The following is a 54,495-nucleotide window of genomic DNA, read 5'->3' on the forward strand; positions in this document are numbered from 1 at the left end:
TCGTCGCCGATGAGCTCGCCGATTTCATCGAGGGCCAGTTCCAGCCGCACGCCGAGGTAAGGCTCCTTCTCGCTCGTCACGCACACCTGGCCGCACACCGGCAGGTCGACCGAGGTGACGAGGTAGTGCATCGGGTCGTACACGTAGATGTCGTCGCCCACGATGATCCGCTTGGAACCCTGCGCGATCAGGCCCAGCGCCGGGGACGCGAAGGCGTGCTTGGGGCCTTCGGGCTTGCTGATGCAGAACACCTGCAGGCCGGGCACGGCGGTGATGACGGTGCCGTCCTGCCCGCGCGTGATGTGCTCGATCAGCGCCACCAGTTCCTTGCGGGCTTCGTCGAGTTCGGGCTCCAGCGGCATCGGCTGGGCGATGACGGCGGCGATTTCGGGTGTTTCGTCGGACATGTTCGAGGCCTTGTCATGGTTGGGGGCCAAAGGGGCGGCCACCATGGAGGAATGAGCGGTTCGAAGCTTAGCGCTCCTCCATCGGATTCGCACGCGCCACGCGGGAGGTCTGGAGAATCAGGCAAATACTTTGCAGGAACGCGCTCGCCATGGGCCAGGCGCCGGCGGGATACTTTTCCGCAGTCGCCCGGGCTTGTCGGCCCCTTTCGGCGCCTGCCTCCAACGCAAAGGAACCTCTCCATGCAATACCGCAAATTCGGCCGCACCGGCCTCCTGGTTTCCGAACTGTGCCTCGGCACCATGACCTTCGGCGGCTCCTCCGGCATCTGGGGCCAGATCGGCAACCTGCAGCAGTCGGAGGCCGAAGGGCTGGTCGGCCGCGCGCTCGACGCCGGCATCAACTTCATCGACACGGCGGACGTGTACTCCGAAGGGCAGTCGGAAGTCATCACCGGCCAGGCGCTGAAGAACCTCAAGGTGCCGCGCGACAGTTTCGTGCTGGCCACCAAGGTGCTCGGCGAAACCGGCAGCAAGGGCGTCAACTCCGCGGGCGCCTCGCGCTTCCACATCATGGACGGCGTCAAGGCCAGCCTGCAGCGCCTGCAGCTCGACCACATCGACCTGTACCAGATCCACGGCTTCGACCCCATCACGCCCATCGAGGAAACCGTGCACGCGCTCGACAACCTCGTGCGCCAGGGCCACGTGCGCTACGTGGGCGTGTCGAACTGGGCGGCCTGGCAGATCGCGAAGGCGCTGGGCATCGCCGAGCGCGACCGGCTCGCGCGCTTCGAGTCGCTGCAGGCCTACTACACCATCGCCGGGCGCGACCTGGAACGCGAGCTGGCGCCCATGCTGCGCAGCGAAAACGTCGGGTTGATGGTCTGGAGCCCGCTCGCGGGCGGCCTGCTGAGCGGCAAGTACGGCCGCGACACGCAGGCGGAAAAAGGCAGCCGCCGCACCACCTTCGACTTTCCGCCGGTGAACGTCGAGCGCGCCTACGACTGCATCGACGTGATGCGCCAGCTGGCCGAAGCGCGCAAGGTTTCGGTCGCGCAGATCGCGCTGGCGTGGCTGCTGCACCAGCAGGTGGTGACCAGCGTGATCGTCGGTGCCAAGCGCGCCGAGCAGTTGGACGACAACATCGCAGCCACGGCCATCAAGCTCACGGGCGACGAGCTGGCCGCGCTGGACAAGGTGAGCGCGCTGCCGGCCGAGTACCCGGGCTGGATGCTGGAGCGCCAGGGCGGCGTGCGAGCCAAGCGGCTCGTCGAATCAGGCCAGCGCGGCTGATTCCTCCGCCGCGGCACGGCGCGCGGCATGGGCCGCCGTCGCGCGCAGTGCACGCAAGTCGATGTGGCGCGCGGCCTGCGCGGCGCCGGGTTGCTGCAGATGCGGCACCACGCCGAGCAGCGGCGCGCCGAGCCGGGCACGCAGCGTCTGCAGGTTGGCTTGCGGCGCCAGCATCGAGGGATCGACAACGCTCGCCACCCAGCCCGCCAGCACGAGGCCCCGCGCGCGAACCGCCTCGGCGCTCAGCAGCGCATGGTTGAGGCAACCCAGCCGCAGGCCGACCACGAGGATCACGGGCAGGCCCAGCGCCACGGCGAGGTCGGCGCTGTCGAGGTCGTCGCCGAACGGCACGCAGAAGCCACCCACGCCTTCGACCACCACGGCATCGGCGCGCGCCGAGAGTTCCGCGAAGGCCAAGAGCATCGGCCGCAGCGTGATGTGCACGCCCTCTTCCCTGGCCGCCAGGTGCGGCGACATCGGCGCGCGCAGCAGGTACGGGCTGCGCAGCGCCAGTGGCGCGTCGACGTTGCCGGCCGCGCGCAGCTGCTCCACGTCTTCGTTGCGCCATTCGCCGTCGCGTTCTTCGAGCCCTGCGGCCACCGGCTTCATGCCGACCGCGCGCAGGCCGGAACCGGCCAGCAGGCTCAGCATGGCGCTGCTGACCAGCGTCTTGCCGATGCCCGTGTCGGTGCCGGTAACGAACCAGTTCATGCGGCCTCCTTCCAGGGCTGCGCCAGCGCATCGCCCAATGCATCGACGAGCCGGGCGACGTCGGCTTCGCCGTGGCTGGCCGACAGCGCGATGCGCAGCCGCGCGGTGCCGGCGGGCACGGTCGGCGGGCGGATCGCGCCGACGCGCAGGCCGCGCGCATCGAGCTGCGCCATGGTGCGCATCGCGCGCGCGTTGTCGCCGACGATCAGCGGCTGGATCGCGGTGGGCGACTCGGGCAGCCATGCGCTGCCGTCCGCTGGCAGCACGGCGGTCAGGCCCCGGCGCAATTGCGCGATGCGTTCCCGCAGCCGTGAACGGCGTTCGGCGCCCTCCTCGCCCTCGATCAGCGCCAGGCTCGCGAGCAGCGCGTGCGCGACGGCCGGCGGTGCGGCCGTGGTGAAGATGTACGGCCGCGCGCGCTGCACCAGGTAGTCGACGACGGTGCGATGCGCCGCCACGAAGGCGCCCGACACGCCCGCGGCCTTGCCCAGCGTGCCGATCAGCACCAGCCGCTCCGAGCGCAAGCCCATGGCTTCGAGCACGCCGCGCCCCGTGGCGCCGAGCACGCCGAAGCCGTGCGCGTCGTCGATCACCAGCCAGGCATCGTGCCGCTCGGCCAGCGCGAGCAGTTCGGCCACGGGTGCGATGTGGCCGTCCATGCTGAACACTGCATCGCTGACGATGAGCTTCACGGGCGCGTCGCAGGCGGCGAGCTGCGCGTCGAGCGCGGCCACGCCGCAGTGCGGATAGCGCTCGACGCGCGCCTTCGCCAGCCTCGCGCCGTCGATCAGCGAAGCATGGTTGAGTGCTTCCGAGAAGATGACCGCCTCGGCGCCGCCGAGCGCCGACAGCACGGCGAGGTTGGCCATGTAGCCCGTGCAGAAGAACAGGCTCTGCGCTTCGGGGATGAAAGGAGCCATCCACTCGGCGAGCCGCTCCTCGAGCTGCGCGTGGGCGCGCGAATGGCCGAGGATCAGGTGCGAACCACCGCTGCCCGTGCCGTACAGCGCGGCGCCTTCGGCCCATGCCTTCGCCAACGCGGGGTGCGCGGCAAGACCGAGGTAGTCGTTGCTGCTGAAGCCGAGCATGGTGCGCGGCGCGGTGGCGCCGGCCAGCGTGAGGATCTGCTCGGGCGCGCAGGCGGTTTCGGCGATCTGCCGGCGGCGGCGCAGCGACTGCGCGTCGAGCGCGTGGATCTCGCCCTGCAGGCGGTCAAGCAAGCGCGACATCGCGGGCTCCTTCTTCCTGGTTCGTGGCCATGACGGCTTTCAGCGTGGCCAGCGTGCCGTCGACCAGCTGATCGATCTCGCCGTCGCCGATCGTGTACGGCGGCATGAGGTACACGGTGTTGCCGATCGGCCGCATCAGCAGCCCGTGCGCGCGCGCCGCCAGGTGAAAGCGTTCGGCGAAACGCGCGCCCGGCTCGCGCACGTCGAAGGCCGTGATCATTCCGCGCTGCCGCAGATGATCGACCGCCTGCCCTGCAAGCCCGCCGCGCAGGTGCTGCAGCAGGCGCGCGGCACGGCCGCGGTTGCATTGCAGCGCATCCTCGCTCTCGAAAAGATCCAGCGTGGCAATTGCCGCGCGGCAGGCCAGTGCATTGCCGGTGTAGGAATGCGAATGCAGGAAGCTGCGCGCCGCGTCGTCGTCGACGAAGCCTTCGTAGATGGCGTCGCGCGTCATCACCAGCGCCAGCGGCAGGTAGCCGCCGCTGATGCCTTTCGACAGGCACAGGAAGTCGGGCCAGATGCCGGCCTGCTCGCACGCGAAGAAGCTGCCGGTGCGCCCGCAGCCCACCGCGATCTCGTCGGCGATGAGGTGCACCCCATGGCGATCGCACAGGGCGCGCAGCCGACGCAGGTACTCGGGGTCGTGCATCGCCATGCCGGTGGCGCATTGCACCAGCGGCTCGACGATCACTGCGGCGATGGTGTCGTGCTGCTCGGCCAGCAGCGCTTCGAGCTCGGCGGCGGCGCGGCGCGCGACGGCGGCCGCGTCCTCGCCGGGCCGGGCGTTGCGCGCATCCGGCGAGGCGACGAGGTGCGCATCAGCGAGCAAGGGCGCATAGGCATCGCGGAACACCGGCACGTCGGTCACGTGCAAGGCGCCCAGGGTCTCGCCGTGGTAGCCCCGCTTCAGCGCCACGAAGCGCCGCTTTCCGCCGCGCCCGGCGTTGCGCCAGGCATGAAAGCTCATCTTCAGCGCGATCTCCACGGCCGAGGCGCCGTCGGACGCGTAGAAGCAATGGCCGAGCGCGTGGCCCGTCAGCGCGGACAGGCGCTCGGCCAGTTCCACCGCCGGCGCGTGCGTGCAGCCCGCGAGCATCACGTGCGACAGCTTGTCGAGCTGGTCCTTGAGCGCGGCGTTGATCGCCGGATGCGCATGGCCGAAGAGGTTGACCCACCACGAGCTGGTGGCATCCATGTAGCGGCGGCCTTCGGCGTCGAAGAGCCACACGCCGTCGCCGCGCGCAATGGGCAGCGGCGGCACCGCTTCGAGGCGGATGCTCTGCGTGCAGGGATGCCAGACATGGCGCCGGCTGCGTTGCTGCCAGCGTGCATTGGCATCGGAGCCAGGGGAAGAAGCTGTGGTGATGGGCACTCGCGCGGTCCTTTCGTGAAGGGCAAGGCGCGGGATCGTATCGACGCGTCGAAGGTGCGGCAAACGACGAAAACGGCGGCGGAATGACCGCCGGTTGCCCGATGTTGGACGGCATAGAAGCCGCGTTCGGCGCAGCGTCGCCGAACAAGCCGGCAACCCGCGTCCACCGCCGGGTGGCGGGAAATCGCAAGTCGTCCGGCTGGCGCCAGAAACAGGTCAGGAATGTCCGGTTTTCGCGGCTTCCCGAGGAGAAATCCGATTTTCGGACATGCCCAATGGCTGGTTTCAGGAGGCCGCGGAACTCGCACGTTCAGGCGGGGTTCCTCTTCACCCCGCTCAGCCGCGCTTTTCGGCGTTGCGCTTGCGCGTGGCGGCGGCCTTCTTCGCCGAGGCCGAGCGTTCGGCCGCGGTGCGGTGGGCGGCGGCAGCGCCGCCCAGGCGCCCGCCCTTGCGCGAGGGGCCGTGGTTCTCTGCCTTGCCGCGGCCGGAACCCGACTTCTTGCCGCCGCCTGTCTCGGCGTTCACCGTGGCCCAGGCGCGGCGCTCGGCCTCGCCCCTGCCCACACCGCGGTGCTCGTAGCCCTCTTCGATGTGTTCGGCCTTTCGCTTCTGCTTGTCCGTGTAGGACGACTTGTCGCCTCTTGGCATGGCATTGCTCCTGCTGCTCCTGCGGGTTGAGAAGCCCCCCATGCTGGGCGCACGGCGCGCGCAAGGGGTAAGAAGACGCACGCGCTGCGCGTCAGCGAAGTCTGTCTTGCGCCCCATGGCGTGCGTCGGCCGGCTGCCGCGCGGCTTGGACGACGCACGGGGTCGGTCCGTTCCCACAGGCATCCTCCATCGGCCGCAGGACAAATGGATGTCTTGTCCACCCCTACCCAGGAAGCCCCATGACGAGCCACAGGCAGCACCCGAAACACAACCCCGACGCCATCACCACCGACGAGCACGACACCGTGCCCACGCAGCACAACAAGGCGGGCAATCAGCCCGCCACGCCAAGGAACGAGCCGCGCCGCACGCCGGAAAGCCGGCACGACCGCGAGAGTCACGTCGGCGCAGGCAACCAGCTGCAGGCGCGCCGCGGCGGCGGCACGCGATGACGGCCGCGATCACGGCCCAGGCGATCTTCTTCGCGTGCGCAGCGTGATCGAATAGCGCAATGCCTCGGTCGGCGCGATGGCGTGTTGCCACGCCCACCGTGCCGGACCGCGCAGCATGTAGATCGAGCGCGGCTCGACAAGAAACTCCAGCGAACTCGGTCGCGAGGCCGCCGCGCCGGGCGCATACGGCCTGAACTGCATGACCGCATCGCCGAGCAGCGAGATGCCGACGATGTCCTCGAAGTCCGGTACGTCGCGGTGCCAGCCGAGCGGCGTGCCAGGCCGGTATTCGGCGATGAGCATGTGGGCGAGGTCTTCGGGCGCGAGGGCGGCCCATGCGGCCGCCCTCGCCCGCAATGGGTGAAGCACCACGGGCAGCGGCGGGCCGGGCTTGAGGCGGTTGGTGTCGAAGTCGTAGCTGCCGCCGAAGCTGGTGCCGCGCCGCCGCGCCGTGTATTCCTTGTAGCGCATCTCCCTGAGCGGCAGGCCCTGGACGATGCGCAGCAACGCCGCCTCTTCTTCGGGCGACAGGAACCCGCTTTCATAGCGCAGTCCCTCGATGGCGGCCACGGGCGCCTCGCCGAACAGGTCAGGCTGGCCGGCGTGTTCGAGGCGTCTAGCTGCGCGCATCTTCTTCATCGCCTCCGCCCAGTTGCACATGCCACCAGCGCGGCAGCAGCTCCCGGATTTCTGCACGCGCGAAGCGGTCGTCGAGCAGGTGCAGCACGCCACGGTCCTGCTCGGTGCGGATCACGCGGCCGGCCGCCTGCACCACCTTCTGCAGGCCCGGGTACAGGTAGGTGTACTCGTAGCCCTTGCCGAAGCGCGTCTGCATGCGCTCGCGCGTGATCTCGTTGAGTTCGTTGTACTGCGGCAGGCCCAGGCTGGCCACGAAGGCGCCGATCAGGCGGCTTCCCGGCAGGTCGATGCCCTCGCCGAACGCGCCGCCGAGCACCGCAAAGCCGATGCCTTGCCCGCCCTCCTCGAAGCGCGCGATGAAGCCGTGGCGGTCGGCCTCGCGCATGCCGCGCGTCTGCGCCCATACCGGCACGCCAGGATGCCGCAGCGAGAAGGCGGCGCAGGCTTTCTCGAGGTAGTCGAAGCTGCTGAAGAAGGCCAGGTAGTTGCCGGGCAGCCGCTCGAACTGCGCGCCGATGATGTCCGCCACGTTGCGCAGCGACCCCGCACGGTCGCGGAAGCGCGTCGACACATGCATCGCCACCTCGACGCGCAGCTGCTGGCTGTTGAAGGGCGAGGCCACGTCGAGCAGCGCGGTGCCTTCGGGCAGGCCGAGCGCATCGCGGTAGAACTCGAAGGGCGACAGCGTGCCCGAGAAGCAGGTGACCGACACCGCATCGCCGAAGCGCGCCTCCAGGAATGGCGCCGGCACGAGGTTGCGAATGGCGAGGCCGCGATCCTGCTGCGCCGCACCCAGCGTGCGCTCGAACACCGAGTGGTCGCCGAAGGCCTCGGCCAGCCGGGCGAAGTGCAGCGCGTCGAAGAAGAAGCGCTGCAGCGGCCCCTGCGAAGCATCGGGCGTGGCGGCGAAGTACTCGGCCATGGCGGTGTTGGCAGCCTGCAGGGTGCGCAGGAAGCGCTCGGGAATCTCGTCGCCGGTTTCGTAGTCGGCCACCTGGGCCTGCTGCACCGTGTCCCATTCGCGGAACAGCCGGGCCAGCGGATCGCGCAGCGCGGCCGGCGCGACTCGGTGCGCCTCTTCGAGCGCCGCGCCTTCGAGCTGCGCGGTGTACATGCCGCGCGAGCGCTCCAGCAGGTTGTGGGCCTCGTCCACCAGCACGGCCACGCGCCAGTCGGCGTCGCGCATGGTGGCGTAGAGGAAGGCGCTGCTGTCGAAGTAGTAGTTGTAGTCACCGACGATGGCGTCGGCCCAGTGCGCCATTTCCTGCGCGAGGAAATAGGGGCACACCTCGTGCACGAGCGCGATGTGGCGCAAGGCTTCGCGGTCGAGCCACGCCACCTGCGCGGCCTGCTCGCGTGCGGCCGGCAGGCGGTCGTAGAAGCCCCTGGCGAGCGGGCAGGCATCGCCGTGGCAGGCGCGGTCGGGGTATTCGCAGACCTTCTCGCGGGCGGCGAGTTCGAGCACGCGCAGCCGGCCCTGGCCCTGCCCCCTGTCGAGCACGCGCAGCGCGTCGAGCGCCACCGGGCGGCCGGAGGTCTTGGCGGTGAGGAAGAACACCTTGTCGATCCTGCGCGCGGCGCGGGCCTTGAGCAGCGGGAAGATGGTGGCCAGCGTCTTGCCGATGCCCGTGGGTGCCTGCGTCATGAGGCAGCGCCCGCCCATGGCCGCGCGGTAGACGGCCTCGGCCAGTTCGCGCTGGCCCGTGCGGAAGTTGCGATGCGGAAATTCGAGCCGGGCCAATGTTTCGTCGAGCGCGGCGCGGTGGCCGGCTTCACTCGCGGCCCAGGCGCTGTAGCGGCCGCACAGCAGTTCGAAGTGCTCCCGCAGCGCTTCGCGGGTGTGATGCTCTTCGAGCACCGTCTCGTCGCCGGTGGCGAGGTCGAGGTACACCAGCGCCACCGTCATTTCGTCGTGGCCGTCCAGCTCGCACAGCATCCAGCCGTAAGTGCGGGCCTGCGCCCAGTGCAGCGCGCGGTGGTTGCCGCGAATGGCGTCGAAATCGCCGCGGAAGGTTTTTATCTCTTCGACGCGGGCCTTGCGCGCTTCGTAGCCGTCGGCCCGGCCGCGCACCCGGACCGCACCGCAAGTGGCTTCGAGCCCGACTTCGCAGGCGTAGTGCTCGGGATCGCGCCGGTGCTGCACCAGCGCGTGGCCTGCCATGCCTTCGAGCGCGCTGGGCGCGGGCACGAACCGCAGGTCGAGGTCGCCCGCCTTCGCACCGAAGGCGCACAGGGCCTTGACGGAAACGACATGTGCGGCAACGGTGGCCGCATCATTCTGCGGATTGGAGGGTGTGGCGCCCATCTGGCAATGCTGTATGAATTCACAGTATAGCCACAGGGGTGCCGACGATAAGGCTTCCTCGCGCACGTCAAAATTGCGACGGGTCCTTCTCCGACAGGGCCCCCCCGATTTATCGGCAAGACTCGATAGGTTTTGCTTACAAATGCGCCTGATGAAAACTCCCACCGCGATCGACCCCGACGACTTCGAGCGTCTGCTGAGCCGCAACCTCAAGCTCCCGCTGATCGGCGGCGTGTTCGGTGCGGTGGTGTTCGTCGGGCTGATCCTCTTCCTGCTGTCGACCATCGGCTGGGTCGAGCACACCGACCGCGTCACCCGTGTCGCCAGCGAGCTGCGGCACCAGAGCGTCGACATGGAGACCGGCATGCGCGGCTTCCTTCTCACAGGCGACGACGCCTTCCTGGAGCCCTACCAGAGCGCCCTGCCCCGCATCAACGGCGACACGGCCACGCTGCGCAAGCTGGTGTCGGACAACCGCCAGCAGGTGGAACGCGTCGACCGCATCGCCGCCATCCAGAACAACTGGAACGAGCTGGCCGCGCAGCTGATCGCCGCGCGCCGTGCCGGCCCGGACCCCCAGCTCGAGGTGCGCCTGGGCCAGGGCAAGCGGCTGGCCGACGCCATGCGCGCCGAGTTCACGGCGTTCATGGAAACCGAGCAGGCCCTGCGCTTCCAGCGCAACAACGACGCCAACCGCACCGCATGGTGGGTGGTCGGCCTGTTCCTCTTGTTCACGCTGGTCATCACCGGGCTGGCGGCCTACTTCGGGCGGCGCCAGCTGGTGCTGCTGTCCGACAGCTACGACGTGGTGCTGAAGGAGCAGGCCGAGCACGCGGACAGGCTCGCCCAGGAGGCCTGGCTGCGCAGCGCGCAGACCGAGCTCGTGGGAGAGCTGGTAGGCGAACTCAGCGCACCGGACATGGGCCGCAAGATCCTCGCGTTCTTCTCGCGCTACCTGGGCACGTCGGTCGGCGCGATGTATGTGCGCGAGCGCCACGGTCCGCTGCGTCGGGCGGCGAGCTATGGCTTTTCGAGCTCGGCCGAGGCGATGCCGCAGGTCTTTTCCCCCACCGAGAGCCTGGTGGGCCAGGCCGCGGCCGAGCGGCGCCGCATGCTGCTCGACCCGGTCGATGCCGACTACCTGAAGGTCAATTCGGGCCTGGGCGACATGTCGCCCAAGGCCGTGCTGCTGGTGCCCGTTGCCAGCGCCGGCATGGTCAACGGCGTGGTCGAGCTCGGCCTGCCCGGCACGCTGGACGAGCGCGGCAGCCAGCTGATCGACACGGTGGCCGACGACATCGGTAGCTCGCTGGCGGCGGCGCGCTACCGCGAGCAGCTGCAGGACGTTCTTGCCCAGACCCAGCAGCTCAACGAGGAACTTCAGGTGCAGCAGGAAGAACTGCGCACCGCCAACGAAGAGCTCGAAGAACAGTCGCGCGCCCTGCATGCCTCGCAGGCCATGCTGGAGAACCAGCAGGCCGAACTGGAGCAGACCAACAGCCAGCTCTCCGAACGCACCGAGGCGCTGGACCAGCGCAACACCGCGCTGCGCCGCGTGCAGCGCGACCTGGAAGACCGCGCCGACGAGCTGCAGCGCGCCAGCCGCTACAAGTCGGAGTTCCTCGCCAACATGTCGCACGAGCTGCGCACGCCGCTCAACAGCGCGCTCATCCTCGCCAAGCTGCTGGGCGACAACCCGCAGGGCAACCTCACGCTGGAGCAGGTGAAGTTCGCGGAGTCGATCTACTCGTCGGGCAACGACCTGCTGGTGCTGATCAACGACATCCTCGACATCGCGAAGGTCGAGGCCGGCAAGCTCGAAGTGGTGCCCGAAGACGTCGCGCTCGCCAAGCTGGCCCGCAGCCTGGAGAGCACCTTCGGCCCGCTGGCGATGCAGAAGAACCTGGGCTTCCGGCTCGAGGTGCGGCCCGACGCGCCGGCCTCGCTGGTCACCGACCGGCACCGGGTCGAGCAGATCCTCAAGAACCTGCTGTCGAACGCGCTCAAGTTCACCGACAGCGGCGAAGTGGCGCTGGTCGTTTCGCCGACATCGGACGGTGGCGCCGCCTTCGCGGTCTCCGACTCGGGCATCGGCATCGATGCGCAGCAGCACGAGCTGATCTTCGAGGCCTTCCGCCAGGCCGACGGCACCACCAGCCGGCGCTACGGCGGCACCGGGCTGGGCCTGTCGATCTCGCGCGACCTCACGCAGCTGCTGGGCGGCACGCTCACGGTGCAGAGCGAGCCGGGCCGGGGCAGCACCTTCACGCTGCAACTGCCGGCGAAGGCGCCGCAGGCTTCGCCGGGGCTGCCGCAACAGTCGTCGTCGGTCTACACGCCCCGGCCTGCACCTGCACCTGCACCTGCACCGTCCGTGCCTTCCGCTGCGCCGCCGGCGCCAAAGCCCCCTCCCCCGGTGCCCGCACCGCAGTTCGCCGATGACCGCAGCCTCCCGCGCGACCAGGTGCGCCGCGTGCTCGTGATCGAGGACGAGCCGCAGTTCGCGCACATCCTCTACGACCTGGCGCACGAGCTGGGCTACCGCTGCCTGGTGGCGCATGGCGCGGCCGACGGCTTCGAGCTGGCCACGCAGTTCCTGCCCGACGCGATCCTGCTCGACATGCGCCTGCCCGACAGCACCGGGCTCGGCCTGCTGCAGCGGCTGAAAGACTCGCCGCACACGCGCCACATTCCGATCCACGTGGTGTCCGCCGCCGAGAACGCGCAGAGCGCGGCGCTGCAGATGGGCGCCATCGGCTATGCGCTGAAGCCGGCCACGCGCGACGAGCTGAGGAAGGTGTTCGGCCGGCTGGAGGAAAAGCTCACGCAGAAGGTCAAGGTCGTGCTGCTGGTGGAAGACGACGAGCTGCAGCGCGAGAGCGTCATCCGGCTCATCGGCGACGAGGACATCGAGATCGTTGCCGTCGGCTCCGGCGAGGAAGCGCTTGAGCTGCTGCGCACCCGCGTGTTCGACTGCATGATCACCGACCTGAAGCTGCCCGACATGCAGGGCAGCGAGCTGCTCAAGGCCATGGCAGCTGAAGAGATCGTGTCGTTCCCGCCGGTCATCGTCTACACCGGGCGCAACCTCACGCGCGACGAAGAAGCCGAGCTGCAGCGCTATTCGCGCTCGATCATCATCAAGGGCGCCCGCTCGCCGGAGCGCCTGCTCGACGAGGTGACGCTGTTCCTGCACAAGGTGGAGGCCGAGCTGTCCAGCGAGCGCCGGGGCATGCTGAAGACGGCGCGCGGGCGCGACCGCATCTTCGAGGGCCGCACCATCCTGCTGGTGGACGACGACGTGCGCAACATCTTCGCGCTGACCAGCGCGCTGGAGCAACGCGGCGCCATCGTGGAGATCGGCCGCAACGGCCGCGAGGCGCTGGAGCGGCTCGACCAGGTCAGCGAGATCGACCTCGTGCTGATGGACGTGATGATGCCGGAGATGGACGGCCTCGAAGCCACGCGCCGCCTGCGCGGCGACCCGCGCTTCGAGAAGATGCCGGTGATCGCCATCACCGCCAAGGCCACCAAGGACGACCGCGAGCAATGCCTGGCTGCCGGCGCCAACGACTACCTCGCCAAGCCGGTGGACCTGGAACGCCTGTTCTCGCTGCTGCGCGTGTGGATGCCGAAGATGGAGCGCCTGTGACCACACGCCCCGGCACATCGCAGGCTGCGCAGACGCCGCCGCTGCACCCGCTGAGCGACACGGAGATCGAGCTGCGCCTGCTGATGGAAGCCATTTACCTGAAGTACAGCTACGACTTCCGCAACTACACCGTGGCCTCGCAGAAGCGCCGCGTGCTGCATGCGCTCGAGCAACTCGGGCTGCCGAGCATCTCGGCGCTGCAGGAACGGGTGCTGCGCGAGCCATTGCTGTTCGGCCGGCTGCTGCAGTTCCTGACGATCCCGGTGAGCGAGATGTTCCGCGACCCGGCCTACTTCCTGGCCTTGCGCGAGCATGTGGTGCCGATCCTGCACACCTACCCTTCCGTCAAGGTCTGGGTGGCGGGTTGCAGCACGGGCGAGGAAGTGTTCTCGCTGGCCATCCTGCTGCGCGAGGAAGGCCTGCTCGCGCGCACGCAGATCTACGCCACCGACATCAACCCCGCTTCGCTGGAGAAGGCGCGGCTGGGCATCTTTCCGCTGGAGGCGATCCGCGGCTACACCGCAAACTATCAGCGCGCGGGCGGACGCAGCGCGTTCTCCGACTACTACACCGCCGCCTACGACGCCGCGCGCTTCGACCCTTCGCTGTGCGCCGACGTGATCTTTGCCGACCACAGCCTGGCCACCGACAGCGTGTTCGCCGAAACCCAGCTGGTGTCGTGCCGCAACGTGCTGATCTACTTCAACCGGGAGCTGCAGGACAGGGCGTTGGGCCTGTTCCACGAGTCGCTGTCGCATCGCGGCTTTCTCGGGCTGGGCTCGAAGGAAAGCATCGACTTCTCGGGCTACTCCAACCGTTTCGACACGCATGCGCGTGCCGAGCGCATCTACCGCAAGGCCACATGAACCGCCACCTTCGCTCACCCGTTCGCAAGCGCGTGGACGCCGTGGTGCTCGGCGCCTCGGCCGGCGGCATTGATGCGCTCTCCGCGCTGCTGCACGGCCTGCCCGCTGGTTGGCATATTCCGATGGCGGTGGTCCTTCACCTGCCCGAGGGGCACGAGAGCCACCTCGCCGAGATCTTCGCGCAGCGCCTGCCTATTCCGGTGCACGAGGCCGCCGACAAGATGCCGCTGGCGGCCGGCAGCCTTTACTTCGCGCCGCCCGGCTATCACCTGTCGATCGAGCGCGAGCGCACCTTCTCGCTGAGCTGCGAGCCGCCGGTGCTGTTCTCGCGGCCGTCCATCGACGTGCTGATGGCCTCCGCCGCCGACGCCTACGGCCCTGCCCTCGCCGGCTTTCTGCTGACCGGCGCGAACGAAGACGGCGCCGAAGGCCTGCGTCGCATCCATCTGGCCGGCGGACTTACCGCCGTCCAGGAACCGAAAGAAGCACAGATTCCCACCATGCCCCAAGCCGCCATAGCGCGCCACGCTCCCGACTACGTGCTTCCCCTGCGCGAACTGCGCACCTTGCTGCTTCAACTGGAGGCCGCCCATGAACATTGACGTCCAGAGCAAGCTGCTCATCGTCGATGACCTGCCGGAAAACCTGCTGGCGCTGGAGGCGCTGATCCGCGCGCCGGGGCGCATCGTGTACCGCGCCGCCTCGGCCGACGCCGCTCTCGCGCTGCTGCTGGAGCATGAATTCGCGCTCGCCATCGTCGACGTGCAGATGCCGGGCATGAACGGCTTCGAGCTGGCCGAGCTGATGCGCGGCACCGAGCGCACGCGGCACATTCCCATCATCTTCGTGAGCGCTGCCGGGCGCGAGCTGAACTACGCCTTCCAGGGCTACGAGAGCGGCGCGGTCGACTTCCTGCACAAGCCGCTGGACCCGCATGCGGTGGTCAGCAAGGTGCACGTGTTCGTCGACCTGTACCGGCACCGCAAGGCGCTGCGGCACGAGATGGAATCGCTCGCTGCCGCGCACCGCAAGCAGGAAGAGCTGGTGCAGCAGCTGCAGCAGACGCAGCACGAACTGGAGCGCGCGGTGCGCATGCGCGACGACTTCATGTCGATGGTGTCGCACGAGCTGCGCACGCCGCTCAACACGCTGTACCTCGAGGCGCAGCTGCGGCAGCTGCACCTGTCCAAGGGCAATCTCGCCAACTTCGCGCCCGAGCGGCTGCCCGCGATGATCGAGCGCGACCAGCGGCAGATCCGCAACATGGTGCGGCTGATCGACGACATGCTCGACGTCACGCGCATGCGGCGCGACGCGCTGTCGATCAAGACCGAGCCGGTCGACCTGGCCGCGCTGGCGCGTGCAGTGGTGGAGAACCTGCGCCAGCAGGCCGAAGCCGCGGGCTCGGCCATCACGCTGATTGCGCCCGCCGAACTGCACGGCGTGTGGGACGAGTTCCGCATCGAACAGGTGCTGACCAACCTGCTGACCAATGCCCTGCGCTACGGCGGCGGCAAGCCGGTCGAGATGGTGGTGCAGCAGATGGGAGGCACCGCCCGGGTGGCCGTGCGCGACCAGGGCATCGGCATTGCGCCCGAAGACCAGGAGCGCATCTTCAAGCAGTTCGAGCGCACCAAGGACAGCCGCAAGCACGCGGCCGGGCTGGGCCTGGGCCTGTACATCACGCACAAGATCGTGAGCCTGCATGGCGGACAGATCGGAGTGGAAAGCGCGCCGGGCGAAGGCTCGCGCTTCGTGGTCGACCTGCCGCTCGAGCCGCCGGCCATACTTCCCTCTTCAACCTGAAGGAAAGAAACCCCTCGTGAACGTGCTGATCGTCGACGACAACAAGGCAGCGGCCGACCTGCTGCAGGAACTGCTGGGCCTGTTCGGCCACACCGCGCGCTGCACCTACACGGCGCAGCAGGCGCTGGACGCCGCCGCCGCCGAGAGCTTCGATGCCGCGCTCATCGACCTCACGCTGCCCGATTTCCCGGGCACCGAGGTGGCGCGGCGGCTGCGCGCCAGCACCACCCAAGGCACGCCGAAGCTGTTGATCGCGATCTCGGGTTTTTCGGCGGAGGACACGGGCGGCGAGGCGGCCGAAGGGCTGTTCGACCACCACCTGCAGAAGCCGATCGACATCGACAGGCTCGGCGGCCTCCTGGCGCAGGGCTGAGCGCGGCCGGCAGCCGGCAGCCGGCTAGTGGTAAACCACTATCGGCAAATTGGTGAACCACTTTTAGACTGGCTCACCACATGGCGACCATTCACGAACTCCCCCGCCTGCCTGCGACCGAGCCGGATTCCGACCGCTCCTACCAGAAGCTCGCAGCCAGCATCGCCGCCCTCATCACCGAAGGCGAATTCAAGGTGGGCGACCGCCTGCCGTCCGAGCGCGCACTGGCCGACCGCTTCGGCGTGAGCCGCACGCTGGTGCGCGAGGCCATCATCGTGCTGGAGATCCAGGGCAACGTCGAAGTGCGCGGCGGCTCGGGCATCTATGTCTGTGCGCCGGCACCCGGCGCGGTGGCGCCGGCCTCGGCCTACACCCTGTCGCCCGGCCCGGGCCCCTTCGAGCTGCTGCGCGCGCGCTGCCTGATCGAGGCCGAGATCGCGGCGGTGGCCGCCGAGAGCCGCAAGGACAGCGACCTCGACCGCATCTACAGCGCGCTGGCCGAGATGCGCGAGAACATGCACGACAAGGAGGCCAACGAAGCGGCCGACCGCCTGTTCCACCTGCGCATTGCCGAGTCGACCGGCAACAGCGTGCTGCTGCAGATGGTGACCGCGGTGTGGGACCACACCAAGGCCCCGATCTGGTCGCAGCTGGAGGCCCACTTCCACACCCCGGCGCTGCGCCGCGCCTCGCAGGACGACCACCAGCGCGTGTTCACCGCCCTGCTGGAGCGCGACGCAGACGCGGCCCGCAAAGCCATGCGCGCGCACATCGAGCGCGTGATCAGCGAATTCGCGCAAGCCTGGCGCTGAGCAGGCACCCGGCGTCCGGCCTGCCGGCCGGCGCCACCCGAACCACGGAGACAAGACCATGAGATCCACCGTCCTTCGGCGATGCCGCATCGCCGCGCATTGCTTCGCCCTGACATTGCTGGCCGCTACCGCGGGTGGCGCGTCCGCCCAGCCGGCGCCCGGCGCCAGCCCACGCATCGACGCCATCCGCAAGGCCGGCGAACTGCGCGTGGGCGTGCTGCAGAACGCCCCCTGGCTGATGGAAAACACCACCGGCCAGGGCGAACCGTGGAGCGGCCCGGCCTGGCTGCTGGCCACCGAATACGCGAAGCTGCTGGGCGTGAAGCTGCGCACCGTGCCGGTCTCACACGAGACCAAGGTGCCGGTGCTCGCGGCCAACCAGGTCGACATGACCATCAGCCCCCTGGGCGAAACGCCCGAGCGGCTCAAGGTGGTCGACTTCGTCATCTACTCCGCCACCAGCGTGTGCATGTTCGGTCGCGCCGACAACGCGAAGCTGGCCAAGGCCGCCTCTGTGGACGACCTTAACCAGCCCGACGTGACGATCGCCTATTTCACCGGCGGCGCCGAGGAAGGCTGGGTCAAGGAGCGCTTCCCGAAGGCGAAGCTGCGCGCCGTCGCCAGTTCGGGCGCCACCGCCCCCATCGAGGAAATCATGGCGCGCCGCGCCGACGCCGCGCCGATCAACCGCGTGCCATGGGTCGGCCTGCAGCAGAAGGTCAAGGGACTGGCCGTGCTGCCGAAGGACAACAACTGCCAGTCGAGCACCGAGAAGGCCTCGCCCGTCGGGCTCGCGGTGGACAAGAACCAGCCCGCGTACCTGAACTGGCTGCGCGAGGTCGCCAAGGCGCAGAAGGCGCGCCTGGACGCGGACGAGGCCCGCATCGTCGGCACGCTCAAGTGAGCATGAATCCCAGCAACATCAGGAGACAGACAGCATGACGAAGATCAAGACCTTCCTGGCGCGCGCATCGCGCGGTGCCGTGTTCGCTGCGGCACTCGCGGCCCTGGGCTCGACGGCCCTGGCGCAGACCCCGCCCGCGCCGGGTGCCAGCCCCCGCATCGACGCCATCCGCAAGGCCGGCGTGCTGCGCGTCGGCGTGGTCAACAACCCGCCCTGGCTGGTGCAGAACACCAGCGGCGACGGCGAAGACTGGGCCGGCCCGTCGTGGATGCTGGGCAAGGAATTCGCCAAGCTGCTCGGCGTGAGGATGATGCCGGTGGCGGTGAGCCACGAAACCAAGGTGCCGGCGCTGGTGGCCAACCAGATGGACATCATGATCGGCCCGCTGAACCAGACGGCCGAGCGCGCGAAGATCATCGACTTCGTCACCTTCTCCAGCACCGGCGTGTGCATGTTCGGACGCGCCGACAACCCGAAGTTCACCGGCGCGAAGACGCTCGAGGATTTCAACAGGCCCGAAGTCACCATCGCCTATTTCTCGGGTGCCGGCGAAGAGCCGCTGGTGCGCCAGCAGTTCCCGAAGGCCAAGCTGCGCGGGGTGGCCAATTCAGGCTCGGTCGCGCCCATCGAGGAAGTGATGGCCGGGCGCTCCGACGTGGCGCCGCTCAACCGCATGCTGTGGCCCAACATCAGCAAGAAGGTGAAGGGGCTGGCCGCGTTCCCGAAGGAAAACGACTGCCAGGACAGCAAGATCTTCGAGATCCAGTCCGGCATGGGCGTGGCCAAGGAACAGCAGGTGTACCTCGACTGGCTGCGATCGGTGGCGCAGCGCATGCAGCCCGCGCTGACCGCGGAAGAGCGGCGCATGACGCAGAACCTCAAGTAAGTCGAGCGCCTTCGGGCGCTTCCTCCACCTCCCATCGAAGTCTTTCGGGCCGCCGCCATCGGAGCGGCCCGCGGGGACTCCCTTGCCCATCATTTCGAGATCTTCACCATGTTGAATTGCCAGATCCACGGTGCCCGCGACCTGCGCGTGGAAGACGTGCCCACTGAAACGCTCTCGCCCACGCAGGTGCGCGTCGGCGTCAAGGCCGTGGGCATCTGCGGCTCCGACCTGCACTACTACCAGCACGGCCGCGTCGGCGACTTCCTGATCCGCGCCCCGCTCACGCCGGGCCACGAAGCCTCGGGCCAGGTGCTGGAAGTGGGCGCGCAAGTGACCTCGGTGCGCGCCGGCGACCGCGTGGCGCTCAACCCCTCGCGCACCTGCGGCCACTGCCGCTTCTGCCGCGTGGGTGCTTCCAACCACTGCGAGAACGTGCACTTCTTCGGCAGCGCGAGCAAGTGGCCCCACATGCAGGGCGCGATGCGCGAGCAGGTGGTGGTGGAAGCGAGCCAGTGCGTGCCCGTACCCGACGGCCTGTCGTTCGAACTGGCCGCCTTCGGCGAGCCGCTGGCGGTGGCGCTGCATGCGGTGCAGGAGGCCGGCTCGCTGCTGGGCAAGACGGTAATGGTGATCGGCACCGGCCCCATCGGGGCCCTGATCCTCATGGCCGCGAAGCTGGCGGGCGCGAGCCGGCTGATCGCGGTGGACATCCAGGACCAGACGCTGGCCGCCTGCACCCGCGTGGGCGCCACGCAGACCATCAACGCCGCGAAGGACCCGGCGGCACTGGACGCGCTGGCCGAGGGCAAAGGCCAGGTCGACGTGAGCTTCGAGGTGTCGGGCAACTACGCAGGGCTGGCCAACTGCATCCGCCTCACGCGCCCGCGCGGCACCGTCGTGCAGGTGGGCACACTCAACGGCAGCAGCGAGGGCTGCCCGTTCAACCAGGTCATGGTGAAGAGCCTCACCTACGTTGGCACCTTCCGCTTCATCGGCGAGTACGCATGGGCGGTCGACTACCTGAGCCGCGGCGTGCTCGACGTGTCGCCGCTGCTGACCGACGCACTGCCGGTGTCGCGCGTGCACGAGGCCTTTGCGCTGGCCGCCGACCGGCAGCGCGCCATGAAGGTGATGGTCACGTTCTGAAGAACGCACCCGCCCTTCCCTTCATCACCTCACGGGGATTATTCCCATGAACTTCGATTTCTCGCCGATCGCGGACAACTGGCGCTTCTTCGCCAGCGGCCTGGGCATGACCGTGCTGCTGAGCATCGTCAGCGCGGCCACGAGCCTGCTGGCCGGGCTCGTGATTGCGCTGTTGCGCCTGTACGGCCCGCGCTGGCTGCGGCCGCTGCTGGTCTTCTACATCGACTCGATGCGCGCCATTCCGGTGCTGGTGGTGCTGATCTGGATCTACTTCGCGTTCCCGATCATCGCGAACGTGACCTTCCCGCCCTTCTGGGCGGCGCTGGTCGCGCTCACGCTGCACATCGCGGCCTACGCGGCGGAGGTGATCCGCGCAGGCATCGAGTCGATCCGGCCGGGCCAGACGCGCGCCGCACTGGCGCTGGGCATGTCGCGCGCGCAGATTTTGCGCAAGGTGCTGCTGCCGCAGGCCATCGTGCGGATGCTGCCGGCCTTCGGTTCGATCCTCACCATCGCGATCAAGGACACGGCCATCGCCACCGTGATCGCGGTGCCCGAGCTGATGCACCGCGCCGAAACCGTGGCCGGCCAGAGCTACCGGCCGGTGGAGGTGTTCACCGCGGTGATGGTGGCGTACTTCTGCATCCTGTTTCCCGTCACGCGGGGCGTGGACCGGCTCTATCGCCGCTTCGCGCACCTTGGCCGCTCGTAGGAAAGACACAGCCATGACATTCGATTGGTCCGTGATCTGGACGCACCGCGCCGCGCTGCTCGAAGGCGCCGCCCTCACCGTGGGCCTGACCGTGCTCACGATGCTGCTGGCAGTGCCCGGCGGCATCGTGCTCGCGCTGATGCGCCTGTCGCCCAACAAGCTGCTGCAGTCGGTTTCGCTCGGCTTCGTGGAGTTCTTCCGCAACCTGCCGCTGATCCTCGTCATCTACTGGGCCTTCTACGTGATGCCCATGGCCTTCGACGTGCAGTTCTCGGCCATCACCACCGCGCTCGTGGCGCTGGTGCTGAACGTCGCGGCCTACAACGCCGAGACCTTCCGCGCAGGCATCAACTCGATCCGCAAGGGGCAGATGGAGGCCGCGCTCGCCATGGGCATGTCGCGCCGCCAGGCGATGTTCAAGGTGGTGATCCCGCAGGCCGCGCGCCGCATCCTGCCGGTGATCGCGAGCACCTGGGTCTCGCTGTTCAAGGACACCTCGCTGGTCTCGGTCATCGCCGTCAGCGAGCTGGCCTACACCTCGATGCAGATTCGTGCGCAGACCTTCCGCGTACTGGAGATGCTCACCGCCATGGCCGTCATCTACTGGCTCATGGGCTACCCGCAAGCCAAGCTGGTGGACTGGATCCACCGCAAATACGGAGTCAAGGAATGAACGCAACCACCCCAACCGCTCTTTCCCCGGCGCGCAAGAACGCCGACCAGCCGCCCGTGCTGGTGTACGAGAACGTCCGCAAGCTGTACGGCGACTTCGTGGCGCTGCGCGGCGTGTCGCTGCAGGTGCACAAGGGCGAGGTGATGTGCCTGATCGGTCCCTCGGGCTCGGGCAAGTCCACGCTGCTTCGCTGCACCAACGCGCTGGAGGCCATCGACGGCGGGCGCGTGCTGGTCGACGGCGTGGCGCTGCCCTCGCAGGAGTCGCAGGTGCGCAAGGTGCGCCAGCGCATGGGCATGGTGTTCCAGAGCTTCGAGCTGTTCCCGCACAAGTCGGCGCTCGACAACGTGGCGATGGGCCCGGTCACAGTGCTGGGCATGCCCGAGGACAAGGCCCGCGCCCGCGCGATGGTGCTGCTGGAAAAGGTGGGCCTGGCGAACAAGGCCGGCAACTTCCCGGCCAACCTCTCGGGCGGCCAGCAGCAGCGCGTGGCCATTGCCCGCGCGCTGGCGATGGAGCCCGAGGTGATGCTGTTCGACGAGCCCACCTCGGCGCTCGACCCCGAGACCGTCGGCGAAGTGCTGAGCGTGATGCAGAAGCTCGCGCAGGAAGGCATGACCATGATCGTGGTGACGCATGAGATGGGCTTCGCGCGGCGCGTGGCCGACTGGGTGGTGGTGTTCGAAGCCGGCGCCATCATCGAACAGGGCCCGCCCACGCAGATCTTCGACAACCCGACGGTGGAGCGCACCCGCGACTTCCTCGGTCACCTCGGCTGGAACGGCTGAACCATTCACCCCCTGAAGCCACGCATCATGAAAATCACCAACGCACGCGTCATCGTCTGCAGCCCCGGGCGCAACTTCGTCACCCTCAAGATCGAAACCGACGAGGGCCTCACCGGCATCGGCGATGCCACGCTCAACGGACGCGAGCTGGCCGTGGCGGCCTACCTCACCGAGCACGTCATTCCCTGCCTGATCGGGCGCGACGCGCAGCAGATCGAGGACATCTGGCAATACCTCTACAAGGGCGCCTACTGGCGCCGCGGCCCGGTCACCATGACCGCCATCGCCGCGGTCGACACCGCGCTGTGGGACATCAAGGCCAAGGCCGCGAACATGCCGCTGTACCAGCTGCTCGGCGGCAAGAGCCGCACCGGCGTGATGGTGTACGGCCACGCCAACGGCCGCGACATCGAACAGACGGTGGACGAGGTGCTTCGCTACAGGGACGAAGGCTACCTGGCCATCCGCGCGCAGAGCGGCGTGCCGGGCCTGGAAAAGGTGTACGGCGTGGGCCGCGGCACCATGTTCTACGAGCCGGCCGACGCTGACCTGCCCAGCGAGCACGACTGGTCGACCGCCAAGTACCTGGAGCACACGCCGAAGCTCTTCGACGCAGTGCGTAGCGCCGTGGGCCCCGACATCCACCTGCTGCACGACGCGCACCATCGCCTGACGCCCATCGAGGCCGGGCGGCTGGGCAAGTCGCTCGAACCCTTCAACCTGTTCTGGATGGAAGACGCCACGCCGGCCGAGAACCAGGAAGCCTTCAGGCTCATCCGCCAGCACACGACCACGCCGCTGGCCGTGGGTGAGATCTTCAACAGCATCTGGGACTGCAAGGACCTGATCGAAAACCAGCTGATCGACTTCATCCGCACCACGGTGGTCCACGCGGGCGGCATCACCCAGCTGCGCCGCATCGCCGACCTGGCTTCGCTCTACCAGGTGCGCACCGGCTGCCATGGCGCGACCGACCTGTCGCCGGCCTGCATGGGCGCGGCGCTGCACTTCGACATGTGGGTGCCCAACTTCGGCATCCAGGAATACATGCGCCACACCGATGAAACCGATGCAGTGTTCCCTCATGCCTACAGCTTCGCCAACGGCATGCTGCATCCAGGCGAGGCACCGGGCCATGGCGTGGACATCGACGAGAAGCTCGCCGCCAAGTACCCGTACCAGCGCGCCTACCTGCCGGTGAACCGGCTTCAGCACGACGGCACGCTGTGGAACTGGTGAACGGGGAAAGCGCCATGGCACGTCTGCATCCCGGCACCCTGCCCTCGCTGCCCGCCGACGTGGCAAAACCGCGCTATGTGCGCGATGCGCTGCAGGCCGGCATCGTCCACCTCGGCGTGGGCGCCTTCCATCGCGCGCACCTTGCGGTCGTCAACGAGGCCGCGCTGCATGCCAGCGGCGACCTGCGCTGGGGCACGGTGGGCGTGTCGCTGCGCGCGGCCGATACGCGCGATGCGCTGCAGCCGCAAGGCGGCCTCTACACGCTGGCACTGCGCGATGCGGCCGACGACGGCAGCCCGCGCGAGGCGCTGCAGGTGGTGGGCAACCTGCTCGACGTGCTCGTGGCGCCGGAAGACCCGCTGGCCGTGCTCGAACGCCTCGCCCATCCGGACACGCGCATCGTCACCCTGACGATCACCGAGAAGGGCTACCACCACGACCCGGCCACCGGCGCGCTGCGGCTGGACGACGCCGGCATCGTGCACGACCTCGCGCACCCGCAAGCGCCGCGCACTATGCCCGGCTTCGTCGTGCACGCGCTGAACCTGCGCCGCCAGCGCGGGCTGCCGCCCGTGACGCTGCTGTCCTGCGACAACCTGCCCGCGAACGGCGACACGCTGCGCGGCATCGTGCTGGCCTTTGCGCAGCAGGTCGACGGCGCATTGCACGGCTGGATCGGCGCGCACTGCACCTTCCCCAATTCGATGGTCGATCGCATCGTGCCGCGCACCACCGACGCCGATCGCGAACGCATCTCCGCGCGCCTCGGCGCCGAAGATGCATGGCCGGTGATCGGCGAGCCCTTTCTCGAATGGGTGGTGGAAGACCGCTTCGCCAACGGGCGCCCCGGCTGGGCCGCGGGAGGCGCGCGCTTCGTCGAGCATGCGGAACCCTTCGAGCGGCTGAAGCTGCGCATGGTCAACGGCAGCCATTCGGCGCTCGCCTACCTGGGTACGATGGCGGGCTTTCGCACGGTGGACCGCGCGATGGCGGAGCCGGCCTTGCGCAACTTCATCGATGCGTTGATGCGCGAAGAGATCGCCCCCACGCTGCCGGCCATGCAGGGCCTCGACCTGGACAGCTATCGCGCGCGGCTGCTGCAGCGCTTCTCGAATCCCGCGCTGCAGCACCAGACGAAGCAGATCGCAATGGACGGCTCGCAGAAGCTGCCGCAGCGCCTGCTCGGCACCGTGCGCGACCGGCTCGCTGCCGGACAGCCCATCGACCGGCTCGCGCTCGCCATCGCCGCATGGATTCACTACCTGCGCGGCGTGGACGAGACCGGTGCCACGCACGACATACAAGACCCTCTCGCCGAAGCACTGGCCCACCGGCTCGTGCAAGCCGATGCGGCACCGTCGGTGCAGGAGCGCGTTGCCTTCTTCGCGGGGTTCGCGCCAGTCTTCGGCGAGCTCGGCGGTGAACCGCGCTTCGTCGCGGCAGTGGCGCGCCAACTGGCCGTGCTCGAGACGCGCGGCGTGCTTGGCGCCCTGGCCGTCTTCGACACGACGGCCAGCGGCTGACGTCCGGCTCTGCGGCGGCGCCTCAACGCTTCTTGCGGCGCCCCTTGTAGACGGGCATGGCCTCGTAGCGATAAACGCGGAATCCGTCCTTCTGCATGAAGCTGACCGGCTCCCAGCCGCGTGCCAGCGCGCAGTCGGTGATCTGCGCCATCTGCACGCCCAGGTAGTCCTGCAGGCTGTCGGCCACAGCGAGTTCGAATTTCTTCAGTTCGCGGTCCAGCGACTCCACCGCCGCAATGGCGGCCTCGACGCGGGTGAAGGGACGCACATGCGTCATCCCCTTGCTGCTCGCCGCAGTGCGCTCCTTCGCGGGATGTTCCGCGCTGAAATTCACACTGGCTCCGCCTTCCATGCCGTTGAGGCCACCGATGGCACCCATGCTGCTCATTGCGTTCATGCCACGACCCGGCTCGCGCAGCCGGCCTCGAACTGTTCCACCATGTTCCTCGCTCCTACGGCGTTTCAGCGCCGGTCGAGCGATACAAGGCAAGCAGCATGCCCTGCGAAAAACAGCTGGCGGGCATCCAAAAACCAGCGCCTTCGCCGCACAAATGTGTACTTGCGTGACTTTTTGGTCACTTCCCAAAACAAAATTGGCATGCCAGTGTGCATGCCATGCTTCATCAAGCCCTGAGGCAGCGGCCGCGCAGCGTCAACGCGCAATCTCCCGGCGCGACAGCATCACATCGCCGCTGTTGGTGTTGAAGGCGATGGTCGGCGCGCTGACATCGCTGAGCGGCGCGCCCAGCCCGATCTCTCCGCGCCCGTGCAGCACGCATTCCTCGCGCCGCAGGGCGATCTCGGTGCTCGGTCCGCCATTGCCATGGAAGCGCACCCAGGTGCCATAGGTGCTGACGTCGATCAGCACACAGCTGCCCTGTCGCAACTCGATGCGCGCATGCAGCCGCGAAACGCGGGGATCGTTGACCACGAACTGGGCGTCATTGACGCGCCCGAGATGGATCGGGAGTTCTTCGGTACGGAACATCGAACGAACGTCGAGCCAGGCCAGTTCGATCTGGCCGAACGTGGAGTCCGGCATCCGCAGCGGAGCGAGCGCCGCAGGCACGGTGAGGAAGCTCGTCACCTCCTCCTGCCAATCGATACGGTGCACCACGGACATCTCGCTGCGGCCGCGGATGTTGATGAGGCCCAGGTCGCGGTGCTGCACCGTGCCTTCGCGCAATTGCGAGATGACCGCGTCAGTCACCCAGATCTGGCCGGGACCGGCCAGGTCGCTCAGGCGCGAGGCCAGGTTGACGGCGTCGCCGTAGCAGTCACCCTCGACCTCGACCACCTCGCCGCTGGCCACGCCGATCTGCAGCGCCATGCGCAACGGCACAGGCCACGCGAGCAGCCGCTTCTGGTGATAGCGCTGCAGCTCGACAACGGCGTGCGTGGCGGCTGCACCACTGGAGAAGATGGCGAACACGCCGTCTCCGAGCGACTTCACCACCCGGCCGCCATGCGCCTGGCACACGCCGCCGATCCATTGCGTCAGCCGCGTCACCGTTTCCGTGGCCCGCGCATTCCCCATGGCCTCGAAGACTCTCGTACTCCCCGTCAAGTCCGCGAATACGACTGTGGAATTGACACCCATATTGTTGTGATTCTCGATTTTTCTATCGCAGGTTGTGAACGTTCAGGCTCTCTACCTTCCTCCGCAAACAGCTCTCCTGGCTATATCCATCGCGCACAAAAAGAAACGGCGTGCGCTCTCTTCGTGTTGACCGCTGGGTATACCCCGTTGGGCACGGAGCAGACATACCAAGGGTCTTTTGGCCGCTTGTAGTACTTTTGAAAACAAAACACAACGACGGCGAAAAACACTAAGCCAAGGGTGTTGTTTACAAACAAGAAACATCGTTTCAGATCTTGTGGAACTCCTGACTGAGGCTTAAGGTAGCGGCCGTCCTGGCTTCCCACACGCATCCCGTCCATGCTTCTCCGCCTCCTTCGCCTGCTGAACGTACCCGGCTCCGGATCCCGCCAGGCGACGGAGAGCCAGCTGGGGCGCATTCGCACTGCGATGCTGTCGGTGCTCCAGGGCCATGGCGGCCACTCGGTGCAGCGCGTCAGCCAACGCGTGCGCTTCGCGGCCGACGTCGAGGCACTCTGGTACCTGCGACAGGACGTGATGATGGCGCTGAGCGCCATCGATGGCGAAACCGCCGCCCGCCGCCAGATGAAAGCCATCAACAGCATGTTCAAGGGCGGATTGCCGGGCTCGATGGGGCCTCGTGCGCACCAGCGCTTTACCAGCAACAACAGCTGAAGCTGCGGCGGCCCTTCGGGGCCGTTTTTCTTTTTTCGATTTCTTCTCCCTGCCCGTGGTCAATGGGCGTGTTGATGATCATGTTCGTGGTGGTGCCCGTGCGCCGACGCGTGCAAGTGGCCCCAGACGAGGAAGACGTCGCGCCCTTGCGCCGCCATCGACACCTTCGCGCCCACCGGCAGCAGCACCTTCGTGGGCACGTGGCCGAACGGCAGGCCCGCCAGCACCGGCACCTTGAGCGAAGCGCGCAGCCGGTCGATCACCGTGTCCAGGCCAAAGCCGCGGTCGTAGCCCGGCACCTTGCGGATACCCGTGAACTGCCCGAACACGATGGCACGCTGGCGCGCCAGCACGCCGGCCATCTTCAACTGGTCGAGCATGCGTTCGATGCGGTACGGATGCTCGTTGGTGTCCTCGATGAAGAGCACTCCCTTGTCGACCGCGGGAAAGTATGGCGTGCCAAGCAGGCTGGCCAGCACGCAGAGGTTGCCACCCCACAGCACCGCGTCCTGCACCGGCTTGAACTTCAGGTCGGCATCGCGCGCCGGCATGCGCCAGCCGGTGCCTTCGCCCTGCCCGCTCACGAGGTCGTCGAAGCAGGCTTCCATGATGTCGTCAGGACCGGCCTCGGCGCCGAAGTCTTCGCCGAGCGCAGGGCCCGACCAGCTCACGGCGCCGGTCTTGACCAGCAGCGCGCTCTGCAGCGCGGTGAAGTCGCTGCAGCCGACGAACTCGGTGCCCTTGCCGATCGCCTTGGCCACGGCCTTGTAGGGAATGGCATCCAGGATGCGTGTGAGGCCGTAGCCGCCGCGCGCGATGAGCGCGACGTCGGCACCGCTTGCTGCGGCGCGCGAAATCGCGGCGAGCCGCGTGGCGTCGTCGCCCGCGAAGCGTTGGTACGCCGAGAGTGCCGCCTCGTCGATTTCGACTTCATGGCCCAGCGCCTGGAGCCGCTTGACGCCGCGCCGGAACGCAGCCTTGTCGCGGACCGCGCTGGCGGGGGAATAGATGTAGATGTGTTTGCTCACGTGTTCGAGTATCCCATTGCGTTTCGCGCCTGCAGCACGAACGTTCGAGCTTGCGCCGGCGCAGGTCCCGAGGACGTGGCGATGGGGCCGAGCGCGCGCAGCGCGGCTTCGTAGCCCCGATCGGGGAAAGGTGCGCGCCATGCGCCCCCGATTTGCTCGCCGCCGTCGGGCACGAGCAGCATCGCCGCGAAACGGCCGGGCGCCGCGGCCTGCAGCAGCGCGGCCAGGTCGGTCGCGGCCGCGCTGTGCGCAAGCACCATCGTGTCGGACTGCATGCGATCCAGCCATTCGAGCAGCACGTCGCGGTGCCATTCAAGGCGATGCGGCGCTTCGCGCTTGGGCTTGTCGCTCTTGCCGAAACCGATCAGGTCGGGCACGAGCGTGCGCAGCCCGGGCAGGCCCACGAGGTGCCGGAAGAAGTAGCCCCATTCGCCCGGGCCGTGCAGGCACAGGCAGCAGGCTGCTTCGCCTTCACCGCCTTCATCGACGTAGTGCATGCGCCAGCCCCGCTGGCTCGGCAGGTCCTGCACGTAGTGCGGCGCGAAGGCGTAGCCGGCCAGCGCGTCGAAGCGCTCCTGCGGCGTGCGCAGCGCGTCGTCGCGCAAGGGTTCGGCCTGCGCGCGCGCGGCGCTCCGGCGCTGCTGGAAGAAGGCCTGCAGCACCGCGGCGCACTCCTGCGCCAGCACCCCGCCCTGCACCAGCGTGCGATGGTTCAGCCGAGGTTCGGCGAAGAGATCGAGCACCGAACCGGCTGCACCGGTCTTGGGATCGGTCGCGCCGTACACGACGCGCGCCAGCCGCGAATGCAGCATCGCCCCCGAGCACATCGCGCACGGTTCCAGCGTGACGAACAGCTCGCAGCCATCGAGCCGGTAGTTGCCGAGCGCTGCGGCACCGGCGCGCAGCGCGTTGATCTCGGCATGCGCGCTCGGATCGTGCTGTGCGACCGGCGTGTTGCGGCCTGTCGCGATCAGCTGGCCGTCCTTGACCAGCACAGCGCCGACGGGCACTTCGCCAGCCTCGGCGGCAAGCTGCGCCTCGGCGAGCGCGAGCGCCATCCAGTGCGCATCGCCCGGCATCGGCGCGGGAATGGCCTCAGTTGTCATCCGGCATCTGGCGCGCCTTGGTCGCCGCGTCGAGCGCTTCCTTGACCTGCCGCTGCACCTGTTGCGCATTCACAGGCGCTTCGCCTGCTGGTGCAGCAACGCCGGGCACGGCCGGCCGCGGAGAAGAAGCCATGCTCGTCATCTGCTTCTTCGCAACCAGCCCGGCGATCACGAGTGCCAGCACGAGGCCGATGAGTCCGAGTCCGCGCATCTCAGCGTTCCTGCGCCACGGGCGCATCGGCCGTCATGCCGAGCCGGCCCATCCACACGGCAAGCGCCTGCTCGTCCGGCGTGCCCGCGCTGTAGACCGCGTGCATCGCGGCATGCGACTCGCGGCGGTGCTGGTTGAGCTTGACCTTGCATTGCAGCGCCGTCACGCGCAACTCGAAGCCCGTGATGCCGGCCAGCATCTTGAGCTGGAATTCCTCGCCCAGGTCGCGCCACTGCTGCGCATAGGCGGGCTCGTGGTCGCCGATGAGTTTCTTGAGCAGCGCGTCCTTGTCCGCGGACTCCTCGATCAGCCGGGCCTCGACGGTGCAGTGCACGGCCAGGTAGTTCCAGGTCGGCACGCGGGCCAGGTCAGGGTACACCGAAGGTGACAGGTACGAATGCGGACCGAGGAAGGTGACGACCGCCTTGGGGTGCGCCTGCAGGTAGCGCCAGTGCGGATTGGGCTTGGCGCAATGCCCCAGCAGCACCAGTTCGTCGCCTCCGCGCGGCTCGGCCACGAGCGGCAGGTGCGTGACGTACGGCAACCCGTCGTCGTCGTTCGAGATCAGGCTCGCGAACGGGTGCGAGCGCATCAGCTCCAGCGCGATGGCCGGGTCCTTGGCATTGAACTGCGGGGGCATGTACATGGGCGTTTTTCCTCGTGGCGAGGCCCGATTGTCCCCGAGCCGCCCCTATCTTGTACGCGGCGCCTCCAGCAGTTTCACCATCGCGGTGTAGCCGCGCGCCTTGGCCAGCTGCAGCGGCGTGTTGCCCTGGCGGTCGGTCAGCTTGAGGCTGGCGCCGGCATCGATCAGCGCGGCCAGCGTGCGCTGATGGCGCGGGCCGCCGTCGCCGAGCACGATGGATTCGATCACGGCCGTCCAGTGCAGGTTGTTGACGTGGTCGAGCGGCGCACCCGCGGCGATCAGCCGCCGCACCACCTCGTCGTGCCCGAGGTGCGCGGCCGCGATCAGCGCGGTGCCGTCGTAGCGGCTCGTGGTCTGCCCGGCCTTGGCGCCGAGCGACAGCAGCAGGGAAAGCGTCGGCGTGTCATCGGCCACCGACGCGATGGTGACGGCGTCGTAGCGGTCGTCGTCTAGCAGGTCGAGGTTGGCGCCGGCCTTGGCCAGCAGCTTGATCGCCTCGCGCTGCCGCGCATGCGTGGCAACATGCAGCGGCGTGCGGCCGCGCGTGTCGCGCGCATCGAGGTTGGCGCCCGCGGCGGCCAGCGCCTTCAGCTTCTGCAGGTCGCCATGCCATGCAGCCTGGTGCAGTCCCTCGTAGGCCAGCACCTCCGCTGCCAGCGGCGGCACCTGGGCGAGCGCGCTGATCGGCACGCCCAACCCGAGCGCGATCGCCAGCACACCCGGCCAGATGCCGCGCGCCTTCATCAGAGCAGGCCCTTGACCTTTTCCAGCGCCGCGTTGGCGCACTGGTCGTCGAGGTGGCCGCCGGGTGCGCCGCCCACACCGACCGCGCCGATCACTTCATTGCCCGACTTGACCGGCACGCCGCCGCCCAGCAGCAGGAAGCCCGGCAGGTAGACCAGATTGGCCGCACCTGCGTTCTTCTGCGCGCCTTCCATCATGGCCTGCGTCGGGCTCTTGGCCGAGGCCGAGGTCCAGGCCTTGCGCTCGCTCGAAGCCAGCGTGTGCGGGCCGGCGTTGTCGGCGCGCTGCACGGCACGCACGGTGCCGGCGCGGTCGACCACGGTGGCCGCCACGTTGTAGCCGTTGGCCGCGCAGGCGGCCACGGCTTCGGCCGCGATCTGGTTGGCCAGCGCGAGCGAGATGTTCTTTTCGGTGCGCACGGCCGAAGCCGCGGGTGCGGGCGTCTGGGCCTGGACCGCGGAAGCGGCAAGCAGGACGGCGAGGCCGCCGAGGCGAAGGATGGAATGCATTGTTCGTTTTCTCCAGTGGATGCGGGTGGTTGCGCCGGCTGTTGCCGACGGCTGCGCCACTGTAGAAAACCCGGCGCGCAACGGCCATTCGTACGGCTACGCGCGGTGCTCCGTAGTTCTACGGAGCGCTGTCCACCAGCACGGCGTAGCGCCGGATCAATTGCGCGAGCGAATCGCAGCCGAGCTTGGCGAACAGGTTGGCGCGGTGCGTCTCGACCGTGCGCGGCGACAGCGCGAGCGTGCGCGCGATCTCCTTGTTGGTCAGCCCCTGCACGATGAAGGCGAGCACCTCGCGCTCGCGCTCCGACAGCTGAGCCACCCGCTCGCGCGCGGCGTTGTCCGCCTGCGAGCGTTCGCGCGAGCGCACGTGCTGCCGCACGGCCTGCTGCAGCGCTTCGAGCAATTGCTCGTCGTCCACCGGCTTTTCGAGAAACTCGGCCGCGCCGGCCTTGAAGGCGCGGCGGCACATCTCGACCGTGCCGTGGCCGGTCAGCATGATCACGGGCTGGTCGACGCCCTGCGCCACCAGACGGTCGAGCACCGTCAGGCCACTGATACCGGGCATGCGCACGTCGAGCACGATGGCGCCGACACTCGCGCGGTCGAACCCGTCGATAAAGGCCTGCGGGTCGGCCCAGGCCTGAACGCGCAGGCCGACCGTACCGATCAGCAGCGACAGGCTGTCGCGCACCGCCTGGTCGTCGTCGATCAGGTGGACCAGCGGAGATTGCGGTGGATGGATGCTCGGCGTGTTCATGGAGACGGTGCGACCAGCGGCAGCAAAAGAGTGAAGCGCGCGCCGCGCGGCGAGGCGTTGGCCGCGCTCAGGCTGCCGCCCATGCCGCTGGCCAGGGTTTCGCTGAGGCTCAGGCCGAGGCCCAGTCCGCCTTCGCGCGTGCTGAAAAAGGGCTCGAAGAGGCGCGGCAGGGCCTCGGGGGCGATGCCGCGTCCGTTGTCGGTCACGGTCAGCACGCCCTCCTGCCCATTGCGGCCGACCGAGACGACGAGGCGCCGCTCGGCCGCCGGCACGAGCTCGAGCGCCTGAAGCGCGTTCATCAGCAGGTTGTGCACGATCTGCTCGAGAGCCACGGTCTCGGCCTGCACGCGCACCGGCGCCTGCGCGGCGGCGTCGAACTGCGCGTTGATCGTGTGCTTCGCGAACTCCGGCGCCAGCAGGTGCATGGCGCTGCGCACCACCTCCTGCAGCACCAGCGGCTTCGCGTCGCCCGCGGCCTCTGGACGCTCGATGACGCGGCGCAGGCGTCCCACCACGCTGGCCGCGCGGCGCGCCTGCTCGACGGCCTGCCCCATCGCGTCGCGCGCCGTGGCCAGGTCCGGTGGCTCGTCGCCGAGCAAACGGCGCGCGGCCTGCACGTTGGCCAGCACCGCCGTGAGGGGCTGGTTGAGTTCGTGCGCCAGCCCGGCAGACAGTTCGCCCAGCGCATTGAGCCGCGCGACCTGCCCGAGCCGCAGCAGCTCTTCGGCCCGCCGCCGCGCCACGCGCTGGCGCTGCGCGGTCCACAGGCCTACCAGCAGCGCAGCCGCGGCCACGGCCCAGCCAGCGATGCCGCGCCACGGCAGCTCGCCCCATCCCACCTGCCGCTCGGCCACGAGCTCGAAGGGCTGGCTCGGCGAGGCCAGCGCCTTGGTCAGCCCGAAACGCCATCCGTTCGTGGCCGGTGCACCGGGTTGCAGCACGAGTTGCTGCCCGTCGCGCTGCAGGCTCACCCTCACGGGGCTGCGCTGCGGGTTCATCGGCCAGTCGCGCCACGGCACGGAGCCGGCCAGGTCGATGTCGAGTGCGTAGCTGAACGGCGTGGCGCCGATGACGAGCATATAGCGGCCATGAGCCAGGTCGAGCGCGGCCAGTTCGGGGCGCTGCAGGCTACGCGAACGCGCCTCGGCCGCGGCCAGTGCGCCGGCCTGCGCGCCGTCTGCCCAGGGCTCGTCGCGGTCGCGCCGCTGCACGCGCAGGATGGACGAATACACCGAAGGCAGGCGCTGCTCCGGATGGTCCGCGCCGGTGCTGGGCTCCAGCAGCGCGAGCGTGGCCAGCACGGCGTCGTACTGCACCATCTGCTGGCTCATGAGCCGGTGCGCGATGCGCACATCGGTCTCGAAGTCCTGGTGCACCTGCGCCAGTTCGGCGCGCGCGAGCCACACCGCGCCAGCGGCGGTGAGCACCAGCCATGCCAGCCACCAACCACCCTGCGTGCGCAACCACTGTTTCATGGCGCGGATTGTGCCCGGCGCGGCGAGCCTGTCCGGGGTTGGCCGAGAATGCGGGCCCAGACATGGCTGACGTACAGGACTCTCTTTTTCCCGATCTTCCGCGCCCTGAAGAGGCGTCAGCGGCCGCGCCGGCGCCCGCCAAGGCGGAAGCCGAACCGCCCGCGAAGAAGAAATCGCACACCGGCACGGTCGAGCCCGCCCCCACCGATCCGGCACTGGTCGAGCTGGCCGCTGCGCTGCCGCCCAAGCTGCGGCTCGGCACCTCGTCGTGGAGCTATCCGGGCTGGGCCAACCTGGTTTGGGATGGCGAATATGCCGAGACCGTGCTGTCGAAGAACGGCCTCTCCGCGCTGGCGAAGCACCCGCTGTTTCGCACCGTGAGCCTGGACCGCAATTTCTACCGCGCCCTCACCGCCAGCCAGTACGCACGCTACGCGGCAATGGTGCCGGACGACTTCCGCTTCGTGGTGAAGGCGCCGAGCCTCGTGACCGACGCCACCGTGCGCGACGAAAGCGGCCGCGGCATGCAGGCCAACCCCGTGTTCCTCAGCGCCGAGATCGCGCGGCAGGAGTTCGTGCTGCCCGCGCTCGAAGGGCTGGGCCATCGCATCGGCGCGCTGGTGTTCCAGCTGAGCCCGATTCCCGGCCACCTGCTGGCCGACCAGCCCGCGCTGCTGGCGCGCATCGCCGAGATGCTCGACTCGCTGCCCGACCTCGCATCGGTCGCGCCCGATGCGGTGATCGCCGTCGAAGTGCGCGACCCGCAGCTGCTGAACCCCGCCTTCGCCGAGATGCTGCGCAGCGTGCGTGCCACCTTCTGCATGGGCCTGCACGCCAAGATGCCCCCCATCGAGGAGCAGTTGCCGATGCTGCGTGCGCTGTGGCCCGGTCCGCTGGTGTGCCGCTGGAACCTGCACCGCCGCCATGGCCGCTTCGGCTACGAGGACGCAGAAAAGCTCTACGGCCCCTTCGACAAGATCGTCGATCCCGATCCCGAGACGCGCGCGGCGCTGGCCAAGGTGATCGCGGGAACCACGCGCGCGGGCCAGAACGCTTTCGTCACCGTGAGCAACAACGCAGAAGGCTGCGCGCCGCTGACCATCGCCCAACTGGCACGCGACCTCATCGGCCTGCCGTCGCGCTAGCCGATGTACTGCTTGGCGGCGACCGTCATCTCGACTTCGACCGTCGCATTCTTCGGCAGTGCATACACGCCGACCGCCGTGCGCACGTGCACGCCGGCCTCGCCGAACACACGGTGCAAGAGGTCGGAAGCGGCATCGGCCACTTCGCTCTGCTGCGTGAAGTCGGCCGTGCATTGCACGAACACGCCCACGCGCAAGACCTTCTCGATGGCATCGAGCGAACCGAAGGCCCTGCGCAGCAGCGCCAGGCTGCGCAGCGTGCAGATCTGCGCGCCTTCGCGGGCCTTGTCGAGCGACACTGTGTCGCCGACGCGGCCGGTGACCACCACCGTGGTGCCCACGCGCGGCACCTGGCCGCTGAGGTAGACCGTGCGGCCGCCGCGCACGAGCGGCACGTAGTGGCCGCCGGCAATGATCTCGCCGTCGAAGCTGTGGCCCAGCTCCGCGGCAATCTGGTCGGCGATCTGGTCCCGGGTCTTTTCTGCTGTCATGGCGCTTCCGTGAAAGGGAGGTTCATTGTCGCCAGCCCTCTCACCGCGCAACAGATACAGAGACTGCAGATCAGCGGCAGAACAGATCAGCCCTCGAACGCGAGAAACACCCGCCCGCCCTCGATCTTCACCGGGTAGCTGCGCAGGTCTTCGGTGAGCGGCGCGCACATCGCCTTGCCCGTGCGCACGTCGAAGCGCCCCTGGTGCAGCGGGCATTCGATTTCGTGGCCCTCGAGAAAACCATCGCACAGCCGCGCATGGCCGTGCGTGCAGATGTTGTCCGTGGCGTGGATGCCGTCCTCGGTGCCGTAGAGGGCGATGTCGCGCCCCTGCACCTCGATGCCCACCACGTCGTCGGAGGGAATGTCGTCGACGGCCGCGGCGTCGACCCAGGTCATGGTGCTCATGGTCGCTTTCAGATGGGATAGATGATGGAGTTCGGGATCATTTCGCTGTCGAACACGCACAGGCGCGACGCGAACTTCAGGCCTTCAGGTGTGGGCACCACGGTGTCGATGTAGCGGCCGACGTTGAACACCGTCGAAGGCCCGTCGAGCTTGGTGCGGAACACCGCGTAGTTGGCCTCGCTGTGGATCGTGCCGTCTTCGTCGACCTTGTGCACCAGTGGCAGGCCAACGACGTGGCGCTGGTAGTACGGATCGTGGAACAGCGTCTCCTTGATGCCGTAGACCCGGTCTTCCAGCATGCCCCGGCTCTCGAACGAGAGCGTGGCCAGGGGCAAATTGCGCTCGTGGTTTTCACGCGGCTGAAGGCGGTAGCTGCATTGCTCCGTGAAGAACGCGGGCCACAGGTCCCAGTGACCGGAATCGACCGCATGGGCATAGGCCGCATAGAGGCGCGAGAGCTCCAGGTAGGCGTTGGCGTCGAGGTTCTTCATGCTTCCATCACCTCGCGCCAGTAGCGGTACATGCCGCGAATCAGTGTCTCCGTCACCATGTGGTCGGTGTTCTCCACCTCGCGCCCGCCGAGTTCGGCCAGCGTGCGATGGAAGGGCTTCTGCTCGAAGCCTTCCTGCGAGAACTCGATGACTTCGCCGTCATCGGCCGAGACGAAACCCGCGGGGCCGAACAGGTTGGCCTGGCGCAGTCGCCGTTGCGTCATCTCCTCGGTGTCGTCCTCGAAGCCGAAATGCGTCCAGACGAAATCGAAGGCCTCGTGTCCCACGGGCTGGATGTGCCGGGTCGAGACGCTGTTGACCTGCTGCTGGAGGATCAGGCTGGGGAACAGCGTCATCATCACTGCGGTCGGCCCGCCCCACCAGGGCTCGGGCACGATGTCGAGAAAGCGCGGGTCCTTCAGCTGCATGCTCTCCTTGAAGCTCGACACCTGCGTGACCTGGGCCGCCTTGCCGCCGGTGCCGCGCGTGGAGATCATCGCGGCGTGGCGGCCGTGCGCGTCCATCTTCAATTCCGACCTGTTGTCGGCGCGCCAGAGCCCGAAGGTCACGAACCAGGTGTGCAGCAGGCCCGGGTGGTACGGGTCCTTGATGTTCTCCTGCATCAGCTTCCAGTTGCCTGGAATGCGCTGGCGGCTGTAGCCAAGGATGGTGAGCTTGCGGCCGTCGAACAGGCGGTCGAAGTAATGCAGGATGTCGGGCCCGAGAAAGTCCTCGAGCGACTCGATGCCGTGGTCGAATGATGCGAACACCACGCCGCCGCGCGAGGCCACCTTGAGCTTGGTCAGGCCGTGCTCCTCGGTCTTGAAGTCGGCCGGCATGCCGCCGTTGACCTTGCCGTCCTGCTTCACGCCGCGGCGGAATGGCACGCCCTGCAGGTCGCCCTTGAGCGTGTAGTTCCACTGGTGGTAGGGGCAGACGAACTCCTTGCGGTTGCCATGGCGCTCGCGGCAGAACTGCATGCCGCGATGCGCGCAGACGTTCTCGAAGACGTGGATCACGCCCTCTTCGTCGCGCGACACGACGACCGAACGCTCGCCGATGGCAGTGCGCTTGAAATCGCCGGGGTTCGGAATCTCGGCTTCCAGACCGACGTAGCACCAGTGCTTTTCGTAGAAGAAGCGCTGCAGCTCCTTCTTGTGCAGCGCCTCGTCGGTATAGGCCATGAAGGGAATGCGACTGCTCTTTTCGCTTTCCCATTTCAATTCGATGGGGAACACGGTTTGCGTGGTCATCGCGGGTCTCCTTTTTCTCGTGGTTTCTTGCTTCAGATGCCTTGCAGGTAGAAGGCATCGGCGTGGATCTGCTCGGTCGCGAGGCCGCGGCCACGCACCAGCTGGGTCACGGCCTCGACCATCGGCGGCGAGCCGCACAGGTAGGCGCGCCAGCCATCGAGGTTGCCCGGCCAGTCGGCGCGGATGGCATCGGTGATGAGGCCCACGCGCTGGTTGTTCCTTGCGGGGCCGGTGACGACCACCACGTGCACATTCAGCCCCGGATGCTGCGCCTGCAGTTCGCGCAGCTCGCCCAGACCGTAGACGTCGGCATCGGAGCGCACGCCCAGGTAGAGGTGGACAGGCTGTGTCAGCCCGGTCGCTATGGCACCGCGCACGATCGAGAGGATGGGCGCCAGCCCCGTGCCGCCCGCCGCGCAGAGCATGGGCCCGCGGTGTTTGGTGCGCAGGTAGGCGGTACCCAGCGGCCCGCTCACGCGCACCGAATCGCCAACGCGCAGCTGCTCGAAGATGTGCGCCGTGACCCGCCCGCCGGGCACCCTGCGCACGTGGAATTCAAGCTCGGCGTCGCGGCTCAGTCCGGCCATGGAATACGGCCGCGCCAGATCAGGCGCGAACTGCAGCTGCGCATACTGCCCCGGGGAAAACTCCAGCGGCTTGTTCGGCTTGAGGCGCAGGCGGCGGATGTCGTGCGTGAGCACGTCGATGCCGGTGACCGTCGCCTTCAGGATGCGCGCCGGATGCACCACCACTTCGTCGGGCTCCGGAATCTCGATGGCGCAGCTTTCGGTCAGCGTGCTCTGGCAGGCCAGTACGTAGCGCTCGCCCTGCCCGTCCGGTCGGATCGCGTCCTGGCCGCCGTCAAGCAGCTGGCCCGACACTACTTTGCAGCGGCAGGTGCCGCAGCGTCCCGACATGCAGCTGTACGACACCGGCACATGGTGTTCCCGCAGCACTTCGAGCAGGTTCGCGCCGGGGCGAACCTCGAGAGTGCGGGCAAGGGGGTGAATGTGAAGGTCCATCGTGGGGTTCTCTTGCGCCGGTGTGGATCCGGCTTGTCTCCGGGCCCGATGATGCTCGGCCCCTGCCGATTGACCAATAGAATTTGGTGAATCATCTGCATCACTGTGCTGAATAAAGGTGCGCCATGCAACTCAAGGACATCGACCTCAACCTGCTGCTGGTGTTCGACCGCATGCTGGCCGAAAAGCGCGTGTCGGCCGTGGCTGAATCACTCGGGCTTTCGCAGCCGGCCATCAGCAATGCGTTGGCGCGGCTGCGCAAGCTGCTGGGCGACGAACTGTTTCTGCGCACCGCGCGCGGCATGGAGCCCACGCCCTTCGCGCTGCAGTTGGCCGAGCCGGTGGCCTACGCCATGGGCGCGCTGCACACGGCGCTCAACCAGCAGGTGGTGTTCGACCCCGCCACGAGCACGCGCGGGTTCACGCTCGCCATGACCGACATCGGCGAGATCTACTTCACGCCGAGGCTGATGGAGGCGCTGTCGGTGGCGGCGCCGGGCGTGACGATCAGCACGCTGCGCAACAACACCGCGACCAACCTGCGCGACGAGTTGGAGGCCGGCCACGTCGACATCGCCATCGGCCTGCTGCCGCAGCTGAAAGCGGGCGTGTTCCAGCGCCGGCTGTTCCTGCAGCGGTACGTGTGCCTGTTCTCGAACGCGCATCCGCTCGCGCACAAGCGCAGCGTTTCGCTCAAGGACTTCAGCGCGGCCGATCACGTGCAGGTGCTGGCTGCCGGCACCGGCCACGGCAAGGCAGACGACGTGATGGCGGCACAGGGCATCCAGCGGCGCATCCGGCTCAAGGTGCCGCACTTCGTTGCCATCGGCCACATCCTGCGATCGAGCGAGATGATCGCAACCGTGCCCGAACGGCTCGCGCAGAGCATCGCCGAGCCGTTCGGACTGGTCTGGCGCCCACATCCGGTGGCGCTGCCGCAGATCGCGATCAACCTGTTCTGGCACGCGAAGGCGCATCGCGATCCGGGCAACCAGTGGCTGCGCGGGCTGTTGTTCGACAACTTCGCCGATGGTGACTAGATGAGGCCCCTGAACGGCGTTGTTGCATAACCCTGCGGGAGTGGCCTTCGATCGCGGTTAGGCTAGGCAGATGAGCAAGCCACCGCGGGCGAAGTACCGCACGACGAACTGGAGTGAGTACACCGCGGCGCTCAAGCGCAGGGGATCATTGATGGTTTGGCTCGATGCGGACCTTCAATGGCTGGCTCCTGCCAGTGGTCGCTCAGGCCGGCCCGCTGTGTTCAGCGATGCTGCGATCCAGTTCTGCCTGACCTTGAAGTGCATGTTCGGGCTGGGCCAGCGCCAGGCGACGGGCCTGGCCGAGAGCCTGATCAAGTTGGCCCACTTGGACTGGGCCGTGCCCGACTACAGCACCTTGTCGCGGCGTCAGAAGACATTGAGTGTGGCCATTGCCACGCGCCGCAGCAGCGCGAGCCTACACTTGGTAAGGGAAGGCTCGCCCTGAATTCGGGTTGTGCAACAGCGCCCAGTTTCTCGATAACTAGCGATAGTCCCCGAAGGGACCCGATTTCACTCCCACTCGATCGTCGCAGGCGGCTTGCTCGACACGTCGTACGTCACGCGGTTGATGCCACGCACCTCGTTGATGATCCGCCCCGACACCTTCTTGAGCAGCGCGTAGGGCAGCTCTGCCCAGTCGGCGGTCATGAAGTCACTGGTCTGCACGGCGCGAAGCGCCACCACGTAGTCATAGGTGCGGCCGTCGCCCATCACGCCCACGCTCTTCACTGGCAGGAACACGGTAAAAGCCTGGCTCGTGAGGTCGTACCAGGTCTTGCCCGTTTCGGCGTCGGTGAAGTTTCGCAGTTCCTCGATGAAGATCGCGTCGGCGCGGCGCAGCAGGTCGGCGTATTCCTTCTTCACTTCACCGAGGATGCGCACGCCCAAGCCCGGGCCGGGGAACGGATGGCGATACACCATCTCGGGCGGCAGGCCGAGCGCCACGCCGAGTTCGCGCACTTCGTCCTTGAACAGGTCGCGCAGCGGTTCGAGCAGCTTCAGGCCCAACTGCTCGGGCAGGCCGCCCACGTTGTGATGGCTCTTGATGGTGACGGCCTTCTTGCTCTTGGCGCCGCCCGACTCGATGACGTCGGGGTAGATGGTGCCCTGCGCGAGGAAGGTCGCGCCTTTGTGGCCGCCATCGCCGGCCTTGAGCTTGGCGGCTTCCTGTTTGAACACGGTGACGAACTCGCCGCCGATGATCTTGCGCTTGGCTTCGGGGTCGCTCACGCCGGCGAGCTTGCCGAGGAACAGGTCGCTGGCATCCACGCGAATCACCTTCGCATGCAGCTTGCCTTCGAACATCTCCATGACCATGTCGCCCTCGTTCAGGCGCAGAAGGCCGTGGTCGACGAACACGCAGGTGAGCTGGTCGCCGATGGCACGGTGGATCAGCGCAGCGGCCACGCTCGAATCGACGCCGCCTGAGAGGCCAAGGATGACTTCTTCATCGCCCACCTGCTCGCGGATCTTCTCGACCGCTTCAGCGATGTGATCACGCATGACCCAGTCGGGCTTGGCTTCGCAGATGCCGAGCACGAAGCGCTCGATGATCGCCTTGCCCTGCACCGTGTGCGTCACTTCGGGGTGGAACTGCAGCGCGTAGTAGCGGCGCGCCTCGTCGGCCATGCCGGCGATGGGGCAGCTGTCGGTGCTGGCCATGAGCTTGAAGCCCGGAGGCAGTTCGGTGACCTTGTCGCCATGGCTCATCCACACGTTGAGCATGCCGTGGCCTTCGGGCGTGGTGAAGTCCGAGATGTCTTTCAGCAGCGCGGTGTGGCCATGGGCGCGCACGGCCGCAAAGCCGAACTCGCGCTTGTGGCCGCCTTCGACCTTGCCGCCGAGCTGATGCGCCATGGTCTGCATGCCGTAGCAGATGCCGAACACGGGCACGCCGAGGTCGAATACAGCTTGCGGGCACTTGTCGGTGGTTTCTTCGTACACGCTGGCATGGCTGCCCGACAGGATCACGCCCTTGAGATGGCCGTCGGCCGCGTATTCGCGCACCCATTCGTCGGTGACGTCGCAGGGATGCACCTCGCTGAGCACATGGGCTTCGCGCACGCGGCGTGCAATCAGTTGCGTGACTTGCGAGCCGAAGTCGAGGATGAGGATCTTGTCGTGTTGCATGGGCGTTGGGACTCAGAGCGTTGAAATGTCGAACAGCTTCACGCCCGCCTGGGGCGCTGCCTGGATGAGGTGCTCGTCGAAGGTGGCGAGCGGGAGATTGAGCGACTTGGCGAGCCAGAGGTAGCCGGCGTCGTAGAGCGACACGCCAACGTCGATGGCCACGGCGAGCACGGCCTTGTGCTGTGCGGGCGCGAGCTCGTGCAGTTCGACGCGGTGACGGATGGCGTCGAGCACGCTCCACAGCCCTTCGACTGCCGACGTCGGAATGCGGCCGCTGCGCACGCCGTTGGCGAGGATGTTGGCGCACTCCCATTGCCAGGCATTCGGTGCCTGCGGCTCGACCTCGTCGCGGCGGATGGCGGCGTAGAGCTTGCGGGTGTGTTCGCTGGCCATGTCGGGCAGCAGCCAGGCGGAGGTCACCGAGGCGTCCATGACGAAGGCTGTCACGATTGGCGCCCTTCGTCGAGCAATACGCGCAGTGGCAGACCCGGCTGGATGGCGGCGTGCAGCGCATCGATCTGCCCGAGTTCGCGCTCGATCTGCTCGTCGGTGATGACCGGCTTGCGGCGCACCGGCAGCATGCGCACGACTTCCTTGCCGTGGCGGGTGATGCGAACCTCCTCGCCCTTTTCGACCGAGTCGATCAGGGCCGAGAAGTTGTTCTTGGCTTCAGCGATGCCGATGGATTGCATTTGGGCCAGAAAATCTGAATCTGGCCCAAATTCTAAACTCAGTCTGGCCCGATTTTCAAGGTCTGGCCAGAATGAGCTTATTCAGCGCGGTAGTTCGGCGCTTCCTTCGTGATCTGCACGTCATGGACGTGGCTCTCGCGAATGCCGGCCGTGGTGATCTCGACGAACTCGGCCTTGTTCTGCATGTCCGCGATGGTGGCGCAGCCGCAATAGCCCATGCTGGCACGCACGCCGCCGGCCATCTGGTAGACGATGGAGACGATCGAGCCCTTATAGGGCACGCGGCCTTCGATGCCCTCGGGCACCAGCTTGTCGGTGTTCGGGTTGCCGGTGGTCGACTCCTGGAAGTACCGATCGGCACTGCCCTGCTGCATCGCGCCGATGGAGCCCATGCCGCGGTAGCTCTTGTAGCTGCGGCCCTGGTACAGCACGATTTCGCCCGGCGCCTCTTCGGTACCGGCGAACATGCTGCCCATCATCACGGTGCTGGCGCCGGCCGCGATGGCCTTGGCGATGTCGCCCGAGTAGCGCACACCGCCATCGGAGATCAGCGGAATGCCCGTGCCTTGCAGTGCGGTGGCGACGCTGTCGACCGCCATGATCTGCGGCACGCCCACGCCGGCCACGATGCGGGTGGTGCAGATGGAGCCAGGGCCGATGCCGACCTTGACCGCGTCGGCGCCGGCGTCGGCCAGTGCGCGCGCGGCATCGCCGGTGGCGATGTTGCCGCCGATGACGTCGACCTGCGGATAGTTCTTCTTGACCCATCGCACGCGCTCGATCACGCCGGCGCTGTGGCCATGCGCGGTGTCGACCACGATGGCGTCGACGCCGGCCTTCACGAGGGCTTCGACGCGCTCTTCGGTGCCGTCACCCACACCGACCGCCGCGCCCACGCGCAGGCGACCGTTGGCGTCGCGTGCGGCGTTGGGGAAGCTGGTCTGCTTGGTGATGTCCTTGACGGTGATCAGGCCCTTGAGCTCCCAGTCGCCGTTGATGACCAGCAGGCGTTCGAGCTTGTGCTTGTTCAGCAGCGCCTTGGCCTCGGCCAGCGTGGTGCCGTCGGGCACGGTGATGAGCCGGTCGCGCTGCGTCATGATTTCGCTGACGGGCACGTCGTAGCGGTTCTCGAAGCGCAGGTCGCGTCCCGTGACAATGCCGACCACCTTGCCGGCGTCGACCACCGGGAAGCCCGAGATGCCGAGCTGGTCGGACAGCGCCATCACCTGGCGCACCGAGTGCGTCGGCGTGATCACCACGGGGTCGCGCAGCACGCCCGACTCGTAGCGCTTCACGCGGGCCACTTCGGCGGCCTGCTGTTGCGCGGTGAGGTTCTTGTGCACGATCCCGATACCGCCCTCCTGCGCGATGGCGATCGCGAGGCGGGCTTCAGTCACGGTGTCCATGGCCGCCGAGACGAGCGGCAGGTTCAGCGTGATGTTGCGGGAGAATTTGGTGGCGAGAGAGGTGTCCTTGGGCAGGACTTGGGAGAACGCTGGCACCAACAACACGTCGTCGAAGGTGAGCGCTTTGCCGAGAAGGCGCATGGGTGAAGCTCCAAAAGATGGATTGTAACGAGGCCCCCGACCTGTTTGCCGGGCCGGGCTTTTTCGAAGCGTTGCAAAACCACCCACCCCGCATGTTGCAAAAAGTAAGGCCCGGCTAAACTTCAGGGATGAAATTCGTGCACTGGCTGGTACTGGGATGTGTCGTTGCGCTGCCGCTGTCGGCGAGCGCGCAATGGCAATGGGTCGACAAGAACGGCAAGAAGGTCTTCAGCGATCAGGCGCCACCGCCCGATGTGCCGGAGAAGAACATCCTGCGCCGCGTGGGTCCGCCGCCGGTGTCGCGCGCGAATCCCAACGTCGATGCATCGCCCGCCGAAGGCGCGACTGCGGAGGCTGGTGCACCTGCCAAGACGGCGGGCACGCCGAAGCCCACCGGCGTCGACAAGGAACTCGAGGAAAAGACCAAGAAGGCCGAGGCCGAGGAAAAAGCCAAGCGGGCTGCGGAAGAAGCCAAGGTTGCGAAGGCCAAGGCCGACAACTGCGCGCTCGCGCGCCAGGGCAAAGCCACGGTCGACAGCGGCATCCGCATTGCCAAGGTCAATGCGCAGGGCGAGCGCGAGATCATGGACGACGCTGCGCGCGCCGCCGAGCAGAAGCGCCTTCAGACGGTCATCAACAGCGACTGCAAGTAACCGGCGCTCAGTAGCCGGCCTTGCCGCCCTTGCGGCGATTCGCAAACAGGCCTGTGCCCCGAGCACCCTGGCGCTGGAACCGCTCCCGGCGCGCCACCTTGGGGTCCACCTTGAGGGGACGGCACAGCTCGATGCGGTCGCCGTCCTTCAGGGCCTGCTCCCACTCGACCACCTTGCCCCAGATGCCCGGGGTCATGGCGTGCCGCCAATCCAGATCCGGAAAGCGCAGGGAAAGATCGCTGGCCCGGACCGCATCGGCCAGCGTCGTGTCGGGTGCGAGCCGCAGGACCTGCTCGAACACCTCGCGCGCCGCCGGCGAGCAGCTGAGCGTGACCTCGATGATCATCAGGACGAGCCGTAGACCTGCTCGGCGCGCTTGACGAACGCCTCGACCAGGCTGGAGGCGATGGTGTCGAACACCGGCCCCACCAGTGCCTGCAGGGCGAAGTTGCTGAAGCCGTAGCTCATGTGCAGCTCGACGCGGCAGGCGCGCTCGCCTTGCTCGCCCACGGGCACGAACTTCCATTTGCCATCGAGGTTGGAGAATGGCCCGTCGACCAGCTTCAGCTGTACCTCGCGCCCCGGCACGTGCGTGTTGCGGGTCGTGAAGCTCTGGTGCAAACCGGCGAATGCCAGACCGACTTCGGCCGTCATGCCGGCCTCGTCCTGCTCGAGAATGCGGGCCTTGTCGCACCACGGAAGAAACTGCGGATACCTCGCCACATCGGTGACGAGCGCATACATCTCTTCGGCGCTGTACCAGATGAGGACGGACTTGTTGACTGTTTTCATAGAATCGGCACAGCGTGCGCGACGGATTGTATTGAAGCCATGCAGCCCCCACATTCCCGAGTCATGGCCACAAAGAAACAAGACACCTCCTCCCGCATCGCCGACAACAAGAAGGCCGCGTACAACTATTTCTTCGAAGAGCGCTTCGAGGCCGGCATGGTCCTCGAAGGCTGGGAAGTCAAATCGCTGCGCGAAGGCAAGGTGCAGCTCACCGACGGCTACGTGGTGATCCGCAACGGCGAACTGTTCGTCGTCGGCTGCCAGATCAACCCGCTCAAGAGCGCGTCCACCCACGTCAATCCCGATTCGGTCCGCACCAAGAAGCTGCTTCTGAAGAAGGACGAAATCCGTCGCCTGATAGGCAAGGTCGAGCAAAAGGGCTACACGCTGGTGCCGCTCAACCTGCACTGGAAAGCCGGCAAGGTGAAGTGCGAGATCGCGCTCGCCAAGGGCAAGGCCGAGCACGACAAGCGCGACACCATCAAGGACCGCGAAGGCAAGCGCGAGGTCGAGCGCGCGATGAAGAACCGCAGCCGCTGAGTCTTTTCTGCAGGCGCCATCCCCGGCAGATTGCCGCACGACCCTTTTGCTCGAACTCGCGACCCCGGCCTACCGCAATTTGTCGTGCCGACCGCATAAACTGCCGGCTCGCGCAATCATCTCGCCTGGCCTGTCACCAAGCTTGTTGTCGCGATTTTTCAACTGAAGGAGAAACTGCATGAAATTGCTCAGCGCCTCGATCCTCGCGGCGGCCCTGCTCGCCGGCTGCGGCGGCATGTCCAACAAGACCGCCAGCGCGCCCGACACGCCCACCCGCACCGCTGACGGCGTGCTGGTCGGACCGAACGGGATGACGCTGTACACCTTCGCCAAGGACACCGCGGGCTCCGGCACCTCCGCCTGCAACGCCCAGTGCGCCACCAACTGGCCCCCGCTCGGCGTGGCCGACGCCGCCAAGCCCATCGGCGGCTACACCATCATCATTCGCGAAGACGGCAAGCGCCAGTGGGCCTACAAGGGCTGGCCGCTGTACTACTGGGCGAAGGATGCCAAGCCCGGCGACAAGACCGGCGATGGTGTCCTGAACGGCGCCTGGAAGGTTGCCCGTCCCTGATCCCCTGCGGATCTGACGCAAAAACGCCGGCATCTGCCGGCGTTTTTTTCTGGTTTCGCGGTGTGGAGGAGATCCGAACCGCACGCGGCAGAACCGGCCCCTCAGTGGGCACCCGGCACCGCGGTGTCGGCGATCGTGCTGCGCCGCCCACGCAATGCCAGCAGTTCGTTGAACACCAGCGCGCCGATGACCAGCACCCCGCCGGTCAGCACGCTCGCTGCAGGCCGCTCTCCCGCGCCGATCCAGGCCAGCGCGATGCCGAAGATCACCTCCAGCAAGGCCAGCAACGCGACCTCAGGCGCCTTCAGCACCTGGGCGCACAGAACCGAGAGCACACAGGGAATGGCGAGCTGGAACACGCCCAGGAAAGCCAGCAGCCCGAGATCATGCGCATTGGCCCTGAAGGGCCAGGCGAAGGGCAACGTGAACAGCGCCGAGAGCACCGCACCAATCAGCACGGCAGGTACCAGGTCGATCCTGCGACCCTTGGCTTGCGCGTGTTGAACCACGGTCCAGTTGGTCGCGCCGGCCAAAGGCACGCACAGCGCAACGAGCGTACCGGCCAGTGAACCGCCGCCGCCCTGCAGCAGTTGCGTGCCGTACATCCAGCCGATGCCGGCCCCCGCGACCACGATGGCCAGCCAGGTGCGCGCGGGCAGCCGATGCCCGATGAAAGAGCGCGCCGCCAGCGCAGTGAACAGCGGCCCGAGCGACATCGTGACGAGCACGCTGGCCGTCGAAGCCAGCGTGAGCGCGACCATGAAGGCCGTGAACATCACGGCCCAGCACACGCCGGAGATCCAGAGCTCGCGCCCGGCATGACGCAGCTGCGAGAACACCGCACGCCCCCGCCAAAGCGGCAAGATCACCAGCAGCGCCAGCATCGTGAAGAAGCTGCGCCAGAAGGTGATCTCGAAACTGTGCGCCTGCGCGAGGTGCCGCGTAACGACGCCCGCCGTGCCCCACATCAGGGTCACGACGGCCATCAGCCAGACGGCGCTGCCGTGCGTCAGGCGCATGAAGGGGGCTGCAATCCGAAAGCGATCAGCCCTGCGACGTGTCGCGGCCTGCGCGCTTGCGCTCGTGTTCCTTCAGGTAGCGCTTGCGCAGGCGCACGCTCTTGGGCGTGATTTCGACCAGCTCGTCGTCCTCGATGAATTCCACGCCGTATTCGAGCGTGAGTTCGATCGGAGGCGTGATCTTGATCGCGTCTTCCTTGCCCGAGACGCGGAAGTTCGTCAGCTGCTTGGTACGCGTGGCATTCACCACCAGGTCGTTGTCGCGGCTGTGGATGCCGACGATCATGCCTTCGTACACCGGGTCGTTCGCCTTCACGAACATGCGGCCGCGATCGTCGAGCTTGCCCAGGGCGTAGGTGAAGATTTCACCGTCGTCCATGGAGATCAGCACGCCGTTCTTGCGGCTGCCGATCTCGCCCTTGTGCGGCTCGTAGCTGTCGAAGATGTTGCTAATGAGGCCCGAGCCGCGCGTCAGGTTCAGGAATTCGTTGGTGAAGCCGATCAGGCCCCGCGCCGGAATGCGGTATTCGAGGCGCACGCGGCCGCGGCCGTCCGGTTCCATGTTGACGAGTTCGCCCTTGCGCTCGCCCAGTGCCTGCATCACGCCGCCCTGATGCTGTTCTTCGATGTCGGCCGTGACCAGCTCGATGGGTTCGTGCTTTTCGCCGTTGACGTTGCGGAACACCACGCGCGGCTTCGACACGGCCATTTCATAGCCTTCGCGACGCATGTTTTCCAGCAGGATGGTCAGGTGCAGTTCGCCGCGGCCCATGACTTCGAAGACGCCCTCCTCGTCGGTCTCGTTCACGCGCAGCGCCACGTTGTGCTGCAGTTCTTTCTGCAGGCGGTCCCAGATCTGGCGGCTGGTGACATACTTGCCTTCGCGGCCGGCCAGCGGGCTGGTGTTGACGCAGAAATTCATGGTCAGGGTCGGCTCGTCGACCTTGAGCATCGGCAGCGGCGCCGGGTTGGCGGCGTCGGTCACGGTGACGCCGATGCCGATGTCAGCGATGCCGTTGATCAGCACGATCTCGCCGGGGCCGGCTTCTGTCGCCTGCACGCGGTCCAGGCCCTGGAACGTCAGCACCTGGTTGACGCGGCCCTTCACGGCCTTGCCATCCGGACCTTCCATCACGATCACGTCCGTCATCGGCTTCAGCGTGCCCTGGCTGATGCGGCCCACGCCGATGCGGCCGACGAAGGTCGAGAAGTCGAGCGCGGAAATCTGCAGTTGCAGCGGCGCGGCGGGGTCGCCCTTTTGCGACGGCACGTGCTTCAGGATGGTGTTGAACAGGGCCGACATGTCGGGGCCCCACTGCTCGCCCTGTGCGCCTTCTTCCAGCGACGACCAGCCGTTGATGCCCGAGGCGTACACCACGGGGAAGTCCAGCTGCTCGTCGGTTGCGCCGAGCTTGTCGAACAGGTCGAAGGCGGCATTGACCACCTTGTCGGGGTTCGCGCCGGGCTTGTCGACCTTGTTCACCACGAGGATAGGCTTCAGGCCCAGGGCCAGCGCCTTCTTGGTCACGAAGCGCGTCTGCGGCATCGGGCCTTCCTGTGCATCGATCAGCAGCACCACGCCGTCGACCATCGACAGCGCGCGCTCCACTTCACCGCCGAAGTCCGCGTGGCCCGGGGTGTCGACGATGTTGATGTGCGTGCCTTCCCAGGTCACGGCGCAGTTCTTGGCCAGGATCGTGATGCCACGTTCCTTTTCGATGGCATTGTTGTCCATCACCGTGTCGACCACTTTCTCGTGCTCGGCGAAGGTGCCGGACTGGCGCAGCAGTTGGTCGACCATCGTGGTCTTGCCATGGTCCACGTGGGCAATGATGGCGATATTGCGGATTTGGTTGGTACTCATGGTGTCGCTTCGATCTGTTGTGCGTTCAAAAGAATTTGCTGGATTTCGATGGGGTTCAGCAAGCGCCCCGGTATCAGTTCGCCGGCCGTGACGTGGGCCGTGCCGAGGAAGGCAGGTGGCTCGGTGCCGAACACGGCCACCTCCCTCGCATCGGCCCAACTGCCGCGGCGGCGCAGGCCCGAGAGAAAACGTGCCGAATCTTCCGCGCCGAGCGTGACGCGGCTGTGGCCGTCCACCAGAGCTTCGGCAGGCAGGAGCCGTGCCAGTCGCTCTTCTTCGTCCAAGGCTTCGAGCGCCTCGAGCGTGATGCACCGGGCTTCGACGAAGCCGCCAGTGGCGGTGCGGCGCAACGAGGTCAGGTGCGCACCGCAGCCCAGCGCCTCGCCGATGTCTTCGCCGAGGGTGCGGATGTAGGTGCCCTTGCTGACGGCGGCAAGAATGCGGATCGTGTTGTCATCGATGGCGGCGAGTTCGAGCTTGTGTATCACCACGTCGCGCGGCGCGCGCTCGACTTCGATGCCTTCGCGGGCGTACTCGTACAGCGCCTTGCCGTCTTTCTTGAGCGCGCTGTGCATCGGGGGCACCTGGCGGATCGGGCCTGTGAACTGCGCTTCCACGCGCGCCAGGTCTTCCGGCGTGACGTGCACGGGCCGCTCGGCGATCACGTCGCCTTCGGCATCGCCGGTCGCGGTCTTGACGCCCAGACGGGCCGTGGCCGCGTAGGTCTTGTCGGCGTCAAGGTGAAGTTGGCTGAATTTGGTGGCCGCGCCAAAGCACAGCGGCAGGACTCCCGTGGCGAGCGGATCGAGCGTGCCGGTATGGCCCGCCTTTTCGGCGCGCAGCAACCACTTGGCCTTCTGCAAGGCCTGGTTGCTGGAGAGTCCCAGCGGCTTGTCGAGCAACAACACCCCATGCACAGGGCGCCGCTGCACCCGTGTGCGTGGCGCGTTCATGGCTAGTCGTCTTTCGAACGCGAAGCGACGGCCTGCGCGATGAGCGCGTTCATGTCGGCTGCACGCTCGGTGGTGCGGTCGAACAGGAAGTGCAGCGTGGGCACGGTGTGGATATGCAGGCGCTTGAACAGGCCGTTGCGCAGGAATCCCGCGGCCTGGTTCAACGCCTCGGTGGTCTCGTCCACGTCGCCCGTGAGCAGGCTGAAGAAGACCTTCGCATGCGCATAGTCCGGCGTGACCTCGACCGCCTGGATCGTGACCATGCCCACGCGCGGATCCTTCAACTCGCGCGCAATCAGCTCCGTCAGATCGCGCTGGATCTGGTCGGCAACCTTGAACGCGCGGTTGGGGGCGGCGGCTTTTCTTTTCGGCATGGACTCTCTCGCTTCGAACGCTTACAGCGTCCGGGCGATTTCCTTGATTTCGAAGAACTCGAGCTGATCGCCTTCCTTGATGTCGTTGTAGTTCTTGAGTTTGATACCGCACTCAAAACCTTCGCGGACTTCGCGGACATCGTCCTTCATGCGCTTGATCGAGTCGACTTCGCCGGTGTAGATCACCACGTTGTCGCGAAGCAGGCGGAAGTGCGCACTGCGGTTGACCGAGCCCGATGTGATGTACGAACCCGCGACCGTACCGATCTTCGAGGCCACGAACACCGTGCGGATCTCGGCCGAGCCGATGATTTCCTCACGGCGCTCCGGCGCCAGCATGCCCGACATCGCGACCTTGATCTCGTCCACGGCGTCGTAAATGATGCTGTAGTAGTTCAGCTGCACGCCGTTGCCTTCGGCCAGCTTGCGCGCACCGGCATCGGCACGCACGTTGAAGCCGATCACGACCGCCTTGGAGGCGATGGCGAGGTTGATGTCGCTTTCGCTGATACCACCCACGCCCGCGTACACCACCTGCACCTTGACCTCGTCCGTCGCCAGCTTGAGCAGCGATTGCGCCAGCGCTTCCTGCGAGCCCTGCACGTCGGCCTTGATGATGATGCGCAGCGTCTGCACTTCGCCGGCCGACAGGTCGGTGAACATGTTCTGCAGGTTCGCGGCTTGCGCCTTCGCCAGCTTGGTGTTGCGGAACTTGCCGGCACGGTAGGTGGCGATTTCGCGCGCACGGCGCTCGTCGCTCATCACCATGAACTCGTCGCCCGCCTGCGGCACTTCGGTCAGGCCCTGGATCTCGACCGGGATCGAGGGGCCCGCGGCCTTGGTCGACTTGCCGTCTTCGTCCAGCATGGCGCGAACGCGGCCGTAAGTCGAGCCGGCCAGCACCACGTCGCCGGTCTTGAGCGTGCCGGACTGCACCAGCACGGTGGCGACCGGACCGCGGCCCTTGTCGAGCTGGGCTTCGATGACCAGGCCCTTGGCGGCGGCATCCACCGGCGCCTTGAGTTCCAACACTTCGGCCTGCAGCAGCACCTGCTCGAGCAGGTCGTCGATGCCCTGGCCCGTCTTGGCGGACACCGGCACGAACGGCACGTCGCCGCCGTACTCTTCGGGCACGACCTCTTCGGCCACCAGTTCCTGCTTCACACGGTCCGGGCTGGCATCGGGCTTGTCGATCTTGTTGATCGCAACCACGATCGGCACACCTGCCGCCTTCGCGTGCTTGATGGCTTCCTTGGTCTGGGGCATGACGCCGTCGTCGGCCGCCACCACCAGGATCACGATGTCGGTGGCCTGCGCACCGCGGGCACGCATGGCCGTGAAGGCCTCGTGACCCGGGGTGTCGAGGAAGGACACCATGCCGCGTTCGGTTTGCACGTGGTACGCGCCGATGTGCTGCGTGATGCCGCCGGCTTCGCCCGCGGCGACCTTGGCGCGGCGGATGTAGTCGAGCAGCGAGGTCTTGCCGTGGTCGACGTGGCCCATGACGGTCACGACCGGTGCGCGCGGCAGGGCTTCGGCGGTTTGCGCCGACACGTCCTCGTCGGTGAAGGCTTCCGGATCGTCCAGCGCGGCAACCACGGCGTTGTGACCCATGTCCTCCACGATGATCATCGCGGTGTCCTGATCGAGCGACTGGTTGATGGTCGCCATCATCCCGAGCTTCATCAGCTGCTTGATGACTTCCTGCGCCTTGACGGCCATCTTGTGCGCGAGCTCGGCCACGGTGATGGTTTCGGGCACGTGCACTTCGAGCACGCGTGCCTCGACCGGCGCGGCCGGTGCGTGCTGCTCATCATGACCGCCACGGTCGTTGCCGCGACGCCCACGCGGGCCTCCGCGCCAATTGCCGCGACCGACACCGCCGCTGGCATCGCCGCGGGTCTTGATTTCCTTCTTCTTGGCGGGATCGCCAGCCCAGCTCGACGAGAGCTTCGCTGACTTGACTTCCTTGCCGGCACCGGCAGCTCCGGGTGCCGCTGCAGCGCCGGGCGCGGCAGGCGCGCCGGGGCGCGCTGCGGGTGCAGCCGGCTTGTGCAGCGTGCCCTTGACCGCGGCCTTCTCGGGCTGCGGCTTCTCGGGCGCCTTGTGCGGCACCAGCACGCGGGCCGGTGCGTTCATCATGGCGCGGATGGCTTCGGCTTCGGCGAGGGCCTTGCGGCGCCGCTCGTCGAGGTCCTTGGCGCGCGCAGCTTCCTCGTCGGCACGGGCCTTCGATTCGGCCGCAGCCTTGGCCTTCGCGTCTTCCTTGGCCTGCATCGCAGCGGTCTGCGCGGCGAGCTTGGTGTCGGCAGCCTGTTGCTCCGCGGCGGCGGCAGCAACATCAGCCGCTGTCGCTGCGGGCGCTGGCGCCACGGCCGGCGCGGCGGCTGACCTGGCGGCAGCGTTCACTGCCGCGGCTTCCGCGATGGCGGCAGCCTTCTTTTCGGCGGCGATACGTGCAGCTTCCTGCTCGGCCTGTTCGGCGCGTTCGGCTTTTTCAGCCTGTTCGCGTTCACGTGCTTCGGTTTCTTCACGCAGGCGACGCTTTTCGGCCAGCTCTTCTTCCTGGCGGCGGATCAGCTCGGCCTGGCGGCGCGCTTCTTCCTCGCGGCGGGCCAGTTCGGCTTCGTCTACGCGGGGTGCGGCCGGCGCGGCTGCCGGGGCTTCGGCGGCCTGCTGCGCGTGTTCGGGCGTGGCCGGATGGCCATCCTCGCGCTGGATGAAGGTGCGCTTCTTGCGCACCTCCACCTGGATGGTGCGGGCGCGGCCGGTGGCGTCGGCCTGCTTGATCTCGCTGGTCGATTTCTTGGTCAGCGTGATCTTCTTGCGCTCGGGCTCGACAGTGCCGTGGCTGGCCTTCAGATGGCCGAGCAGGCGCTGCTTGTCAGCCTCGGTGAGTGCATCGGTGGCGGCCGCTTTGGGCACGCCTGCGCTCTTGAGCTGGTCAAGCAAGGTTTCGGGAGTCTTCTTGAGCTCGTTCGCGAACTCGGCGACAGTGGTACTGGACATATTGGTTTCGTGCCTCCATGACCGTCACTCTTGGCCGGCGAACCAGTGTTCGCGGGCTTTCAAGATGAGGGCTTTGGCGTCATCGGCGCTCTGGCCGGTGATCTCGGTGAGTTCATCGACCGCGAGGTCGGCAAGGTCGTCACGGGTGTTCACACCCGCTTCGGTCAGCTTGGGAATCAGCTCGGGGTCCAGGCCTTCGAGATCGTGCAGGTCTTGCGACACTGCCGATTGGGGCTCGACATCCTCTTCCTTGGCGATTTCCATTGTCAGCAGCGCATCCTTGGCACGCGAGCGCAGCTCATTGATGGTGTCTTCGTCGAAGGCCTCGATCTCCAGCATTTCTGAGATCGGCACGTAGGCCACCTCTTCGAGGCTGTTGAAGCCTTCGGAAATGAGGATGTCGGCGATCTCTTCGTCGACGTCGAGCTTTTCCATGAAGAGCTTACGGCTGGCGTCGGTTTCGCTCGCCTGCTTCTGGGCCGACTCGTTGGCGTCCATGATGTTGATCTTCCAACCGGTGAGGTCGGAAGCCAGGCGCACGTTCTGGCCGCCGCGGCCAATGGCGATCGCGAGGTTTTCCTCGTCGACCACCACGTCCATGGCGTGCTTTTCTTCGTCCACCACGATGGACGACACGTTGGCCGGGGCCAGCGCACCGATCACGAACTGGGCCGGGTCTTCGCTCCACAACACGATGTCCACGCGCTCGCCGGCGAGCTCGTTGGTCACGGCGTTGACGCGGGTACCGCGCACGCCGACGCAGGTGCCGATCGGATCGACGCGCTTGTCGTGCGAGAGCACGGCGATCTTGGCGCGCGAACCAGGGTCGCGGGCACAGCTCTTGATTTCGAGCAGGCCTTGTTCGATCTCGGGCACTTCCTGGCGGAACAGCTCGATCATGAACTCGGGGGCCGAGCGCGAAAGAATGATGGGCGCGCCGCGCAGCGTCAGGTCGACTTCCATGATCATGGCGCGCACGCGGTCGCCATTGCGCAGGTTTTCCTTGGCGATCATCTCGCTGCGGCGCAGGCGGCCTTCGACGCGGCCTGCCTCGACGATGATGTCGCCCTTGTCCAGGCGCTTGACGGTGCCCACGAAGATCTTGTCGCCGCGCGACATGAAGTCGTTGAGCAGCATCTCGCGCTCGGCATCGCGAATCTTCTGCAGGATGACCTGCTTGGCGGCCATGGCGCCGATGCGGCCGATCGGCACCGAGTCCACCGCTTCTTCGATGTACTCGCCGACTTCGATGTCCGACATTTCTTCCTTGGCTTCGAACAGGAGGATTTCCTGGTCGGGCAGCTGCAGGCCG

56 protein-coding genes and 1 pseudogene (2 of these 57 cut by a window edge) are annotated in these 54,495 nt (G+C 67.4%); 23 read left to right on the plus strand and 34 right to left on the minus strand.

Going from position 1 to position 54,495, the window contains the following annotated elements:
- On the minus strand, window positions 1-407 hold the 5' portion of the coding sequence (locus tag PMI12_RS11105) for an AraC family transcriptional regulator (RefSeq protein WP_042673222.1). 586 nt of this gene lie to the left of the window's left edge; the window shows 407 of its 993 coding nt (coding positions 1-407); the start codon lies at window positions 405-407; its stop codon lies beyond the left edge, outside the window.
- Between the two features lie 240 nt (window positions 408-647).
- On the opposite strand from PMI12_RS11105, the gene PMI12_RS11110 reads away from it, so the two are divergent.
- The gene (locus PMI12_RS11110; RefSeq protein WP_007832178.1) at window positions 648-1,700 is read left to right on the plus strand and encodes an aldo/keto reductase; all 1,053 of its coding nucleotides are present in this window, start codon (window positions 648-650) and stop codon (window positions 1,698-1,700) included.
- Here the strand turns inward: PMI12_RS11110 and bioD are convergent.
- The 4 genes from bioD to PMI12_RS11130 form a co-directional block, all read right to left on the minus strand.
- Complete coding sequence (bioD, locus tag PMI12_RS11115; RefSeq protein ID WP_007832179.1) at window positions 1,683-2,411, minus strand: dethiobiotin synthase; 729 nt, start codon at window positions 2,409-2,411, stop codon at window positions 1,683-1,685. The two genes, PMI12_RS11110 and bioD, sit on opposite strands and share 18 nt — an antisense overlap.
- The gene (gene bioF, locus PMI12_RS11120) at window positions 2,408-3,640 is read right to left on the minus strand and encodes an 8-amino-7-oxononanoate synthase (protein WP_007832181.1); all 1,233 of its coding nucleotides are present in this window, start codon (window positions 3,638-3,640) and stop codon (window positions 2,408-2,410) included. The genes bioD and bioF overlap by 4 nt, the downstream gene beginning before the upstream one ends.
- Complete coding sequence (locus PMI12_RS11125; RefSeq protein WP_007832182.1) at window positions 3,624-5,012, minus strand: adenosylmethionine--8-amino-7-oxononanoate transaminase; 1,389 nt, start codon at window positions 5,010-5,012, stop codon at window positions 3,624-3,626. Before PMI12_RS11125 ends, bioF begins: the two co-directional genes overlap by 17 nt.
- A gap of 336 nt (window positions 5,013-5,348) precedes the next feature.
- A complete protein-coding gene (locus PMI12_RS11130; RefSeq protein WP_007832183.1) occupies window positions 5,349-5,660 on the minus strand; it encodes a hypothetical protein in 312 nt (103 codons plus the stop codon).
- 239 nt (window positions 5,661-5,899) lie between these two features.
- On the opposite strand from PMI12_RS11130, the gene PMI12_RS11135 reads away from it, so the two are divergent.
- Window positions 5,900-6,112 (plus strand): hypothetical protein, encoded by a 213-nt coding sequence (locus PMI12_RS11135; RefSeq protein ID WP_007832184.1) that lies wholly within the window; start codon window positions 5,900-5,902, stop codon window positions 6,110-6,112.
- A 9-nt stretch (window positions 6,113-6,121) separates the two neighbouring features.
- On the opposite strand, the gene PMI12_RS11140 is transcribed toward PMI12_RS11135, so the two are convergent.
- Window positions 6,122-6,751 (minus strand): alpha-ketoglutarate-dependent dioxygenase AlkB, encoded by a 630-nt coding sequence (locus PMI12_RS11140; RefSeq protein ID WP_237726076.1) that lies wholly within the window; start codon window positions 6,749-6,751, stop codon window positions 6,122-6,124.
- Window positions 6,729-9,056 (minus strand): ATP-dependent DNA helicase, encoded by a 2,328-nt coding sequence (locus PMI12_RS11145; RefSeq protein ID WP_007832187.1) that lies wholly within the window; start codon window positions 9,054-9,056, stop codon window positions 6,729-6,731. Before PMI12_RS11145 ends, PMI12_RS11140 begins: the two co-directional genes overlap by 23 nt.
- A gap of 151 nt (window positions 9,057-9,207) precedes the next feature.
- On the opposite strand from PMI12_RS11145, the gene PMI12_RS11150 reads away from it, so the two are divergent.
- The 14 genes from PMI12_RS11150 to PMI12_RS11215 all read left to right on the plus strand — a co-directional run bounded on the left by PMI12_RS11150 (window position 9,208) and on the right by PMI12_RS11215 (window position 24,436).
- The gene (locus tag PMI12_RS11150) at window positions 9,208-12,708 is read left to right on the plus strand and encodes a response regulator (protein WP_042673224.1); all 3,501 of its coding nucleotides are present in this window, start codon (window positions 9,208-9,210) and stop codon (window positions 12,706-12,708) included.
- Complete coding sequence (locus tag PMI12_RS11155) at window positions 12,705-13,574, plus strand: CheR family methyltransferase (protein ID WP_007832191.1); 870 nt, start codon at window positions 12,705-12,707, stop codon at window positions 13,572-13,574. The genes PMI12_RS11150 and PMI12_RS11155 overlap by 4 nt, the downstream gene beginning before the upstream one ends.
- The gene (locus PMI12_RS11160; protein ID WP_007832192.1) at window positions 13,571-14,176 is read left to right on the plus strand and encodes a chemotaxis protein CheB; all 606 of its coding nucleotides are present in this window, start codon (window positions 13,571-13,573) and stop codon (window positions 14,174-14,176) included. The genes PMI12_RS11155 and PMI12_RS11160 overlap by 4 nt, the downstream gene beginning before the upstream one ends.
- Window positions 14,166-15,380 carry a hybrid sensor histidine kinase/response regulator gene (locus PMI12_RS11165; RefSeq protein ID WP_007832193.1) on the plus strand — a complete coding sequence of 405 codons (1,215 nt, stop codon included), beginning with the start codon at window positions 14,166-14,168 and terminating at the stop codon, window positions 15,378-15,380. Before PMI12_RS11160 ends, PMI12_RS11165 begins: the two co-directional genes overlap by 11 nt.
- A gap of 16 nt (window positions 15,381-15,396) precedes the next feature.
- Window positions 15,397-15,753, plus strand: a complete 357-nt coding sequence (locus PMI12_RS11170; protein ID WP_007832197.1) for a response regulator — start codon at window positions 15,397-15,399, stop codon at window positions 15,751-15,753.
- A gap of 80 nt (window positions 15,754-15,833) precedes the next feature.
- Window positions 15,834-16,565: a FadR/GntR family transcriptional regulator gene (locus PMI12_RS11175; RefSeq protein ID WP_007832199.1), complete on the plus strand. Its 732-nt coding sequence runs from the start codon at window positions 15,834-15,836 to the stop codon at window positions 16,563-16,565.
- 58 nt (window positions 16,566-16,623) lie between these two features.
- A complete protein-coding gene (locus PMI12_RS11180; RefSeq protein ID WP_007832200.1) occupies window positions 16,624-17,469 on the plus strand; it encodes a substrate-binding periplasmic protein in 846 nt (281 codons plus the stop codon).
- 34 nt (window positions 17,470-17,503) lie between these two features.
- Window positions 17,504-18,355, plus strand: a complete 852-nt coding sequence (locus PMI12_RS11185; protein WP_007832202.1) for a transporter substrate-binding domain-containing protein — start codon at window positions 17,504-17,506, stop codon at window positions 18,353-18,355.
- Window positions 18,356-18,463: 108 nt separating this feature from the next.
- Window positions 18,464-19,501 carry an L-idonate 5-dehydrogenase gene (locus tag PMI12_RS11190; RefSeq protein WP_007832203.1) on the plus strand — a complete coding sequence of 346 codons (1,038 nt, stop codon included), beginning with the start codon at window positions 18,464-18,466 and terminating at the stop codon, window positions 19,499-19,501.
- 46 nt (window positions 19,502-19,547) lie between these two features.
- Complete coding sequence (locus PMI12_RS11195; protein ID WP_007832206.1) at window positions 19,548-20,213, plus strand: amino acid ABC transporter permease; 666 nt, start codon at window positions 19,548-19,550, stop codon at window positions 20,211-20,213.
- A 13-nt stretch (window positions 20,214-20,226) separates the two neighbouring features.
- Window positions 20,227-20,886 (plus strand): amino acid ABC transporter permease, encoded by a 660-nt coding sequence (locus PMI12_RS11200; protein ID WP_007832209.1) that lies wholly within the window; start codon window positions 20,227-20,229, stop codon window positions 20,884-20,886.
- Complete coding sequence (locus PMI12_RS11205; protein WP_007832210.1) at window positions 20,883-21,674, plus strand: amino acid ABC transporter ATP-binding protein; 792 nt, start codon at window positions 20,883-20,885, stop codon at window positions 21,672-21,674. The genes PMI12_RS11200 and PMI12_RS11205 overlap by 4 nt, the downstream gene beginning before the upstream one ends.
- Window positions 21,675-21,701: 27 nt before the next feature.
- Window positions 21,702-22,913, plus strand: coding sequence for a D-mannonate dehydratase ManD (gene manD / locus PMI12_RS11210; RefSeq protein WP_007832211.1), 1,212 nt, complete (start codon window positions 21,702-21,704; stop codon window positions 22,911-22,913).
- Between the two features lie 14 nt (window positions 22,914-22,927).
- Entirely contained in the window at window positions 22,928-24,436 is a 1,509-nt protein-coding gene (locus tag PMI12_RS11215) for a mannitol dehydrogenase family protein (RefSeq protein WP_007832212.1), read from the plus strand.
- Window positions 24,437-24,458: 22 nt separating this feature from the next.
- On the opposite strand, the gene PMI12_RS11220 is transcribed toward PMI12_RS11215, so the two are convergent.
- Complete coding sequence (locus PMI12_RS11220) at window positions 24,459-24,824, minus strand: hypothetical protein (protein ID WP_237726077.1); 366 nt, start codon at window positions 24,822-24,824, stop codon at window positions 24,459-24,461.
- A gap of 264 nt (window positions 24,825-25,088) precedes the next feature.
- Window positions 25,089-26,036: an adenylate/guanylate cyclase domain-containing protein gene (locus PMI12_RS11225; protein WP_007832214.1), complete on the minus strand. Its 948-nt coding sequence runs from the start codon at window positions 26,034-26,036 to the stop codon at window positions 25,089-25,091.
- 339 nt (window positions 26,037-26,375) lie between these two features.
- Here PMI12_RS11225 and PMI12_RS11230 point away from each other — a divergent pair, with 339 nt between their 5' ends.
- Window positions 26,376-26,711, plus strand: a complete 336-nt coding sequence (locus PMI12_RS11230) for a hypothetical protein (RefSeq protein ID WP_007832215.1) — start codon at window positions 26,376-26,378, stop codon at window positions 26,709-26,711.
- A 59-nt stretch (window positions 26,712-26,770) separates the two neighbouring features.
- On the opposite strand, the gene PMI12_RS11235 is transcribed toward PMI12_RS11230, so the two are convergent.
- The 8 genes from PMI12_RS11235 to PMI12_RS11270 form a co-directional block, all read right to left on the minus strand.
- The gene (locus PMI12_RS11235) at window positions 26,771-27,739 is read right to left on the minus strand and encodes an LD-carboxypeptidase (protein ID WP_007832216.1); all 969 of its coding nucleotides are present in this window, start codon (window positions 27,737-27,739) and stop codon (window positions 26,771-26,773) included.
- The gene (gene tadA / locus PMI12_RS11240; RefSeq protein ID WP_007832217.1) at window positions 27,736-28,845 is read right to left on the minus strand and encodes a tRNA adenosine(34) deaminase TadA; all 1,110 of its coding nucleotides are present in this window, start codon (window positions 28,843-28,845) and stop codon (window positions 27,736-27,738) included. Before tadA ends, PMI12_RS11235 begins: the two co-directional genes overlap by 4 nt.
- A complete protein-coding gene (locus PMI12_RS11245) occupies window positions 28,835-29,056 on the minus strand; it encodes a hypothetical protein (RefSeq protein WP_007832218.1) in 222 nt (73 codons plus the stop codon). The genes tadA and PMI12_RS11245 overlap by 11 nt, the downstream gene beginning before the upstream one ends.
- Before the next feature lies 1 nt (window position 29,057).
- Window positions 29,058-29,702, minus strand: coding sequence for an FMN-binding negative transcriptional regulator (locus tag PMI12_RS11250; RefSeq protein ID WP_007832219.1), 645 nt, complete (start codon window positions 29,700-29,702; stop codon window positions 29,058-29,060).
- A 45-nt stretch (window positions 29,703-29,747) separates the two neighbouring features.
- Window positions 29,748-30,446 (minus strand): ankyrin repeat domain-containing protein, encoded by a 699-nt coding sequence (locus tag PMI12_RS11255; RefSeq protein ID WP_007832220.1) that lies wholly within the window; start codon window positions 30,444-30,446, stop codon window positions 29,748-29,750.
- Entirely contained in the window at window positions 30,446-30,955 is a 510-nt protein-coding gene (locus tag PMI12_RS11260) for a GlcG/HbpS family heme-binding protein (RefSeq protein WP_007832221.1), read from the minus strand. Before PMI12_RS11260 ends, PMI12_RS11255 begins: the two co-directional genes overlap by 1 nt.
- A 118-nt stretch (window positions 30,956-31,073) precedes the next feature.
- Window positions 31,074-31,712 carry a response regulator transcription factor gene (locus tag PMI12_RS11265; protein WP_007832222.1) on the minus strand — a complete coding sequence of 213 codons (639 nt, stop codon included), beginning with the start codon at window positions 31,710-31,712 and terminating at the stop codon, window positions 31,074-31,076.
- Window positions 31,709-33,187, minus strand: a complete 1,479-nt coding sequence (locus PMI12_RS11270; protein WP_007832223.1) for a sensor histidine kinase — start codon at window positions 33,185-33,187, stop codon at window positions 31,709-31,711. The genes PMI12_RS11265 and PMI12_RS11270 overlap by 4 nt, the downstream gene beginning before the upstream one ends.
- 62 nt (window positions 33,188-33,249) lie before the next feature.
- On the opposite strand from PMI12_RS11270, the gene PMI12_RS11275 reads away from it, so the two are divergent.
- A complete protein-coding gene (locus tag PMI12_RS11275) occupies window positions 33,250-34,332 on the plus strand; it encodes a DUF72 domain-containing protein (protein ID WP_007832224.1) in 1,083 nt (360 codons plus the stop codon).
- Here PMI12_RS11275 and PMI12_RS11280 read toward each other — a convergent pair.
- From PMI12_RS11280 to PMI12_RS11300, 5 genes are all read right to left on the minus strand, one after another.
- On the minus strand, window positions 34,329-34,823 hold the full coding sequence (locus PMI12_RS11280; protein ID WP_007832225.1) for a RidA family protein: 495 nt from the start codon (window positions 34,821-34,823) through the stop codon (window positions 34,329-34,331). The two genes, PMI12_RS11275 and PMI12_RS11280, sit on opposite strands and share 4 nt — an antisense overlap.
- A gap of 86 nt (window positions 34,824-34,909) precedes the next feature.
- Entirely contained in the window at window positions 34,910-35,230 is a 321-nt protein-coding gene (locus PMI12_RS11285; protein ID WP_007832227.1) for a non-heme iron oxygenase ferredoxin subunit, read from the minus strand.
- An 8-nt stretch (window positions 35,231-35,238) separates the two neighbouring features.
- Window positions 35,239-35,721 carry an aromatic-ring-hydroxylating dioxygenase subunit beta gene (locus PMI12_RS11290; protein ID WP_007832229.1) on the minus strand — a complete coding sequence of 161 codons (483 nt, stop codon included), beginning with the start codon at window positions 35,719-35,721 and terminating at the stop codon, window positions 35,239-35,241.
- Window positions 35,718-36,974, minus strand: coding sequence for an aromatic ring-hydroxylating dioxygenase subunit alpha (locus PMI12_RS11295; protein WP_007832230.1), 1,257 nt, complete (start codon window positions 36,972-36,974; stop codon window positions 35,718-35,720). Before PMI12_RS11295 ends, PMI12_RS11290 begins: the two co-directional genes overlap by 4 nt.
- Window positions 36,975-37,006: 32 nt before the next feature.
- Window positions 37,007-37,996 carry a 2Fe-2S iron-sulfur cluster-binding protein gene (locus PMI12_RS11300; RefSeq protein ID WP_007832232.1) on the minus strand — a complete coding sequence of 330 codons (990 nt, stop codon included), beginning with the start codon at window positions 37,994-37,996 and terminating at the stop codon, window positions 37,007-37,009.
- Window positions 37,997-38,121: 125 nt separating this feature from the next.
- Here PMI12_RS11300 and PMI12_RS11305 point away from each other — a divergent pair, with 125 nt between their 5' ends.
- Window positions 38,122-39,036: a LysR family transcriptional regulator gene (locus PMI12_RS11305; protein ID WP_007832233.1), complete on the plus strand. Its 915-nt coding sequence runs from the start codon at window positions 38,122-38,124 to the stop codon at window positions 39,034-39,036.
- A 70-nt stretch (window positions 39,037-39,106) separates the two neighbouring features.
- Window positions 39,107-39,463 (plus strand): annotated as a pseudogene (locus PMI12_RS11310) (transposase); the annotation flags it as partial.
- An 83-nt stretch (window positions 39,464-39,546) separates the two neighbouring features.
- Here the strand turns inward: PMI12_RS11310 and guaA are convergent.
- The 4 genes from guaA to guaB all read right to left on the minus strand — a co-directional run bounded on the left by guaA (window position 39,547) and on the right by guaB (window position 43,405).
- Window positions 39,547-41,166: a glutamine-hydrolyzing GMP synthase gene (guaA, locus tag PMI12_RS11315; protein ID WP_007832237.1), complete on the minus strand. Its 1,620-nt coding sequence runs from the start codon at window positions 41,164-41,166 to the stop codon at window positions 39,547-39,549.
- A gap of 12 nt (window positions 41,167-41,178) precedes the next feature.
- Complete coding sequence (locus PMI12_RS11320; RefSeq protein ID WP_007832239.1) at window positions 41,179-41,598, minus strand: type II toxin-antitoxin system VapC family toxin; 420 nt, start codon at window positions 41,596-41,598, stop codon at window positions 41,179-41,181.
- An 11-nt stretch (window positions 41,599-41,609) separates the two neighbouring features.
- Entirely contained in the window at window positions 41,610-41,858 is a 249-nt protein-coding gene (locus PMI12_RS11325; protein ID WP_007832240.1) for a type II toxin-antitoxin system Phd/YefM family antitoxin, read from the minus strand.
- 77 nt (window positions 41,859-41,935) lie between these two features.
- The gene (guaB, locus tag PMI12_RS11330) at window positions 41,936-43,405 is read right to left on the minus strand and encodes an IMP dehydrogenase (protein WP_007832241.1); all 1,470 of its coding nucleotides are present in this window, start codon (window positions 43,403-43,405) and stop codon (window positions 41,936-41,938) included.
- A gap of 128 nt (window positions 43,406-43,533) precedes the next feature.
- On the opposite strand from guaB, the gene PMI12_RS11335 reads away from it, so the two are divergent.
- Entirely contained in the window at window positions 43,534-44,058 is a 525-nt protein-coding gene (locus PMI12_RS11335; RefSeq protein ID WP_007832242.1) for a DUF4124 domain-containing protein, read from the plus strand.
- A 7-nt stretch (window positions 44,059-44,065) separates the two neighbouring features.
- Here the strand turns inward: PMI12_RS11335 and PMI12_RS11340 are convergent, their stop codons facing one another.
- Entirely contained in the window at window positions 44,066-44,404 is a 339-nt protein-coding gene (locus PMI12_RS11340; RefSeq protein WP_007832243.1) for an RnfH family protein, read from the minus strand.
- Window positions 44,404-44,850, minus strand: coding sequence for a type II toxin-antitoxin system RatA family toxin (locus PMI12_RS11345; protein WP_007832245.1), 447 nt, complete (start codon window positions 44,848-44,850; stop codon window positions 44,404-44,406). The genes PMI12_RS11340 and PMI12_RS11345 overlap by 1 nt, the downstream gene beginning before the upstream one ends.
- Window positions 44,851-44,913: 63 nt before the next feature.
- Here PMI12_RS11345 and smpB point away from each other — a divergent pair, with 63 nt between their 5' ends.
- Window positions 44,914-45,390 carry an SsrA-binding protein SmpB gene (smpB, locus tag PMI12_RS11350; protein ID WP_007832247.1) on the plus strand — a complete coding sequence of 159 codons (477 nt, stop codon included), beginning with the start codon at window positions 44,914-44,916 and terminating at the stop codon, window positions 45,388-45,390.
- Between the two features lie 178 nt (window positions 45,391-45,568).
- Window positions 45,569-45,964: a COG4315 family predicted lipoprotein gene (locus tag PMI12_RS11355; protein WP_007832248.1), complete on the plus strand. Its 396-nt coding sequence runs from the start codon at window positions 45,569-45,571 to the stop codon at window positions 45,962-45,964.
- Window positions 45,965-46,065: 101 nt separating this feature from the next.
- On the opposite strand, the gene PMI12_RS11360 is transcribed toward PMI12_RS11355, so the two are convergent.
- The 6 genes in view from PMI12_RS11360 to nusA are tightly spaced (at most 25 nt apart) and all read right to left on the minus strand, a layout consistent with a single transcriptional unit that may run on beyond the window.
- Window positions 46,066-46,983, minus strand: coding sequence for a DMT family transporter (locus PMI12_RS11360; protein ID WP_007832250.1), 918 nt, complete (start codon window positions 46,981-46,983; stop codon window positions 46,066-46,068).
- 25 nt (window positions 46,984-47,008) lie between these two features.
- Window positions 47,009-48,847 (minus strand): translational GTPase TypA, encoded by a 1,839-nt coding sequence (typA, locus tag PMI12_RS11365; protein WP_007832252.1) that lies wholly within the window; start codon window positions 48,845-48,847, stop codon window positions 47,009-47,011.
- Window positions 48,844-49,800 carry a tRNA pseudouridine(55) synthase TruB gene (truB, locus tag PMI12_RS11370; RefSeq protein ID WP_007832254.1) on the minus strand — a complete coding sequence of 319 codons (957 nt, stop codon included), beginning with the start codon at window positions 49,798-49,800 and terminating at the stop codon, window positions 48,844-48,846. Before truB ends, typA begins: the two co-directional genes overlap by 4 nt.
- A 2-nt stretch (window positions 49,801-49,802) precedes the next feature.
- A complete protein-coding gene (rbfA, locus tag PMI12_RS11375) occupies window positions 49,803-50,174 on the minus strand; it encodes a 30S ribosome-binding factor RbfA (protein ID WP_007832256.1) in 372 nt (123 codons plus the stop codon).
- A gap of 21 nt (window positions 50,175-50,195) precedes the next feature.
- Window positions 50,196-53,183, minus strand: coding sequence for a translation initiation factor IF-2 (gene infB / locus PMI12_RS11380; RefSeq protein ID WP_007832258.1), 2,988 nt, complete (start codon window positions 53,181-53,183; stop codon window positions 50,196-50,198).
- Between the two features lie 24 nt (window positions 53,184-53,207).
- Window positions 53,208-54,495 carry the 3' portion of a transcription termination factor NusA gene (gene nusA / locus PMI12_RS11385; RefSeq protein ID WP_007832261.1) on the minus strand. The gene runs 206 nt beyond the window's last position, so the window shows 1,288 of its 1,494 coding nt (coding positions 207-1,494); its start codon lies beyond the right edge, outside the window; its stop codon occupies window positions 53,208-53,210.

This window comes from Variovorax sp. CF313 (assembly GCF_000282635.1).
Lineage (GTDB): Bacteria > Pseudomonadota > Gammaproteobacteria > Burkholderiales > Burkholderiaceae_C > Variovorax.

Excerpts from the sequence above, each read along its gene's own strand:
- PMI12_RS11110 (WP_007832178.1), top strand. The coding sequence starts at position 648 with ATGCAATACCGCAAATTCGGCCGCACCGGCCTCCTGGTTTCCGAACTG.
- bioD (WP_007832179.1), bottom strand. The coding sequence starts at position 2,411 with ATGAACTGGTTCGTTACCGGCACCGACACGGGCATCGGCAAGACGCTG.
- bioF (WP_007832181.1), bottom strand. The coding sequence starts at position 3,640 with ATGTCGCGCTTGCTTGACCGCCTGCAGGGCGAGATCCACGCGCTCGAC.
- PMI12_RS11130 (WP_007832183.1), bottom strand. The coding sequence starts at position 5,660 with ATGCCAAGAGGCGACAAGTCGTCCTACACGGACAAGCAGAAGCGAAAG.
- PMI12_RS11135 (WP_007832184.1), top strand. The coding sequence starts at position 5,900 with ATGACGAGCCACAGGCAGCACCCGAAACACAACCCCGACGCCATCACC.
- PMI12_RS11140 (WP_237726076.1), bottom strand. The coding sequence starts at position 6,751 with ATGAAGAAGATGCGCGCAGCTAGACGCCTCGAACACGCCGGCCAGCCT.
- PMI12_RS11145 (WP_007832187.1), bottom strand. The coding sequence starts at position 9,056 with ATGGGCGCCACACCCTCCAATCCGCAGAATGATGCGGCCACCGTTGCC.
- PMI12_RS11150 (WP_042673224.1), top strand. The coding sequence starts at position 9,208 with ATGAAAACTCCCACCGCGATCGACCCCGACGACTTCGAGCGTCTGCTG.
- PMI12_RS11160 (WP_007832192.1), top strand. The coding sequence starts at position 13,571 with ATGAACCGCCACCTTCGCTCACCCGTTCGCAAGCGCGTGGACGCCGTG.
- PMI12_RS11165 (WP_007832193.1), top strand. The coding sequence starts at position 14,166 with ATGAACATTGACGTCCAGAGCAAGCTGCTCATCGTCGATGACCTGCCG.
- PMI12_RS11175 (WP_007832199.1), top strand. The coding sequence starts at position 15,834 with ATGGCGACCATTCACGAACTCCCCCGCCTGCCTGCGACCGAGCCGGAT.
- PMI12_RS11180 (WP_007832200.1), top strand. The coding sequence starts at position 16,624 with ATGAGATCCACCGTCCTTCGGCGATGCCGCATCGCCGCGCATTGCTTC.
- PMI12_RS11185 (WP_007832202.1), top strand. The coding sequence starts at position 17,504 with ATGACGAAGATCAAGACCTTCCTGGCGCGCGCATCGCGCGGTGCCGTG.
- PMI12_RS11190 (WP_007832203.1), top strand. The coding sequence starts at position 18,464 with ATGTTGAATTGCCAGATCCACGGTGCCCGCGACCTGCGCGTGGAAGAC.
- PMI12_RS11195 (WP_007832206.1), top strand. The coding sequence starts at position 19,548 with ATGAACTTCGATTTCTCGCCGATCGCGGACAACTGGCGCTTCTTCGCC.
- PMI12_RS11200 (WP_007832209.1), top strand. The coding sequence starts at position 20,227 with ATGACATTCGATTGGTCCGTGATCTGGACGCACCGCGCCGCGCTGCTC.
- PMI12_RS11205 (WP_007832210.1), top strand. The coding sequence starts at position 20,883 with ATGAACGCAACCACCCCAACCGCTCTTTCCCCGGCGCGCAAGAACGCC.
- manD (WP_007832211.1), top strand. The coding sequence starts at position 21,702 with ATGAAAATCACCAACGCACGCGTCATCGTCTGCAGCCCCGGGCGCAAC.
- PMI12_RS11215 (WP_007832212.1), top strand. The coding sequence starts at position 22,928 with ATGGCACGTCTGCATCCCGGCACCCTGCCCTCGCTGCCCGCCGACGTG.
- PMI12_RS11220 (WP_237726077.1), bottom strand. The coding sequence starts at position 24,824 with ATGAGCAGCATGGGTGCCATCGGTGGCCTCAACGGCATGGAAGGCGGA.
- PMI12_RS11225 (WP_007832214.1), bottom strand. The coding sequence starts at position 26,036 with ATGGGTGTCAATTCCACAGTCGTATTCGCGGACTTGACGGGGAGTACG.
- PMI12_RS11230 (WP_007832215.1), top strand. The coding sequence starts at position 26,376 with ATGCTTCTCCGCCTCCTTCGCCTGCTGAACGTACCCGGCTCCGGATCC.
- tadA (WP_007832217.1), bottom strand. The coding sequence starts at position 28,845 with ATGACAACTGAGGCCATTCCCGCGCCGATGCCGGGCGATGCGCACTGG.
- PMI12_RS11245 (WP_007832218.1), bottom strand. The coding sequence starts at position 29,056 with ATGCGCGGACTCGGACTCATCGGCCTCGTGCTGGCACTCGTGATCGCC.
- PMI12_RS11250 (WP_007832219.1), bottom strand. The coding sequence starts at position 29,702 with ATGTACATGCCCCCGCAGTTCAATGCCAAGGACCCGGCCATCGCGCTG.
- PMI12_RS11255 (WP_007832220.1), bottom strand. The coding sequence starts at position 30,446 with ATGAAGGCGCGCGGCATCTGGCCGGGTGTGCTGGCGATCGCGCTCGGG.
- PMI12_RS11260 (WP_007832221.1), bottom strand. The coding sequence starts at position 30,955 with ATGCATTCCATCCTTCGCCTCGGCGGCCTCGCCGTCCTGCTTGCCGCT.
- PMI12_RS11265 (WP_007832222.1), bottom strand. The coding sequence starts at position 31,712 with ATGAACACGCCGAGCATCCATCCACCGCAATCTCCGCTGGTCCACCTG.
- PMI12_RS11270 (WP_007832223.1), bottom strand. The coding sequence starts at position 33,187 with ATGAAACAGTGGTTGCGCACGCAGGGTGGTTGGTGGCTGGCATGGCTG.
- PMI12_RS11275 (WP_007832224.1), top strand. The coding sequence starts at position 33,250 with ATGGCTGACGTACAGGACTCTCTTTTTCCCGATCTTCCGCGCCCTGAA.
- PMI12_RS11280 (WP_007832225.1), bottom strand. The coding sequence starts at position 34,823 with ATGACAGCAGAAAAGACCCGGGACCAGATCGCCGACCAGATTGCCGCG.
- PMI12_RS11285 (WP_007832227.1), bottom strand. The coding sequence starts at position 35,230 with ATGAGCACCATGACCTGGGTCGACGCCGCGGCCGTCGACGACATTCCC.
- PMI12_RS11290 (WP_007832229.1), bottom strand. The coding sequence starts at position 35,721 with ATGAAGAACCTCGACGCCAACGCCTACCTGGAGCTCTCGCGCCTCTAT.
- PMI12_RS11295 (WP_007832230.1), bottom strand. The coding sequence starts at position 36,974 with ATGACCACGCAAACCGTGTTCCCCATCGAATTGAAATGGGAAAGCGAA.
- PMI12_RS11300 (WP_007832232.1), bottom strand. The coding sequence starts at position 37,996 with ATGGACCTTCACATTCACCCCCTTGCCCGCACTCTCGAGGTTCGCCCC.
- PMI12_RS11305 (WP_007832233.1), top strand. The coding sequence starts at position 38,122 with ATGCAACTCAAGGACATCGACCTCAACCTGCTGCTGGTGTTCGACCGC.
- guaA (WP_007832237.1), bottom strand. The coding sequence starts at position 41,166 with ATGCAACACGACAAGATCCTCATCCTCGACTTCGGCTCGCAAGTCACG.
- PMI12_RS11320 (WP_007832239.1), bottom strand. The coding sequence starts at position 41,598 with ATGGACGCCTCGGTGACCTCCGCCTGGCTGCTGCCCGACATGGCCAGC.
- PMI12_RS11325 (WP_007832240.1), bottom strand. The coding sequence starts at position 41,858 with ATGCAATCCATCGGCATCGCTGAAGCCAAGAACAACTTCTCGGCCCTG.
- guaB (WP_007832241.1), bottom strand. The coding sequence starts at position 43,405 with ATGCGCCTTCTCGGCAAAGCGCTCACCTTCGACGACGTGTTGTTGGTG.
- PMI12_RS11335 (WP_007832242.1), top strand. The coding sequence starts at position 43,534 with ATGAAATTCGTGCACTGGCTGGTACTGGGATGTGTCGTTGCGCTGCCG.
- PMI12_RS11340 (WP_007832243.1), bottom strand. The coding sequence starts at position 44,404 with ATGATCATCGAGGTCACGCTCAGCTGCTCGCCGGCGGCGCGCGAGGTG.
- PMI12_RS11345 (WP_007832245.1), bottom strand. The coding sequence starts at position 44,850 with ATGAAAACAGTCAACAAGTCCGTCCTCATCTGGTACAGCGCCGAAGAG.
- smpB (WP_007832247.1), top strand. The coding sequence starts at position 44,914 with ATGGCCACAAAGAAACAAGACACCTCCTCCCGCATCGCCGACAACAAG.
- PMI12_RS11355 (WP_007832248.1), top strand. The coding sequence starts at position 45,569 with ATGAAATTGCTCAGCGCCTCGATCCTCGCGGCGGCCCTGCTCGCCGGC.
- PMI12_RS11360 (WP_007832250.1), bottom strand. The coding sequence starts at position 46,983 with ATGCGCCTGACGCACGGCAGCGCCGTCTGGCTGATGGCCGTCGTGACC.
- typA (WP_007832252.1), bottom strand. The coding sequence starts at position 48,847 with ATGAGTACCAACCAAATCCGCAATATCGCCATCATTGCCCACGTGGAC.
- truB (WP_007832254.1), bottom strand. The coding sequence starts at position 49,800 with ATGAACGCGCCACGCACACGGGTGCAGCGGCGCCCTGTGCATGGGGTG.
- rbfA (WP_007832256.1), bottom strand. The coding sequence starts at position 50,174 with ATGCCGAAAAGAAAAGCCGCCGCCCCCAACCGCGCGTTCAAGGTTGCC.
- infB (WP_007832258.1), bottom strand. The coding sequence starts at position 53,183 with ATGTCCAGTACCACTGTCGCCGAGTTCGCGAACGAGCTCAAGAAGACT.